Below are 57,671 nucleotides of genomic sequence, written 5' to 3'. Positions count from 1 at the left end.
AGTGGTGACATTACAGAAGCAGATAGAACAACGATAGGTAACCCTAACCCTGATTTCACATGGGGTTTCACTAACAATTTTACATACAGAAACTTAGATTTAAGCATTTTCTTCCAAGGTTCTCAAGGTGGTGACATCTTTAACTTGACCAATGTTCAGTTAACAAATGGTGATGCAAATACTAAAAGAGCATATTACAATAGCGCTTGGACACCAACCAATACAGATACAAACACTCCGCGTGTTGGTAATAACAGTAACAGAGAAATTTCTTCTCGTTTTGTGGAAGACGGTAGTTATGTAAGACTTAAGAATATTTCTTTAGGTTATACAGTTCCTTCTGAAGTTTCAGAAAAGTTAGGTCTTGATAACCTAAGAGTATCTTTAAGTGGACAAAATCTATTGACCTTTACAGATTATTCTGGTTTAGATCCAGAAGTTAGTTACTACGGTTCTGGTGGTAACAATAATACTTCCGCTAACACTGCTCAAGGTTTTGACTTTGGTAACTACCCAACAGTAAAAACTGTTACAATGAGCCTTAATTTAAAGTTTTAATAACGAATTAATTTAAAATAAGAAAAATGAAAATATTTAAATTATTACTATTATTGGTAGGTTTATCAATAATGGGCTGTTCAGATCTAGAAGAAGAGCCTGTAGGTATATTATCAGCAGAAGGTTTCTTTGAAACTCCTGCGAATATACAAACGGCAGTAGATGGTTCGTTAACACATGCTATAAACGAGAAGTTCTGGGGAAGAAAATTGTCTATTGCGTTAATGTTACGTTCAGACATGGTTAGTCTTGCCTCTAATGAAACAAGAAGAGTTGAAATGAATGAATTCACAACTCTTGCAAGTAACGGTATGATCAGTGAATTTTGGCCAAGAACTTACCAAGGTATTGCCGCTGCAAATGCTGCAATTGCAGGTGCTGAAGATGTAGATGTTGATGATTCCATAAAAAACCCGATAACTGCACAAGCTTATTTTGCAAGAGCATTCTACTATTTTCACTTAGTACGCCTTTTTGGAGATGTTCCTTATATTGATGCTCCTGTTACTGATTTTGACGCTGCTACATCAATCAGTAGAACACCAGCTGCGGAAGTATATGAAAATATTATTTCAGATTTAGAGTACGCAAAAACATGGTTACCAGCAACGGTTACATCAAGAGCAACACCTTCAAAAGCGGCAGCTAGTTCGTATTTAGCCTTAGTTTATCTTACATTGGAACAATGGCAGAATGCTTACAATGAAGCTCAAGAGGTTATAGACAATGCAGGTACTTATAATTTAGCATTAGAGCCTAATTTTCAAAATCTGTTTAATGCTGATGCTATAGACGCATCTCTCGAACCAATTTTTGCATTGGATTATAACAATTTTGAAGCAGACGATAATGCTTATGATCAAACAGCCCCTATGACCGGTATTAGAGGCGACGATAGAAACCTAGGAGGAGGATGGTCTGTAGCCGTACCAACTTTAGAAGTATATACTACATGGGATGCTGCAGATTACAGAAGAGCGGTTAGTATGGATGACGAAGTATCTATTGGAGGTACTGTTGTTGACTACACTCAATTTGACATTAGTGGTCATGAATTCGCAAAAAACAACCCTTACATTGCAAAATACACTCGTTTCCCTGGACCATTTGCCCGTGCGAACGCTAGAGCAACTAGCCATAACTATTCTATGATTCGTTATGCCGAAGTATTATTAATTGCAGCAGAAGCGGCAGTAGAATTAGGAGACAATGCAACGGCGTTGAATTATATCAACCAAGTGAGAGCAAGAGCAAGAATGGGCGGAGAAACCCAAACTGGTGCAGGTGTTACCGTAGTGGTAGAGCCTAGTGATGAACCTGCAGATCTTACAGGTACCGTTACAGTTGATGACGTTTTAGAAGAAAGAAGACTTGAATTTGCTTTTGAAGGCATTAGATGGTACGATATCGCTAGAAGAAGAATCGGAAATGAAGTATTTGGAGCATCTGGATTAGAAGGTGAAAAGCCCTTTTTCTCTGAAGATGATTATTTACTTCCATTACCTGAAGATGAATTGGAAAGAAACCCTAACCTAACACAAAACCCAGGGTATTAAAATATAGATCATATTAAAGAAGTTGTTTGAGTTGGTTTTTTAAAAGATGGCTGGCTTTTTGAGATAGCCAGCCCATCTTTTCCCTTACAACAAAAGAAGTTCTGAACATTAGACCGGCGAAAAATTTGTTTATACAGTTATTTTTTTAAATTTGACAAACCAATCTGGTTAACCAATTTTTTCCGTAACTTAAAAAATGTGAACTATGAAGTTGGAAATCTTAACAAGAAATGAACATAAGGAACTTCACAATACCATTATTGCTAAAATAAGGGATCTCATATTGAACAAGAACCTTGAGCCAGGTGACAAATTGCCTTCTGAGCGCATGCTATCAGAGAAATTTGAAGTAAGTAGAAATAATATTAGAGAAGCTATTCAAAAACTTGAGTTCTATGGCATATTAAAATCTAAACCACAAAGTGGAACCTTTGTTGCAGATATAGGACCAGTTGCCATGAAAGGGATGATGAAAGATATCCTTGCTCTAGAGGATCCAGATTTTAAATCATTGGTAGAAACTAGAATATTACTAGAACTTAAAACAGTAAGACTAGCAGCAAAAAGAAGAACCGAAGAAGATTTGGCTAAAATGGAAGCGGCTTTAGAATCTTATAAAGAGAAAGTCTTGAATAATGAAGAGGCCGTGCAAGAAGATTTACTTTTTCATTTAGCTATTGCCCAAGCTTGTGGAAATAGTACTATAAATAGAATGATGTTGATTATTACGCCAGAGATCATCAACAACTTTGAGAAATATCATGTTTGTGATAAAGACCAAGGTCCAAAACGAATTAAAGAGCATCAAAACATTTTTGACGCTATTAAAGAACAAGATACTCAATTAGCGAAACAAATGATGAAAGATCATTTTAATGAGCTATACAAGTATTGTTACAATATTTAAACGGATGATTTAATTTATCCTAATTAACCAGCTGAATGATAATACAAGGATTTTTATATACCAGCATAAAACGTCCACTTATTCTCATCGGTAAGCAATAACCAATAAATAAAGAATTATGAAAGTTAAGGGTTTAAGATGGTGGATAATTGTGCTCATTTTTATTGCAACGGTTATTAACTATATAGATAGAACTGCATTTGCACTACTTTGGCCAGAGATGGGTAAAGACTTAGGTATGGACAAAGCAGATTATGCTTTCATGTTCAATATCTTTCTTGCCGCTTATGCAATTGGAAAATTTGCATCGGGCAAATTATATGATGAAATAGGCACCAGACTTGGCTTTACCGTTTCTATTATTGTTTGGTCTGTAGCGTCAGTACTTCATGCCTTTGCAGGTGGTATAGTTTCGCTTTCAATATTTAGAGGGGCATTAGGCTTGGGAGAAGCCGGTAACTGGCCAGGTGCTGTAAAAAGTAATGGTGAATGGTTTCCAGTAAAAGAAAGAGCAATAGCTCAAGGTATATTTAATGCCGGTGCTTCCATTGGAAATGTCATAGCGCCCTTCATTATAGTATTTCTTTACGCCCAATTTGGCTGGAAAACTACCTATATAATATTAGGTGCAATTGGTCTTTTATGGGTGATTCCTTGGTTATTCTTAAACAAATCCACACCTGAAAAACACCCTTGGGTAACCGATAAGGAAAGGAAATTAATTTTATCGGATAGAATTGAAGAGGAAGACACAGGGTCTAAAAGAAAGAGTTTGAGCGTAAGTGCCATACTAAGCTATAAAGAGTCTTGGGGTATTTTATTATGTAGATTTTTTATAGAGCCAATATGGTGGTTCTTTGCTGCTTGGATGCCAATTTATTTAAATAATAAATTTGGATTAAGTATTGAAGAAATCGCCAATACTATGTGGATATCATACTTAATGGCGGCAATTGGAAGTATTGCTGGTGGTATGGTATGTGGTAATTTAATGAAAAAATATTCAGTGGATATTTCCAGAAAAGCTACCATAGTTCTAGGTGCAATTTTAATCCTTATAGGATTTGTAGGTATCATAATGTTCGTAAAACAAGACAACTTTATGACTTTTATATACCTGGCAGGTCTAGCTCTTTTCGGTTTCCAATTTGCAATAGGAAATATACAAACCTTATCAAGTGATTTATTCAGTGGACCATCTGTTGGTACATTGGCAGGTATGGCAGGCACAGTTGCTGCAGTATCCCCGATGATAATGAATTGGTTTGTTGGTAAAATTACCGCAAATTCTTATACTCCGGCATTTATTGCAATTTGTATAGCAGTTGTTTTGGGAGTCCTATCCGTTCTATTTTTAATAAGAAAAATAGAACCCGTTAAAAAATATGTAAGTAAAAATTTAAAGTAAAATAAAATAGTAATAAATATAAAACAGCATGAGTACAGAAGGAAAAGTAGCAGTAATTACAGGAGCAACTGGAGGAATCGGATTTGCAGTTGCTAAAAGATTAGGACAAGATGGTTACACCGTTATCTTAAATGGAATAGATGACGAAGCTGGTGCCGAAAGAATTAAAGAACTTACTGCAGAAGGTATTACTGCCGAGTACTTAGGATTTGATGTTACCAATGAAGAAGCGGTGGCAAAAAACATTAAAGCAATCGGTGAAAAATATGGTAAAATAGATACATTGGTAAACAACGCTGGTGGTCTAGGTGGTAGATCTCGTTTTGAAGAAATGACTACTGAATTCTATAGAGGTGTTATGGCCTTGAACTTAGATTCAGCTTTCTTTGCTTCTAGAGCTGCAATACCTTACCTTAAAAAAGGTGAGCACCCATCTATTATCAATTATACCTCTAATGCAGGTTGGACAGCTGGTGGACCAGGTGCTGGTATCTATGGTACGTCTAAAGCAGGAGTTCATGCTTTGACCAGAGCTTTGGCAAAAGATTTAGCTGAATATGGCATTAGAGCAAATGCGGTATCACCAGGTACTATTGACACTCCTTTCCATGCTCAAATTAAAGCTACGAAACCAGAAGTTTTTGCTTCTTGGGCAAATAACATTATGTTAGGTAGATTAGGTCAGCCAGAAGATGTAGCTGGTGTTGTTTCTTTCTTAGCTAGCAAAGATGCAGCTTTCATTACTGCCGAAACTGTACAGATCGGTGGTGGTCAAGCTTTAGGAATTTAATAAAACCTCTGTTTATAATAATAAGGCGTCATTGTATTTACATTGACGCCTTTTATTTTGATGATTCCCTAATGATCAGTTCTGAATTCAATATTAATTTATTCAGTTTTTGTTCAACAACCTCCTTTTCAACGTAACCTAAAAAGGTTTCGGCAGCAAGCCTTCCTATTTGCGCACTATGCTGACTAATACTTGTAATGGTAGGAGTCACCAAAGAAGTAAACGGTTCATTTCCAAACCCTACCAACTTAATATCTTGGGGCACCCTAATACCTTTTTCCTTAAGAACCTGTAAAGCACCCAATGCGGCATAATCACTTGCTACGTAAACCGCGTCGGGCCTGTTTTTAAGAGATAATAAATTTTCAATTTGCAACCTGCCGTCCTCTAAGGTCAAACCACTTTCTATAAGTAATTCTTCATCTGGTGGCAGATGATGTTTTTTAATAGCATCAACATACCCACGTATTCTATTGTTAAAAATTCTAGTTCTTCTATATCCTCCAATATGTGCTATGCGCTTACAACCTTGCCCCACTAAATGATCTACGATCATATGGCTACTTTGATAATCGTCTATACCAACGTAATCCACATTTAAGTCATTCTCTCCCCTATCAAACAATATTAAAGGAATTCCATTAGATTTTATTTTCTCATAATAAGAAAGATCTACCGTTTCATTCGCCATTGAAGCAATTATTCCATCAACTTGGGTATATAAAAGTGCATCGATATTCTTACACTCCTTTTCGAATGATTCGTTAGATTGGGTAATAATTATATTGTATCCGGCTTTATTAAGAACACCTTCCATATTTTCAACTACCGATGAAAAGAAGTTACTATTTGTTCTTGGTACAATTACCCCTACCAAATTACTTTTACCTTTTCGTAAGGCACTTGCCAAATGATTTGGTTGGTAATTTAATTCCTTAGCAACTTGCTTTACCGCCTTCTTTGTCTTAACACTAATACGGGTATCGTCATTTAAAGCCTTGGAAACCGCTGCCGTAGAAATATTCAAAACATTGGCAATGTCTTTTAAAGTTGTTCTTTTTTTATTCAATTACTTTATATATATTTGTTTAATCGATTAACCAAAAGTAAGACTTTAATTAAAGTAAACAAAAATTGTCTGTTTTGGTTATTTTTTAGCTCAAGTGGTTAATCGATTAAACAAATGATAATTTAGTACATATTAAACTTAATAGTCAACATGAAAAAAGTAGTAACATTCGGTGAAATCATGCTTCGTTTAGCACCACAAGGATTTTTAAGGTTTTCACAAGCCAATAATTTTGATGTAGTATATGGTGGAGGGGAATCTAACGTAGCTGTTTCATTAGCTAATTATGGTGTTCCTGTAGATTTCGTAACACGTTTACCAAAAAATGACATTGGTGAGTGTGCCATGATGGAAATGCGCAAAAGAGGCGTTGGTGTAGATAAAATAGTATACGGTGGTGATCGTTTAGGTATCTATTTCTTAGAAACCGGTGCGGTATCAAGAGGTAGTAAAGTAGTTTATGATAGAGCTCATTCCGCAATTTCAGAAATAGAATCTGGAATGATCGATTGGGATGCCGTATTCGAAGATGTAGAATGGTTCCACTGGACAGGTATTACACCTGCAATTTCCCAAGGTGCTGCAGATGTTTGCTTAGAAGCTGTTAAAGCTGCAAGTGCAAAAGGAATCACCATTTCTACGGATTTAAATTATAGAGCCAAACTTTGGACATATTGTGACGATGCTCACAGAGAAAAAATAATGGCCGGATTAACCGAATATTGCGATATTATATTAGGGAACGAAGAAGATGCCGAAAAGCACTTTGGTATTCACCCAGAAGGTTTAGATGTACATAAAGATGGTGCTGATGTTAAGGCTGAAGCTTTCTTATCTGTATGTAAGCAAATGATGAAGAAATTCCCTAAAGCTAAAAAAGTGATTACCACTTTAAGAGGTTCTATTTCTGCATCGCATAACACTTGGGCCGGTGTTCTTTGGGATGGAAATAAAATGTACGAAACCCGTCAATATCAAATTACCGACATCGTTGACCGTGTTGGTGGTGGAGATTCTTTCATGGGTGGTTTGATCTACGGATTATTAAAATACCCAGAAGATGACCAAAATGCACTTGATTTTGCAGTTGCGGCATCTTGTTTAAAACATACGATCAAAGGTGATGCCAACCTAGTTACAGTTTCTGAAGTTGAGAAACTAATGGGTGGTGATGCTTCTGGTAGAGTTGCTAGATAATAAAAACATTATCCTTTATCCTCTAAAACCAAAAATATGTCTCAAAAGTCAATTTTAATCCTCTGCGGTGGCGGTCCTGCTCCTGGTATAAATACCGTGATCAGTACTGTGGCAAAGGCATTTTTAAAAGACAATTATCGTGTTTTAGGTTTACATGAAGGTTTTAAAGGAATTTTCGATGAAAATCCGCAAATCAAGGAGTTTGATTTCTTCCATGCGGATCGGATTTTTAGTAGAGGTGGCTCCACTTTGATAATGAGTCGTTTTAAACCTAAAAACGAAAAACTAAACACTAACCTGTTTATTGATAATAATGTGAAACTGTTGGTAAGTATAGGTGGTGACGACACCGCCTCTACTGCCAATAGAATTACAGGTTATCTAGAAAAAGAAGGTATCTCAATAGCCAATATTCACGTACCTAAGACTATTGATAACGATTTACCATTACCTGACAGAAACCCAACATTTGGTTTTCATTCTGCTAAAGATGAAGGTGTACGCATAGGTAATACAACTTATGAAGATGCGCGTACCAGCCAAAACTGGTTTGTTATGTCTACCATGGGAAGATCAGCCGGTCATTTGGCATTTGGTATTGCGGCAAGCTGCCATTTTCCAATGATGATCATACCAGAAATGTTTGATCGTACGGCTATAACCTTTGATAAAGTAGTACGCATGGTCATTTCATCAATGATCAAACGTAAAATTGAGAACATTCATTACGGAGTTGCCTTGATCAGCGAGGGAGTGTTTCATAACATGCCAGATTCAGAATTAAAAAAGTGTGATATAAATTTCACCTATGATGACCACGGGCACCCAGAATTAGGTAATGTTAGTAAGGCGCATATTTTCAACATGCTCGTTCAAAAGAAATTAAAAGAACTAGGTATAGATATTAAAAGTAGACCCGTAGAACTGGGTTACGAATTACGCTGTTGTAGACCTATAGGCTTTGACCTAACCTTATGTACGGTATTAGGTCTGGGCGTAAAAAAATTATTTGATGAAGGTAAAAGTGGCTGTATGGTCACTGCAAATTCCAGAGGAGAAATTACACCGTTATTCCTATCTGACATTCAAGATGAAAATGGCAAAATAGCTCCTCGTTTGGTCAATATCAATTCTGAGTTGGCGGAACTATGCTTCCAAAATTTATTCTATGTAGGTGAAGATGATTATGAAGATGCAAAAAAATATGTGGACCATCCTTCAGACTACGATTTCAACAAAATTTTAACCGAGAAATAAAAAATTCAAATGGCACAATATTCAAGAATAGAAGTAGCAAATGTAATGAAGGAATCTGGTATGGTACCTTTGTTCTACCACCCAGACATTGAGTTAGGTAAAAAGGTTTTACAAGCTTGTTATGATGGTGGTGCACGTTTAATGGAATTTACCGCTCGTGGCGATTTCGCTTTTGAAGTATTTTCCGAATTAAACAAATACGCTATTAAGAACTTACCCGGTATGATTATGGGTGTAGGTTCTATAACCGATGCAGCTGCAGCATCATACTACATGTCTATAGGCGCAAATTTTATTGTAACTCCATCTTTAAGAGAAGATATTGCTATAGTTTGTAACCGTAGAAAAGTGTTATGGTCTCCTGGTTGCGGTTCATTGACCGAAATCAACAAAGCCGAAGAAATGGGCTGTGAGATCGTAAAATTATTCCCTGGTTCTCTATATGGCCCTGGTTTTGTAAAAGGTATTAAAGGACCTCAACCATGGACCAGCATTATGCCTACCGGTGGCGTAAGTACAGATGAAGGCAACCTAAAAGGTTGGTTTGATGCAGGCGTTACCTGTGTTGGTATGGGATCACAATTGATCAGCAAAGATATCTTAAACAATAAAGATTACGCAGGTTTAGAAGCTTTGGTAAAAGAAACCTTGGCTACTATCAAGAAATTAAGATCATAAAGTATAGAGACAGTACCTGAAACATTCTTGTTATCGGGAAAGTCTTTTAAAAGTGCATATTTAAGTTGTTAGTTGGAAAAGGGCATTAAAATCATGGCAATACGCCAGATTTTGTGCCCTTTTTATTTGGACAAAATTCAAGATAGATAAAATTTTCAGCCAATAAATAATTAACAACCCAACATTTAGTTTTAAGTAACTATAACTATTTTAGACAGTTACCATCTTAGAAAAAATTCAATATTATTAATAGCTAATTAGTTTATATTTTAGAGGTATGAACAACAAATTAAGCATAATCATCCCTCAATTTATATTCCTTGCTTTATTTATATTTCTAATACCCAATCACTCCTTAGCACAAGTTTCAAAAGATAGTTCACTACATTACAGAAAAGCAATTCTAAACCCTTCTCAACCTCAAGACCTGCCCTCTGGCGTTCACTATTTTACCAAGAAAAAAGAGCGGGATATAGAGTCAAAAGATACCTTAAATGCAATTTATGACCTTAGGCTGCTTTCTATAGCTGAATTTAAAATTGGTAATAATTTCAGTAGTGAAAATCATATTGTTGAAGCCCTTAATCTTATTGAGTCAATGCAGACCAAAGATACTTTGATCAACTCTAGGGTAGGTCTTTACAACCAATTAGGGCGTATTTATAGAGCATCGAACAACGCAACCGAAGCCATTAGAACTTTTGACAACGCATTACAAATTGCCAATAAACTAAGCGATAGTGTTATCATCTTGAACAATAAGGCCAATATCTACAAAGATCTTTTGGACTATAAAAACGCATTGGACATTTATTCGTTTCTATTTGAAAAACGTTTTGATTTTGCCAATGATTATCAAACCACCTTGGTAACCGATAATTTAGGTCTTGTACAGTCTAAACTTCACATTCCAGAGGGATTGGATAATTTAAAAAATGCTTTAACACTTCGTCAAAAAAATAATGACCTTATTGGTCAGCACGCGAGCAACACTCATTTATCAGAGTATTACTTGGATAGAAAAGACACTACAAAAGCATTATTCTATGCAGAGAAAGCGCTATCCCTTTCAGACAAGATCAACAGTAGTTCTTTTAAACTAGAATCCATATCATTACTTATGAATATGGATAAGAATCCTCTTATTCATGAATATAAAAAACTGACCGACAGCATAGCCAATGCCAAGCAAATAGCAGAGAACAAAAATGCATTTCTAAAATATAATGTAGCCGAAGAACAAAAGAAAACTCAAGCCAGTATACTATTACAAGAAATAGAATCACGTAAGCGGTTGGCTTACCAAGCCCTTGCCTTTATTATTTTTCTAATTCTCGTTGGTTCTTATTTTATCTACAGAAACCGATACAGAAAGGCTAAAATCGAAGAAATCTATAAAACCGAAACCAGAATTGCTAAAAAAGTGCATGATGAAGTTGCCAATGACATGTATAAAGTGATGACATCTCTTGAGAACAATTCAGAAATTGACACTACTATTTTAGATGAAATGGAAAAAATCTACACCAAAACACGAGATATTTCTAGAGAAAATAGTGCAATTGACCTTAGAAAAGATTTTGGCAAACAATTAAACGATTTATTGCTAGGATATAAAAATAGCAAAGTCAATATCATAACCCGTAACCTTTCTAAAATGCCTTGGGACGGTATTTCTGAAATGAAAAAAACAGCTATCTATAGGGTATTGCAAGAGCTCATGACCAATATGCGCAAACATAGCCACGCAACTTTTGTAACCCTAGTTTTTGAAAAAGAAGGAAAAAAAATTCATATTAATTATCGTGATAATGGCGTTGGATGTGATCTTTTTAAGAAAAATGGCCTTCAACATACGGAATCCCGTATCACTTCTATAAATGGAACTATTAATTTTGAATCCAAGCAAGGTGATGGCTTTAAGGCATCAATAATAATTTAATGCATGTTCAAAAAAGTTTTAATTGCGGAGGATATGGAAGACATCAACAAAGGTGTATTTTCATTACTGACCGAATTGGGTGTTTCACAAATAGATCAAGTTCAATATTGCGATGATGCCTATTTAAAAGTAAAAAGGGCGGATTTGGATTCGGTCCCGTTTGATCTTGTAATATCGGACCTATCATTTAAGGTGGACCACAGGTCACAGACTTACCCATCAGGGCAGGCTTTAGTGGCTAAACTAAAGTCAGATTTCCCTTCTCTAAAAGTCATTGTATATTCTGTTGAAGATCGCTTGCAAGCTGTGCGCACTCTCTTTAACCAGCATGATATAGATGCATATGTTTGCAAAAGCAGAACCGGACTTAAAAATTTGACCCAAGCTATTTGTGAAGTTGCTAAAGATGGAAAGTTCTTATCCCCAGAAGTTTCAAATGTATTTAGTGCCGAGAACGAACTGGAAATTGATGACTACGATATTTCACTTTTAGACAACCTTAGTAAAGGCTTATCTCAAGATGAGATCAGCGCACTCTATAAAAAAGAGAATATTTCACCTGCTAGCCTAAGTTCAATTGAAAAAAGATTGAACAAATTGCGAATACAATTCAACGCCAATAATGCCATTCACCTTGTGGCCATCGTAAAAGATTTAGGGCTAATCTAAAAATAAACCGTTGCCTTACGGAAAACCGTAATACTGTTAGTTATAATGGTGTTAGGTTTGTTCTTGCTTAGCAATAGGCACACTAACCAGAATTAAAATACATATTGCTATGGCCATCCTGCTGAAGAGGTATTTCGGGGGAACTGACCGATTTGGTAGGTATGGCCTATTTATAAATCAACCACTCAACAAAACATTATGCGTAAACTAATTACCCTATTATTTATTCTTTCAATTCTAATTCCTACCAAAAACTATGCTCAAGACAATGGTGCCGTTGTCGCAGGAGCAGTGGGTGCTCTTGCTGCAATAGGAGCAGGTGTAGCAGCAGTGGAACAAATGAAAGAACGTGCTGAACTAACTGCCACGGAATGGTTATTGGCAAACAACCCCAACATAACCAGTTTTTCATTAAAGACTATAGATTTTGATGGTAAAAAGTTAAAAGACATGTCATCTGCTTCTGTCATCACCTTTAAAATTCAAGAATTTGAACCTGCGGACAAGCCGGTTTTAGATGGCAAAAAGCAAGTACTGTTAGGTTTTACTAGTCACGGGTGGATTAATGAATATGGTATTGATTTCAATAAAATAAAATGGTTTTTAATCGATGAAGCAGAATGGGTTAATATGATGGTTTCTTACGTTAAGGTAGCATCTGGAGAATCAAGTGACTATAATGTGGCTTCTACTTTACAAGAAGGACGTATTGTTAATAAAGGTGTCAAAATTAAAAACAAAATGACCATACCATTTTATCAACTTTCCGGTGATATGTACGTTGTTACAGACTATTCTAATGATATGAAATTCATTTATAATGAAAGATCTTTAGGTATTTTCTTAAAAGATACGAGAGACCTCGTTCAAATTAAAAGAAGTAGTTTAATTGAATTACATGAATTCTTTTTTGAAGAATAAACAACTTAAACCACAGCAGCAATATCAACCGCTACTTTTAATTTACTCTGTCCACTACCATAAACAACCCCTTTTAAAGGTGGCACGTCATAATAGTCCCTACCCCAGCCTACCACAATGTGTTGGTCTTTGGGTATATGGTTGTTCGTTGGATCAAAATCTACCCAACCGAAACCTGGAATATAAATAGCAAACCATGCATGGGAAGCATCGGCTCCTATTAATTTTTCTTTACCGGGAGCAGGCAAGGTTTCTATATAACCACTTATATAGCGTGCCGGTAACCCTACAGACCGTATACAAGCAATGGCTATTTGGGCAAAATCCTGACACACTCCTTTTTTCTCTTTCATCACTTCCTCTATTGGCGTGGAAATAGTGGAGAATTCCGAATCAAAATCAAAGTCGGTATAAATGCGTTGCATCAATTCATATGCAGCTTCAAAAACTGATCTATCGCCCTTAAAGGACAATTCTGCATAGTTCCTAATCGCCTTATCCGTCCTTCTAATAAAAATAGATTCCAGCACATATTGCTTAGCTTCCAAAGTTTCCGCATCCATCCCCTGTAATGCAGCTAGGGCATGGTTCATGGTAATATTTTTACATTCCCCGCTATTGAATGATTCATGGTATTGGGCGTATTCTCTTTTAATCTTACTCTTTGTGGTTACTTTTAATGTTCTATGCTCGGTTTGAATGGAAAAACGGGTTATATAATTTCCAAAAAAGTCTTTACGCTCGGTAATTTCAGCTGGTTCAGGCGATATTTCAATGGCATAATCCAACAGTTCCTGGCCTTTTGATTCTCTAGGGCGTAATGTCGCAATATTATGACAATAGCTTACAGGAGCGTTATAGTCATACTTGGTAATATGTGTAATATTGAATATCATTATTAAATGGGAAATGACTGTGTAAACAATTGTGTTTGCTTGTCCGTATGATTAAAATAGGTGTTGGATATAGATTGTGAGGTTTTATACAATAAATCAGAAAGTTCTTTTAAAAGGGTATCTAACTGCTCTCTTGTAACATCTGTTTCAGATTTTGTCTGAACCAGCTTAGAAGACTCTGCCAATCTTAACTTTGAAAATGCCTCAAATACAAATTTTTGATAGTTACTTAATTGATGGTCATGTTTGGAGTGTGGCAATCTTGCAATATCTTTTTGCAATCTATTGATCATAAAGGTCAATGAACGTGCATAATCCAGATCTAACACCACTAGATCCAACACATGTGCCAACTCTATATGAGAGCGGTAACTGTACCTGTATATATTAAGGCTTTCATGACTGGTTAACAGGTACTCCAACAAATCATACTCTACCTGTTCATCATATTTTATGGTCAATAAGGCCCTACATTTAGTAATATTCAAACTACTTTGCTCCAATTGCAATCCTATAAAGTATAATAGCAAACCTTGTTGCACCATGATACTTTCTTCAATAAGCCCCATAAATGCAATTAAACGTGTAATCAATTGATTTAGGACTTTAAGAATTTTATTTATGGAGTGATCATCACCATCTACCAAGGAGTTCCAAATTTTTTGAATATTCTCAAATACGCGCCACATATCCGAGGACCATAAATTACGGATGGAATAATAGGAGTTTCCGAACATACTTATGGTATGCGCCAGACTGCCCACCCTATTCTTATCTAAAATTACGGACAACATTTCCTCATACGGATTATCCATGGCCAATTTGCCATCTTTTGACCTTTCTACGAAGCCAGGATAGGTACCCGTTAATTGTGTAACCGCTTTAAAAAGCACTTTAAGTTTTTCAGAATCGGGTTTTTCGTTTCTGTTCTGCACTATGGCCATTTGTCGCATTACCGTACGTAAAAAACGTGCATTTACTAATGTACGCCCTACATAGCGCCCCGCCCAATATAAATTCTCTGCCGTTAAGCTGGGCAAATCATTTAGACCCGAAATGGCAATAGATGATTTTTGCTGCCAATGCCTATTTTTTTCTTCCACAATGGGTTCATCGTCCAATATCCAAAAATCTTTACTGGTGCCACCTCTTTGATTAGACACTCTTACCGTCTCGCCATCTGGTGCCACCCTAACCAAACCACCTGGCATTACGGAATATTCTTTTTTAGACGCAATGCAAAATGCTCTTGCCACAACATTTCTTGGCGCTAATTTATCATTGGTAAAATTGGGAGCCGTTGAGAAATTAATGCGTTCCTGTGCAACAAAACGATAGGGACGCTCCAAAATGACTTTTTTAAGTTCATCCAATGCTTCCGCACTCATTAGTTCTCCAAAATAGATACTTTCCCTGTTGGTACGATCTATTCTTTTTATGACCAATTTTGAAATGTTATCCAAAACAAAATTTCTTTCCTTTTCTTGTCCGCACCACCATGATGCGATCTGAGGTAATTTTAATTCCTCATCCATAAAGAATTTTGCTATGGCCGGCATAAACGGAATCAATCCCGGATTTTCAATTACTCCACTTCCTATGGGGTTTATGACCGCTACATTGTTTCTTCGTACAACATCCAATAATCCGGCTACGCCCAAATGTGAATCCTCCCGTAGTTCCAAGGGATCGGTAAAGGCATCGTCTACCCTACGCAATACCACATCGATTTGCTTTAAGCCTTGTAAAGACTTCATCCAAAGAAAGCCATCTCGCACCACCATATCATTACCTTGTACCAATGGATACCCTAAGAAAGACGCCATATAGGCATGTTCAAAATAGGTTTCGTTATGTGAGCCCGGTGTAAGAATCACAATATTCGGATTTTCCTTTTTCCCAGGTGCGGCATCAATAAGCATTTGATTGAATTCCTGAAAAAATCCGGATAAACGCTTCACTTTCATTTCCGCATATAAATCCGGCAAAATTCTACTGGTCGTGGATCTATTCTCTAGAGCATACCCCATACCAGAAGGTGCTTCTGTCCTGTCATTTACCACCCATAAACGCCCATCCGTTCCACGACATAAATCTGCGGCATAGATAGATAAATACTGTTCTAACTGAAGCTCCATACCGGAACACTGCCTAAGAAAACCCCTATGCCCATAAATTACTTCATAGGGTACAATACCATTTTTTATTAATTTTCGGTCGCCGTAGACATCTTTTAACACCAAGTTGAGCAGTTCTGCCCTTTGCTTTAACCCTTCTTCTACCTCTGCCCACTCATTTTGGTGCAGCATAAAAGGAACCACATTAAGGTTCCAAGGTCTATGCATACCCTGTGGATCGTTGTATACATTATAAGTGACCCCATTTTCTGACAATAACCAGTCTATATCTTTTTGACGTGCCGTTAGGCCCGTGACCCCCAAGGTATCAAAACTGGTCAATAGTTTACTCCAATAGGGTTTTATACCATTGTTCAATGAATACATTTCATCATTGCCCTGTTGGGTATCATAATTATTGAACCACGTGGTTTTTGTTGTTGGCATTACCTCTTCAATTACTTCTTACGCAAATCTGTTACATGTGGATACTCTGGGTTGACCGGCATCTCTTTGTATGCAAATGTATTTGAACCTTTCTTAGGTTCTACCATTCTGCCCGTAAAATTTGTTGAGGCCACTAATTCTGTAGGTGTTACCTCATCTTGTGTCATGCCAATATCCCAAAATCTATTAATTCTGCGCGATTCTGCTTCTAAGCTATTTACCGGATAGGTGTCATACGACCTACCACCTGGGTGTGCCACAAAATAGGTACAGCCGCCAATCGACTTTTTGTTCCAATCATCAACTATATCAAATACCAACGGAGTATCTACCCCAATAGTCGGGTGTAAGGCGGACCACGGTTCCCAGGCCTTAAAACGCACTCCCGCTACGTACTCGCCCTTTGTCCCTGTAGAACTCAATTCAATTTTAACTCCATTACACGTTAACGAGTATCGCTTTTCATTAAAATTATTGACTTTTACCTGTACACGTTCTAATGAAGAATCTACATAACGGGATGTTCCGCCACCGGTCATTTCCTCACCAAGTACATTCCACGGTTCTATGGCCATACGCAATTCCATTTGTATGGTATTGACATCTACCATACCGTACAACGGGAAACGGAATTCAAAGAAGGGATCAAACCAATCTAATTTGAACGGATATCCCGCTTCGTTCAACTGCTCTACAATATCCTTGATATCTTCTTTTACATAATGCTCCAGCAAGAATTTGTCATGCAATTCCGTACCCCAACGCACCAATTTGTGTTTGTACGGTTTTTTCCAAAACCATGATACCAACGTACGCACCAACAACATTTGCATTAAGCTCATTTGCGCATGAGGAGGCATATCAAAAGCACGTAGCTCCAAGATACCCAAGCGCCCGGACGAAGAATCCGGAGAGTATAATTTATCTATACAAAACTCCGCTCTATGGGTATTCCCTGTTATGTCCGTCAACAGATGTCTGAACAGACGGTCAGTGATCCAAAACGGGACCTCTTTATCATCTGGTATTTGCGAAAAGGCAATTTCAAGTTCATACAAGTTCTCTAACCTTGCCTCATCTACTCGTGGAGCCTGACTAGTAGGCCCTATAAATGCACCTGAGAACAAATAGGATAGCCCAGGGTGATGCTGCCAAAAAGTCAAAAGACTTCGTAATAACTGCGGGTTACGTAATAACGGACTATCAGCCGGAGTTACACCGCCCAAGGTAACGTGATTACCACCACCCGTTCCGGTGTGCTTACCATCTAGCATAAATTTTTCGGTTCCTAAACGGGCCTGCTTTGCTTCGGCATATAACGTTAACGTATTATCGGTAAGTTCTTGCCAGTTTTTCGCAGGATGTACGTTTACCTCAATAACACCAGGATCAGGGGTCACCTTTAAAACTTCTAACCTATTATCACGTGGTGGTTCATAGCCTTCTAGAATCACCGGAACTTTCAATTCTTTTGCCGTAGCTTCTATACTTGCCACCAAGTCCAAAAAGTCTTCGGCACTATCTAACGGAGGCAAATAAAGAAATAATTTATTCTCCCTGACCTCTGCACAAATTGCCGTACGCACATATGGGTGCTTTCTTGGGTGACCTATAGATTTTAATTTCAACCGTTTTTCCAATGCATCGCCAGGTTTTGGCAAATCCGGCGAGGGTTCAAACAACTCTACCTCTGCCGTTGGTTCTGAAGGGATTGGCGGGTCTTGGGGCAATGCCCCCAAAGGCAAACGAAGTCCTATAGCGGAATTACCGGGTGTAAGAAACAAATGTTTATTTCTAAACTTCCATTTGTTCGTAAGCCATTTATTGTTCTTTTTGGTCAAAGGATATACGTGACCTACTACTTCACCAATTCCATTTTCCAATATTTCACCCAATTTTCTACGTAGGTGACCATCATCTTTATTGTATTTTTTAGGATTGACATCTACCGGTAATTTTCCTTCTTCCCATAAAAAGTAAAAGGCATCTTCATAGGCTGGCATTACACTGTTGGTCTTACAACCCAAATAGCCACCTAAAGCCTTTAAAAATCGTTTGGTAATATTTCTGGGCATTTTATATTCCTCAGAAAAAGATGCCAATAAACTTGGATCGTTCCAAATGGGTTTTCCGTCTTTGCGCCAGTGGATACCAATGAGCCAACGCGGCAAGACCTCTCCAGGATACCATTTACCCTGTGCGTGGTGCAAGAGCCCCCCTTTACCAAATACCTCTAGTAGCCTGATGGAAAGTTTGCTAGCCAGTTCCCTTTTGTGTTGACCATCTGCAGCGGTATTCCACTCCTCAGATTCCATATCATCTATAGAGACAAATGTAGGTTCGCCACCCATAGTTAAACGAACATCATTGGCCTGCAATTCTTCCTCTACCTTAAAACCAAGATCATAGATTGCTTGCCATTGTTCATCTGTGTAGGGCTTGGTTACACGTGGCGATTCAAAAATTCTAGTAACCGAATTTTCAAATTCAAAGGTAGTTTCAGCAAAATCACTGAATCCGCTTACCGGTGCGGCACTTTCATAAGATGGTGTACATGCCAATGGAATATGACCTTCTCCCGTAAACAAACCAGATGTGGCGTCTAGACCGATCCATCCGGCACCGGGCAAATATACTTCTGCCCATGCATGAAGATCGGTAAAATCCTCTTCTGGACCAGAAGGACCATCCAGTGATTTTTCATCGGATTTTAATTGTACCAAATACCCGGAAACAAAGCGAGCCGCCAAACCTAAATGACGAAGTGTTTGCACTAGTAACCATGCAAAATCCCTACAAGAGCCCAACTTAGCCTCTAAGGTTTCTTCACAGGTTTGTACCCCGGGCTCCATTCTCAACGTATAATCCAAGTAATTATACAATTTGCTATTTAGCCCAATTAAAAAATCTATACTTCTTTGCGGAGTCAAATCTATCTTTGACAACCACTCTTTCAATAACGGACCACTCTCTACTTTTTCCAAATAGGGTAAAAGTTCTTTCTTAGCCTCATCGGAATATTTAAATGGAAATTCCTCTACAGCTTCCTCAACAAAAAAATCGAACGGATTGATCGTTTTTAAATCGGCTATAATTTCTACATCAATAGACAGCTCAGTGGTTTTATCGGGAAAAACAATTCGTGCCAAATAATTTCCAAAAGGATCTTGTTGCCAATTAAAAAAATGATTTTCAGGTTTAATTTTAATTGAATAAGCCTCTATTGGAGTTCTACTATGTGGTGCCGGACGCAATCTAAAAATATGTGGCGATAGATTTATACTTCTATCGTAGATATACTTGGTCTTGTGTTTAATTGCAACTTTTAATGCCATACGGTTGTGGGATTTCGGTACTACCTAATATAAGCACTATAATCAGCAAATGAATATAAGTAGGCGTGAATCACAAAATTTTTATTCAAATTGGAGTTGGAACGCTATTTATTGATAGATTGCTAATGTTAGGGGGTGTTTGTTGATCTTTTTTGGATGGGTTAACATTGAAAAAAAGATGGTGCTGAATAACGCAACCCAAGGGGTTACTATTTTTTTGTAAATTGAAACATACATAAAACGCTCTACTTATGGAAAAGGCACTGCAAACCATGATCGACAACATGCCTGAAAAGACAGGAAAATCATTGAACGAATGGAAGACCATTCTTAAAGAAAAGTCATTTACCAAACATTCTGAAGGTGTCAATTATTTAAAGAAAGAACACGGTGTTACCCACGGTTTTGCAAATACCATTGTTACCCTTTCAAAAGAAGAAAACCATGCTCCAACGGATTTGGTGGATCAGCAATACAAAGGGAAAGAAAGCCTACTCCCTATTTATGAAAAGCTGCTACTTGTAATAAAGCCTTTTGGAGATGATATTACCATAACCCCAAAGAAAACCTCTGTAAGTATCATTCGTAAAAAGCAATTTGCATTGATAAAACCTGCTACCAAAACTAGAATAGATTTAGGATTAAAAATAAAAGACAAGCCAACTACAGACCGACTTGAATCTTCTGGACCTTTTGGCAGTATGTGTACGCACCGTGTACAACTTACAGATACTAATCAGGTTGATGAGGAACTAACCGATTGGTTGAAGGAGGCATATGAGAAAGCTATTTAACACAACCCATTCATTAATTATATCGCATTAAGCTATCATACATTTTCTTGGCACTGTACCTTTGCCCTATGAGTATTGAACAGACTGCCATTAAAACAACATACTTTAGCATTGTAGGTAACATTCTCTTGGCCCTTATTAAAGGTTTAGCGGGATTCTTTGGTAATTCTTACGCTCTTATTGCAGATGCCATTGAATCTACCACTGACATCTTCTCCTCTATTTTGGTGTTATTAGGATTTAAGTATGCAGAAAGACCAGCAGATGAAAATCACCCTTACGGTCATGGTAAAATAGAACCCATTATTACTTTTTTAATTGTTGCTTTTCTTGTGATATCTGCAACCGTTATTGCCTATGAAAGCATTGATAACATACAAACTCCACACAAAACTCCAAAATCATGGACATTAATAGTTCTTGGCGTTATCATTCTTTGGAAAGAAATCTCATACCGAATCGTCATTAAAAAAAGTAAGGAAACCAATAGTACTTCGTTAAAAGCGGACGCTTGGCACCATAGAAGTGATGCCATAACATCAATCATGGCTTTTATAGGTATTTCAATTGCCCTAATTTTTGGAAAGGGTTACGAAACGGCCGATGATTGGGCCGCCCTAATTGCTTCGGGTTTTATTCTTTACAATAGCTACCTAATCTTACGACCTGCGTTAGGCGAAATAATGGACGAGCAACGGTATGACGAACTATTGGAAGAAATACGTAAAAAATCACTGGAAGTACCCGGGGTTACCGGTACAGAAAAATGTTTTATACGAAAAGCCGGAATGAAATTTCATATTGACCTCCATGCCATGGTAGATGGCACTATATCGGTTACAAAAGGGCATGATATTGCACATTTACTAAAAGACCATCTACATCATGAAATTCCGAACCTTGGTCACATATTAATACATATTGAACCTGATGATTTGTAACTAAACCCCCAAATGCAACAAGGCCAAAGCATCTTCTGTTTTTCCTTCTGCCAACCACTGTTGTGCCAGTTTGTGCAATGCTACAGCATCTTCATCGCCGTTTAGTATAGATTTCACCTCAGCATGTGCAGCAATAGCAGCAATAACTTCTTTAGTAGGCAACTGTTCTAAGTTACCTAGTCTCCCTAAATTATTCCCCGTCAGTACCGTACTGTTACGCACAGCTTCTGGCAACATATCTACTCCAATACCTTTGGTTCGTATAGGTTTTGGTATTTCAAACAAGGCATCGCCATTAGCCCTGCAATACCAATTACCACCCATACGGGCAACCAAATCCAACTTGGGCGTATCCAGATTTCCTTCGGCATCTAGAAATGCTTTCTTTACGTGTATCTGAACTACTTTTGCCAACACTAGATTACCTGCCCCTGGACCATCACCCAATGCTATTACCTGATCCACCACACACTCAAAAGCTACGGGAGCTTCCCCTACTCTTGGTGGCTTTACCTTATCACTTGGTACTTGCGTTAATCCTGATTTTACAAATTCATTTACCCCGTCACCGTATTCCGTACTTGACAAGGACATTTGCTCTACCATGTCATAATTCACGATATTAATTACCGTTTCCTTTACTTCCAATACATTTTCCAAGGTGTGCTTGGTGGTATTGTCACGACCTCTTCTTGAAGGGGAAAAAACCATGACCGGAGGGTTTACACTAAATAGGTTAAAATAACTGAACGGACTCAAATTTACATTGCCGTCCTTATCAATTGTGCTGGCGAAACAAATAGGTCTTGGCGCTACAGCAGATAATAAATACCCATGCAACTCTTGTTGAGATATACTTGCCGGGTCTATTGTATTTATTTCTTCGTGTTGTGACATTGTGCTCATATTCTAAATTACTTACTGGGTAAAATAGTACCCGTTACTTCACCAAAACCAACTCTTACGCCTTCTTTCTCCGCAAATCCTTTCAAGGTTATGGTGTCATTATCTTCAATAAAAGTGCGTTTGCTTCCGTCTTTTAATTCGAAAGGTTTTTTACCTCCCCACGAAATCTCTAGCAATGATCCATAGGAGCTTTCATCTTTGCCCGATATGGTACCCGATGCCATGACATCTCCCACGTTTACATTACATCCATTTACGGTATGGTGTGCCAATTGCTGCATCATATTCCAATACATGTACTTAAAGTTTGAGCGACTGATTATTGTTTCTTCCGAAGATTTGGAAGACATCCCTACTTCTAATTGTATGTCATAATTTTTGGCTCCTTCATATTGTAAATACGAAAGTACAGCTGGATCTTGCTTAGGACCTTGAACCTTAAATGGCTCCAATGCTTCTAATGTAACAATCCACGGCGACATGGATGATGCAAAGCTTTTGCCCAAAAACGGACCTAATGGTACATATTCCCATTTTTGAATATCCCTAGCGGACCAGTCATTGAATAACACCAATCCAAAAATATGTTCCGAAGCATTTTCTACTACAATTCGTTCTCCTAATTGTGTAGATTTACCTACTATGAAACCCACTTCCAATTCAAAGTCTAAACGCCCCGATGCTTGAAAAACCGGTGTTTCCATTTCATTGGTTTTCACTTGACCCATAGGTCTATGAATATCGGTACCGCTTACCACAATGGAAGAAGCGCGACCGTGGTAGCCTACCGGAATATGCCTCCAATTGGGCAATAGCGCATTTTCTGGATCACGAAACATTTTACCTACATTGGTAGCGTGCTCAATACTCGAATAAAAATCGGTATAATCGCCTACTTGCACCGGTAAATGCATGGTAGCGTCTTTCTGTTGCACAAATGCTTCCGGATGATTTTTTAATGGCGAATTTTCTATCACTAGCAACTGCTGTATATCTAAACGGACTTTATTGGTAATCTTCTTACCTAGAGCGATAAACTCATTTAAAGTTGATTGATTAAAATAGTTGGCATTGACCTCTATCAACCCTAACTCTGATACCACAACCAAATCAACAATTTGCGTTCCAATAGCAATACCTGCTCTTGGCTGATCATCGTTCACCGAAAAAATGCCAAAAGGAAGATTGTAAATAGAAAAATCTGAATTATGAGGTACGTTGACCCATGTTTTTAGTGTTGTCAAGTGTTCTCTTATTTCTGTTATAACCAAGATTTGTAATAATCGCCATCATCTAATTTCATGGCATTCTCAGTAACCATCAACGGCTTAAAGGTGTCTATCATAACCGCTAATTCTTCAGACCCTTTTTGACCTATGCTACGTTCTGCCGCACCTGGATGCGGACCGTGTGGTATGCCTGCGGGATGCAAAGAAATATTACCCGGTTGTACACCGTTTCTGCTCATGAAATCACCATCAACATAATACAGCATTTCATCTGAATCTATATTGGAATGGTTATATGGTGCCGGAATGGACTGCGGATGATAATCGTACAGTCTTGGCACAAATGAACAGATTACAAAGGCATTTGTTTCAAAAGTTTGATGCACTGGTGGCGGCTGATGAATTCTGCCAGTAATAGGTTCAAAATTATGTATGGAGAATCCGTACGGGAAATTATATCCATCCCAACCTACAACATCAAAAGGATGCCCTACATACACCATTTCATGCATGACCCCTTGCTTTTTCACCTTTATCAAATGTTCTTTGGTATCGGTAAATGTTTCAAGATTTTGTGGCAATTTATAATCGCGCTCACAGAACGGAGAGTGTTCCAATAACTGCCCAAACCAATTCCGATATCTTTTTGGCGTATAGATCGGTGAATATGATTCGGCATATAATATGCGATTGTCTTCACTATCAAAATCTATTTGATAAATGGTTCCTCTGGGAATAATCAGATAATCACCATATTCAAAAGGAATTTGTCCAAAAATAGTTCGTAAGGTACCAGTGCCTTTATGTATGAACAACATTTCATCGGCATCGGTATTCTTATAAAAATATTCGCGTAACGACTTTCGTGGTGCCGCTACCCCAATGATGATATCACTATTGACCAAAAGTGGCTCACGAGCTTCTAAAAAATCGTCTTTTGCGGGTGCATTAAAACTAACCAACTTTAACGAACGTATATTCTTCTCCAAGGCAATTTTAGGAGACACGTCAGTACTTTTTACGATCTCCTTGACCATGGTAGGTCTATTATGATGATATAATAAAGAGGACATACCGTCAAAACCAATGGTACCGAACAATTGTTCCGAGTACAATTCCCCATTGGGTTTTCTAAACTGCGTGTGCCTTTTTGGCGGCAACGCACCTTGCTTATGATAGATTGGCATATACGTTCGTTTTATTAGTTACTACTATTTTATTAAAATTAAACTATTCTTGGCTTGTCAAGAAATCTGTTGAACTTATAAGGTTCCTCTTAATTCTTGCTCACGCTCAATAGCTTCAAATAAAGCCTTGAAATTTCCTTTTCCAAAAGAAGTTGCTCCTTTACGCTGAATAATTTCAAAGAACATGGTTGGTCTTGCCTGTACCGTTTTGGTAAAAATTTGCAACAGATACCCTTCATCATCACGATCCACCAAAATACCTAGTTTTCTCAATGATTCTATATCCTCATCGATTTCACCAACTCGCTCTGTCAATACATCATAATACGTTGTAGGTATGGTCAAGAACTCCACACCTCTACTTTTTAAATCAGAAACCGTTTTTACGATATCATCGGTTGCTACGGCAATATGTTGTACACCTTCACCTTCATAAAACTCCAAATATTCATCTACCTGAGATTTTTTCATTCCTGGAGCAGGCTCGTTGATCGGGAATTTAATACGACCGTTACCATTACTCATTACCTTACTCATGAGGGCTGTATAATCGGTAGAAATATCCTTATCATCAAAAGACATTATTTGCTTAAAGCCCATTACATTGGCGTAGAAATCTACCCAATAATTCATTTTACCTTCGTTCACATTACCTACCATATGATCTACAAATTTTAATCCAGTAGAAGATGGCTGATAATCGCTTTCCCATTTTTGGTAGCCCGGTAAAAATGTACCGTTATAATTTTTACGCTCTACAAAAATGTGCACTACTTCACCATAAGAATAAATACCAGAACTTACCACCTTACCGTGCTCGTCTTCTTCGGTTTTTGGCTCCATGTAACTTTTAGCTCCTCTTTTCATAGTCTCGTTGTAAGCATAGGTAGCATCATCTACCCACAGTGCCGTTACCTTAACTCCGTCACCATGCTTGTCTATGTGCCTACCCACATCTGTACCACTCTTTAAAGGTGACGTCAAAACCAATCTAATTTTATCTTGCTCTACCACATAGGATTCAAAATCCCTACTACCGGTTTCAAGACCTTTATAAGCTAAGGATTTAAAACCGAAAGCGGTTTTATAATAATGTGCCGCTTGTTTAGAGTTACTTACATAAAGCTCTAAATAATCGGTACCGTTAATAGGCATAAAATCTTGTGCCTCTTTGTGTTTGTTTTCTGCTACTGTTGAAGTTGACATAGTATATGATTTAGTTTTATATTGTTTTTTTTGTTGCTCATGCAACATATGTGATAAAAAATTTTATGCTGTGGTCGTTTGGCTCTTCATTAAAACCTCAATTGCGGCCAAAAGTGCTTTGTTAGCCTCTCTTACCCCAAAAGATATACGCACTTTTCCCGGCGCACCAAAATTACCTACAGGGCGTACCATTATACCTTTTTTTTCTAAAAAAGAGGTAAACTCCATATCATTCACCGGTGGGTCTATTAGCACAAAATTACCCTGTGTTGGCCAATATTTGATATTCATTGTATCAAGACCGTTCAAAACAAACTTTCTTTCCTCCTTAACCAATGCTACAGTTTTGTTTACAAACGCTACATCTTCCAAAGCAGCAATTGCCCCCTCTAAAGCCAATGATGACAATAGAAAAGGTTTACAAATCTTACGCATGTAATTGCTTAGTTCTAAAGGAGCATAACAATAGCCAACCCTTAGACCTGCCAAGCCATAGGTCTTTGAAAAACTATTGATTGCAATTACATTTTTACCTTCTACTACAAAAGGAATTCCCGAAGTGTAATCTTCGGCTTCGGCAAAATGTCTGTATACCTCATCTAACACCAATACTACATGGTCAGGTAATTTATCTATGAAATTTCTTAAATCTGTCAGTGGAATATAATTTCCTGAAGGATTGTTGGGCGATGCTAGAAATATCAACTTTGTTCTATCATTAATAGCCTCCAAAATACCGTCCAAATTGTAATCATAATCCTCCGTCATGGGTACGTTGATTGCCTTGGCTCCCATCCAACGGGTAAAGGCCGTATAAGGTAAAAAGCAAGGCTGACTCACAATTACCTCGTCATCTTCGTTCAAAAATGCCTTAGAAATCATATCTATAATTTCTGAACCACTATTTGCAGTAATAAAGTTATCTACGGTAAGTACACCATCAAAATCTTTCACCAACGCCTCACGTAACCTTATATCCGTATTATCCGGATATAGGCTCAAATCATCTAAGGTATTTGCCAAGGCTTCCTTAACTTTTGGGGAATACCCTAACGGATTTTCGTTAGAGGACAATTTGTGAACGGTAACACCATTGGGCATTACAATCTTCTTACCTCCGCCTTTGTAAGTGCTATCTTCTAATATATATTTCTTAAAACCTGGTTGCATATTTCTAGTACTTTTTGCCAATTTGAACTAAGTAAAAATACAACTTTTTTTTAATTTTGTTGCATTAACAACAATTTTAACGATAAACTCCTGTATTTTTGGAAGAATAACTTTGAGATTATGGACAGGACGGAGGGCTTCGGCGTTTACATTGATCGTACTTTAAAAAAAGTACAGAGCACTTTTTTACAGGTATTTGCAGAAAACAACATTGATCTTACTATTGAACAATGGGTGATCTTGCAACGTGTACATTTAGAAGGAAAAGACGCTTCGCAAGCTGACATTGCCAAATCTAACTTTAGAAATAGGGCCACAACCTCTAGGGTAATCAGTGGATTATGCAAAAAAGGGTTGCTACGTAAATCAAGATTCAGAGATGATCAAAAGAGATATAAATTGGTCATCACAGAAGAAGGTTCGGCTCTAATAAAACAAGTAATGCCTTTTATTCTTGATTTAAGAAAAGTTAGTACCCTGGGTATCACTGAAGAAGAATTCGAAATCTTCTACAAAGTACTTGACCAATTATGGGAAAATTTTGATCAATACGAAGGTCGTTCATAGTCATATTCCAGTCGATAAAAGAAATAATTAAATTTTTATTGATTTTGGTTTTACCAGTCTATAAAAATCACTAAGTTTGCACCCACATTTGAAAAAATGGTGTCGGTCGCATAGCTCAGCTGGATAGAGCATCTGCCTTCTAAGCAGACGGTCGGAGGTTCGAATCCTCCTGCGATCACTCTGAAGCCCCTTTTTAGGGGCTTTTTTGTTTAAATAACTTATTCAAGTCGTTCTATTTTTTTCACAAACCCAATAATCTTAAGGTTTTTATTATTTTTGAGATACTAAGACCATCACCAAACTACCATGTATACACTTACCTACGAATCTACTGCCGTTAATATTATGACCAGTTCAGAAATGGAGTCTTTGCTTGAGGAAGCACGTACACATAACAAGAGTAAAGATATTACCGGTTGCCTTATCTATTATAAAGGAAAATTTGTTCAACTTTTGGAAGGGGACAAAAAGGAGGTGCAAGAACTCTATGATAGAATAAAAAAAGACCTACGCCATAAAGAGGTTACCTTATTTTCAGAGGATAAAATTATTAAAAGAACTTTCCCTAATTGGGGCATGGCTTACTACCCTATGGATGAGGAGCACACCAACCAATATGAACTTGAACAGTTTAAAAGAAACTTAATCTTACTTTCCGATCTTGTTGAACCTACTAATTTGACAGCAAAGCAATTTTGGAAAAAGATAAAGACAATGATTGCAGAATCGCCCACGTAATTTCACTCAATTCTATATCATTTTATTATCTAACAGTAATTAATCATCATCTTCATTCTTTATAAGTGGATGATCCGTTCTGCCTAAACCAATTATCTTTATAATATTGATTATCGTATTATACAACATTAATACCACTACAATCAAGGCAGAACTTAATATTGCGCTTACACCAATAGTAATGTAATATATGGCATCAAAATAATTATCCGGAATATTCTCACTTTCCGTGACAGGCAGATTAAACACCAAAAAGAATAACAAAGAGGCTATAAAAATTGCCGTATCCAGCTTTGCAATTTGCATAATGTGCAAGTAATGATCATTCTTTAGTTTAGAATTTGTCCCTGAGCTCACCCCTAAAAGGGTTAGCATTAACGCCAATATAGTTGCCGATGCTAGCACTATGGTATTACATAAAGTATTTAATCCCGTAAGGCTAGACTTTATTAAAACTTTAGCTTCATAACCGCTTAAATTTCCAAGCATAAAAGTTCCTAATCCAATAAACCCTAATGAAATCAAGCCGCCTATAATTGCGCGCTTTGTATAAAGTGAAATATCCATACTCATATTACATAAACAAATTAATACTGATTAGATTTTTTATAAGTATCCCATTAAAACCTTGCAAATACCCATGAAACTGTAATACCGAAAATCATATGTGCAAGGATCAATTGCAAAAAGAAGTATGTCCAATTAATTTTTGGCGGGTTACTGTGATTACTAATTATCATTGACCACCCGGCAACACCTATGACCCCAAGTGCTAATCCAAAAATTAATCCTGTCCAAATGACAATATCTTTATTGAAGTGGAAGTAATAGACGTACATAATGGCCGCCATACTACTGCCTATTAAAAAATGAATTAACCAGCCTAAGTAATAATTATTATTCACTTTTCCTTTAAAGGTCTTAGAAAGATCAATAAGCTGATTTAATAAATGTGCCTCATTAAATTTATAACCGCTTAAAAATTCAACCAAGTGGCTAAAACCTGTCATAATCGTAGTTCCTAAAATGCCAGCGCAAAATATAAGTAACAATTCCATTGCTGTTTTTATTTCATTAAACTAATCCAAGCATTAAATTAAATAATAATTAGTGCTTACCACTATCTATATTTTTTTGAACCAACATTTACTTGTAATGAATTACTTTTTGGAGCTTAACGCCAGTACCTTCAATGTTGTTAAATGCATATCATAGCAGTTATGCATTCTAAATAATCAACTACTATTAAATAACATGGAAGAAATCATTGGAATTTTTGCCGGCATCTTTACCACCATTGCGGCAGTTCCACAAATTTACAGAGCTTGGAAAACAAAAAAGGTAGATGATGTTTCTCCTAAAATGTTTTTTATCTTAATTCTAGGGGTCCTGCTCTGGACAGTATATGGTGTTATGAAACAAGATGCTCCAATTATTATTACCAACGGTATTTCAACACTATTGAACATCACCATGTTCATTCTCATTTTCAAATATAGAAAACAAGAAAAATGAAGGAATTATTTAACACCTCTTGGGAAACGGTAATGTTAATTTCAATCAGTGCATGTGGCATATATTTAGCAATTATTGTTTTTACACGCATTACCGGAAAACGAAGTTTTTCAAAAATGTCAAGTTTTGATTTTGCAATGACCGTTGCCGTTGGATCAATTATTGCTACAACAATCCTATCTTCTTCTGTAAAAATGATCGAGGGTATAGTTGGCTTGGCAATGGTATATCTATTGCAAATAAGCATTGCATTTGCCAGAAGAAATAAAACAATACAGAATTTGGTGGATAATTCACCTTTATTACTCATGGACGGTGAGAAAATTATAGAATCCAATTTAAGAAAAGCCAGAGTTACAGAGAGTGATTTACGTTCAAAATTGAGAGAAGCCAATGTAACTGAACTCAGTCAAATTAAAGCGGTTATTTTTGAAACTACGGGAGACATTTCAGTTCTACATAAAAAAGATGATGCTCCTTTAGATTTATGGATTATGAAAGATGTAAAAAGAGAATAGCACCTTCCTTCTCATAACTTACACCATTACAATTTAGTCCTAATTTGTGTCGTATTGCTATCATTATTTATCCATATGCTATACCGCACAATTTCCAATCAAAAGAGCAAATCAATTAAGTGCTCAAATTTTAATTTCAAGTAAGAAATTAAAATATATTAAAATTTAACAAGATGAAATTAGCATATAAAAGTTGCATAGAAGCCTGTAAAAAATGCTTTATCGATTGCCAAAACTGCATAGTTAACATGGCTGGTAAAGAAAGTATGAACGAGTGTCCAAATTGCTGTATGCAGTGTGTAGATACTTGCCTGAGCACCATTAAAATGTTAATGGCAGATAGTCCTTTTTCTTCAAAACAAGCAGCGCTTTGCGCTGAAATTTGCGAATGGTGCGCAAAACAATGCCAACAACATGACCATGAGCATTGTCAATTGTGTGCAGAATCTTGCTTGGCATGTGCCAAAGAATGTAGAAAACTTGCAGCCTAATACCTTTTTAAAACTAAGAACATGGAAAATATAACGATAGATAAAAATCAAGAACAGGCAAAACAACCCGGTAATGAATTCAAAATGAACCCGGAGCCACTTACCATACGTGAAAGCTACAAAGGCAGTGATAAATTAAAAAACAAAGTTGCACTACTTACTGGTGGCGATAGTGGTATCGGCAAGAGCGTAGCGGTACATTTTGCAAGGGAAGGCGCAAAAATTGCCATCATTTACCTAAGCGAGGAAAAAGATGCATTACAAACCAAAATGGAAATTGAAAATGAAGGCGGACAGTGTCTTTTGATCAAAGGAGATGTTAAAAATGAACAGTTTTGCAAAGATGCTATTGATAAGACCATTTCTAATTTTGGAACCTTAAACTGTGTTATCAATAATGCGGCCATGCAATTCCCTACCGAGTATATTGAGGATATCAAAATAGAAAATTTGCATACCACTTTTGAAACCAACATCTACCCTTATTTTTATATTGTCATGGCTGCCATGAAACATTTAAAACCTGGCGATACCATTATTAACACCACATCTGTTACTGCATATAGAGGGTCTGAGCATTTAATAGATTATGCCAGTACAAAAGGAGCAATTGTATCTTTTACCAGAAGCTTGTCAAAATCTCTTGCAGAGAAAGGTATTCGTGTAAATGCTGTGGCACCCGGGCCTATTTGGACTCCTTTGATACCAGCTACTTTTGATGGTGAAAAACTAGAGAAATTTGGTAAAGATGTGCCGTTGGGTAGACCTGGCCAACCTGCTGAAGTAGCTCCAGCCTATGTGTATTTAGCCAGTGAAGACAGTAGCTACATGACAGGACAAGTATTACATATAAATGGTGGTGAAGTAATTGGTGGATAATTAATTGTATACATAATGATCAAAGATGAAGTGTTCCATATTTATATGGCAGAAGATGATATGGAAGATCAACAAATATTTAGTGATGCTATAGCTAGTTTGCAAGAAAATATAAATATTACCATGTTCTCAAATGGGTTAGATTTACTAAATGAATTGCAAACTAAAACTCTAAAGCCAAATGTTATTTTTCTGGATCTTTTTATGCCTCGATTGAATGGAGAGGAAAGTTTGACCGAAATTAGAAAGAGTACTGCCCTTGATGATATTCCGGTAGTTATATTTTCTAATCTGTACGATATTGACCGTATTTCAAATTTGTTCCAAAATGGTGCAAATAGATATCTCCATAAGCCTAATTCATTTAAAACGCTAACATTTGCTTTAAAGAGAACTATAGAATCTATTAAAAACAACACTTTAGGGGGTACGGCGATAATAAATTATGTAGAATAATAGTTACATAGTAGGATGATTCATTTTTTTTAACTCAAAAAGATTAAGAACCTTTTAGGTATTGAGTTATTTTTAAAATCAATCGCATTATTGCACAACAAAGCCAAAAGCTAACTTGCAATTGAATTATCAGCACATATAGTGCATATTCAACCAAATAATTTTAGAGTACAAATTATTTACCGAACATGAGCAAACCAATTTTAAATGTTTTCCTGGCAGATGATGACAGTGATGACAGAACATTCTTTTCAGACGCTTTGCGTGAAATACCGATACCAACCAAGATTTCGGAATTTAACAATGGTGTTGATTTAATGGCAGAACTACTATCTGATACAGCAGCACAGCCAGATGTAATATTTTTAGATTTAAAAATGCCCATGATGGATGGTTTTGAATGCTTGGCCGATATTAGAGATTTAGAAAAATTTACTGATATACCGGTAATCATTTACTCTACCTCTTACCATCCTAAAGAAATTGACAGATTAGAAGAAATGGGGGCTTCATTGTACCTACAGAAACCCTCATCTTACAATCAATTAAAAACACTTTTACACAAATGCCTTCGATATGTAAAAAATACTGAGGGCAATATTATCGACAAGGAATTTGTAATCTCTATCTAATTCCCCTATTCATATTACCCTCCTCCTTTAAATTATATCTGAACACTTTTATATTTAATTATCAGTTTTTTTATTAATTGTTACATTAAATCAGTAATACCTAAATAGCACTTATCTGGCAAATAATTATTTTATAAAGCCAGATTTCGATTTTTGACACCACGTAATACTTCAGATTTTTCCAAAATAAAAAAGCCAGCTCTATGAGCTGGCTTTATCATTTTCATATCCTTTATCTTATGCAGAAAGAGATACGTTTCTAATGTTCATTAAGTAAGCTTTTGGCGTACAGTTGAATTTGTTTCTAAATATTTTAGAAAAATAACTTCTACTGGTAAATCCTATTGAATATACTATTTCGGAAATGTTCATATCAGAAGTCTGTATTAGCTCCTCCGCTAAAATTAAACGCTCATTTCTGATAAAATTGGTTACCGTGGTACCTTCCATCACTTTAAACCCTTCTTGAAGTTTTGTTGGTGATAGACCGTATTCTTTACTTAAATCCGTTACAGTATAAGGGTACTCTGGCTTTCTCTTAATTGCATTAACCGCCTCTTCAATTCTTAACAATTCTTTTTTGGTCAACATGGTAGAAACTTGCCCATCATTCTCCATATCTTGCTTACAATGTAAAATCTCTAACGCAAGGGTAAAATTCACTATTCCTTCAATAAGTAGCTTTCTTACCAGGCCTACCTGCGTAATAGCTCTAATCTGTAATAATTGTTCTTTAATCTTTAAATTAAAAGTACCTATATGTGGTTCTCCATCTTCATTTAGAAAAGTTGCGAATAATTGATCATAAAGTTCTTGATGGTTATTATTATCTATTGCACTACCATCTTGAGTAACCTTAATAATGGATAAATTGGATTTTGAAGCCCCTCTCAACTTAATATTTATTGTATCGTTAGATCCACCTACTACAACGGTTTGCAAAGCCTCAACTTTTTGAGAATCGCTACCTTTTGTAAATCTAAAATTACCTTCTAAACAGTAAACGAAATATAAACTACGGTTTTCATCAAGCTTTAAATCAAAATTAAAATCTTGATTTAAATCCATGTCATATTCAGTATAAGATATACCTGATCCTAATGAGACTGTTTGTATTCTACCTGTTCCCTTATCATTATCGTATTGAAGAATACGATCGCCTTGAAAGCTAGATATACTTCCACCTAACACATTGTTGAAATAACTTAATTGATTATGAACTATTTGCATGATAAATTGTTTTGAAGGTTATTATTTAACGCAGCCTCTTGTGCCTCAAAAGCATTTGATGAATCAGGAGTGCTACCTTTTACATTTGACGTTTGGTCATAAGAACTTTTTCGTCTTACGTTACCTACTCTAGCATATTGAAGATTATTCATAGGGACTTGCATTTCTTGTTGTTACAAAGATGCAGCCAAAGAAGGGTAAATGTGTTACATGATTTTTAGAAGCTGTTACACAATTTTAAGAAAGGCGAATTACGAACTATATTAAGGTAGGTAGGTAAACAATGAATTGCGTCCCTTTATTGATTTCCCCTTCGGCATGTATTACACCATTATGGGATTGAACAATTTTTTTACAAATAGACAACCCTAAACCTGTACCGGTAAATTCGGTTTTTCCGTGAAGTCTCTGAAAAATCTCGAATATTTTTTCTTGATACTTTTTCTCAAAGCCTATACCATTATCAATGAACTGTAATTTTACATAATTGATATTTGGTAGCAAAGTTTCTAAACTATCATTTTTGCCAGTAATAACACTACTTACAATCTTAATTTGAGGTTGAACCCCTTCCCTAATATATTTTAAAGAATTACCAATAAGATTAGCAAATAACTGTTCTAATTGAAACTGAATGCCGTTGACCACCGGTAAGTTTTGAGTAACAATTTCCGCGTTTAATTCATTTATACGCTCACCAAGGTCTTCAAGTACGTTATTAAGAACATCGTTAAGATCTACCCTTTTTGGTTGCTCATTAACCTCATCAATTTTTGAATATGAGAGAAGATTACTTATCAAATTTCGCATTCGATCAGATGAATATTTTATTTTATCCAAATATCCCTGAGAACGACTATTTAAACGCCCTTCTTCTTCATCGTGTAATCGACTGGCGAACATTTGTATTTTACGCAAAGGTTCCTGTAAATCATGACTGGCCACTCTATTAAAAGCTTCTAGATCAGCATTTGTCCTCTTTAGCTCAGCATTTTTAATCTGTAAAACGGATTCTTCCTCTATTTGATTGGTAACATCTCTTATAACGCCTACCATATACCAATTACCTTCTTTTTGGTAACACTCGCCAATGGTGTTCATATACTTAAGTTTATTAGACTTCGTATACACCCGAAACACTTGATCTGTCTTCGATTTTTTTCTTTTAGCCTCTTTAAAACTTGTCTTAACCTTTTCTATATCATTAGGGTGCAGAAAGGTCAATAAACGATCATACTGATTGTCAAACTCGTTAGGTTCATAGCCAAATAACCGGTACACATTATCTGAATACTTAATCTGTTCTTTCTCTAAATTCCAACGAAAACTACCAATATTGGCCACATGTTCAGCCTCTGACAATAATCTATTTTGTATGAAAAGTTCATTCTCATATTTCTTTTCTTTGGTAACATCTTTGGAAAATAAAATGAGACCATCGTTCATTTTAACAGCTCTAGTACTTAACCAAAATGATTCTTCCTTAAATATGAACTCCCTGGTATATTCTTTATTCTCTCCCGTAGCATAGCAGGTTTTCAATATTTCTATTACCCCGTTTTCAGAATTCTTTGGATAATATTCTAAAATACTTAGCCCTACTATTTTGTCGGCTTCTTCATTGGTAATTTCATCCATTCGATTATTTAAATAATCGATTCTAAAGTCTTTAACCTCACCGTCATTATTGAAAATAGGTTTTAAATAGCATATAATACTATCATTACTATCTAAGACGCGAACACCAAATAGATTGGAAATTTCCAATTCATGCGTTCTAGATTGTTTAGTACCCAGGGGTAGTTTGGACTCGGCATCGGTAATATAACTAGGTTCCAACTCAGCAAGGGTAATCAAAAGTCCATTGTTAAGGCACTTTGCATCTACACGGTAATTAAAAACCCCATCATTTTTATTTATAGATATATGTGTAGTATTTGGTTCTTTGGTAGTAAATACCTTATTGGCAACAGTTAATATTCCATCAACATTAGAAAGTTCAGTTAAATTTTGGTCAGTAATTACTTCGGTTGTTTTGCCAAAAAAATCAAGGGCTTTTTGATTGGCATACTTTATAATATACGCTGAACTTTTTGAAGTTACATCGGTTTCTGGTTCAATATATAGCAGTGCAGTGTTGAACCCGTCAACAATATCCTCAAAAAAACTGCCTACCATATTATTTACCATTATCTCTAACTATTTTTTTATTTTAGGTTAATACACTGCGAAGTAACCTCTTATAATATGATTTGACTAGTGCTAAAACAAAAAAAGTTGCTCCTAATGAAACAACTTTTACTTATAAGACCTATTGAAAATTTAAATTTTCAATAAAAAGTTCTCCTTCTTAAAATCGTTCAGGTGGTATGCCCAATTCATTTTAACTACTTGTTTCAATGACTTTTTAAGCTCGCTGAAACTAGAAGGTTTTTTTATGTAAATGTTTGCCCCTTTTTCAAAGGTCTCCTCAATATCTCTTTCTGCAGAAGAGGTAGAATAAATAGCCACCAACAAATCTTTAAGATGCGGTGTATTTCTAATGGCTTCTAAACACTCAAACCCATTCATTATAGGCATGTTCAAATCTAAAAACACCAAATCTGGAGTATTCTTCGTATCACTAAGCAAAAACTCCATACAGCTTTTTCCATTTTCCAATTGGTGCAAATCTGTATTAAGCTCTATTCCTTCTAACGCATCAGCAAAAAACTGTCTGTCGTCTTCGTCGTCATCTACAAGGAGTATCTTTAATTTATCCATTTCACTTTTCATGTATTGAAAGAAGAACCATTCTTCTTACTTTTTTCTAAACTTCAAGTATTGGGTAATTGTCAACCCCGTTACTTTTTTGAACTGATTCGATAAATGAGGTACACTACTAAAATTCAAGTCATGGGCAATTTCGCCCAAACTTGCATTTTCTAAAAGCACTAACTCCTTCACTTTTTCAATGCGCACTAAGATATAAAAATTCTCAATTGAGGTGAATGTTTTACTAGAAAACAAGTTTGAAAGATATGGATAACTAAAACCCAACTGATTAGAAAGTAATTCTGATATTTTTACGTTTCTAATATCCCCATCATACACCATTTTCTTAATGTATATCTTGATTTCCTCAACGATATCCCTATTCTCCTTTGTTTGGATTTTTATTCCAAAACCTTTAAGCTCTTTAGAAATTGACTCAAGCTTTTCATTGCTTAAATCTTCAGGTAGCTTAATAGTACCGTCTTCCAAAATTTCAAAATCAATCCCCGCTGCAACCATTGTTTTACGAAATACTTCACTAACCATTTTTTCAGGGTCGACTATGAAACTATATTCCATTTAAAAACAGTAATTAATTCGCAACAATTTAAGTTGTAAAAATATTATTTATATGAAACTTAATATAACAAAATACAATAAATATTGACCACTTTTGAGCCTATGGTGTAAATTAATTTTATTTGTAAGGTTATAACTAGAATTATTTATTGAACCAGTAGTTAAATACAGACCTACCGCTACTCCATGGTATAGATTAATGCTCCATACGCAGGTATATTCATTTTTCCAGTGAAATGTTTGGCGTCTGTGACTTTATCTACAAATTCTACGTCGGCAACTTCCATATTAGAAAATGCATTATCATAGATTTCACTACCTGCATTAATTTTTAAAATAAATGGCTGATTCTCATTAAGCCCTATACCGTAGTCTTTATATTCTTGATTGCTAAAATTCAAAATAATCAATACCGGTTCCGTAGGATCATTGGCATCAAAACGTTTGTAAGCTAAAATTTTGGTTTCGTTATTGACATGAAGAAACTCAATATGCTGACTTCTTAGCCCTTTGCCTCCGGGCATTTTTCCTGTTCTTAATTGAATAATATCACTGATCAAAGTTTCTATTCCTTCATGTTTTTCCAGTTTTCCCCAGTCTAAAGCTTCGGTGTCTTTAAAATATTCATCCTCGATAAACTCCTGTCCTTGAAAAAGCATGGGTATACCAGGTGCGGTCAACGTTAATACCATTCCCAATATGGCTCTTTTCTTGGCAAAATCGCTCTCTGCATCGCCTGGCTGAATTTCTTCTGGCACCCTTGCTTTACCATTGGCTACCTCATCATGAGATTCTGTATAAACTACGCGGCTAAAGGCATCGTTACTGTACTTAAAACTTAGGGCTCCTACGATTTTTTCCAAATCCCTACCTTCATCATGGGTATCTTCAATAACTTCCCTTACCGGATGCACAAAATTCATATCCCATTGTGAGCCATACATTAACCCACCATATTCTACGGCATCCGTCACCCTACTATCACCTTTCAAATCTTCTGCTATGGTCAAAACGTGTGGGTATTTCTCCCTAATCTCCATATTAATGTCGCGCATTAATATATTTCCTTCTTCTATTTCTGTATCATACCCCAATCCGCCACCTTCATAGCGTATGTAAGAAGTAGCGTCCATTCGCAGCCCATCACAATGGTATTTCTCTATCCACATCAATGCGTTATCTCGCAAATATTGGCGTACTTCCTCTCTACCATAATCTGGTCTGGTGTCTCCCCATGGTGTATCGCTTCTGTGATCATTATAAAAGTATATACCGCCTTTGTCATTTTCGCTCCAACCATCAAACTGCCACAGATCCACATCTGAAGGACCAAAGTGATTGTACACCACATCCATAATTACCGCAATTCCTTTTTTATGCGCCTTATTCACAAGTTTGGCAAAACCATCTGGTCCACCATAATCTTGTTCAATAGCAAATGGATGAGCCGGATTGTATCCCCAAGAAATTCCACCTGCAAATTCAGCCACAGGCAATAGTTCTATACAATTAACCCCCAAACCTTTTAAATAATCCAACTTTTCTATGACATTTTCAAAAGTACCTACGGCATCTGGTGACGACCTGTTAAAAGTACCAACATGCAGTTCGTAAATCACCAATTTATTCCAACTTGGCATTTTGAAATCGGTATCATCCCATTCAAAATCCAAAGATCTTACAACAGAATTTCCATTACTGTTCGTTACCTCAAACGCGTAAGGGTCATTCCTGGGCAATAGCTTACCATCATATTCAATAAAGTATTTGTATTCATCTCCTGAAGAAGCTTTATCCGTTACCACAGACCAGTATCCGTTTTCCTCTATCTCAAGGGGAATTTCTCTTTCAGACCAATTATTAAAGCTACCTGCCACAAAAACCTTGTCTGCATTAGGCGCCCATACTCTAAAGGTTACAGTACCATCATCTATGATAGCACCCATACCTGCCGATTTTGTTATAGTAGTATTCATATACCAAAAATAGACTGCATTTTTGGCTAACAATACTCTTAACGCACCATGCTTTAACTCAAAAAAATAAATTTTGAATAACCGCTAAATGAGATATTATGAAGTTAATTAATATTCTAAGATATATGTTTATTGCTGCTTAGGAACAACTACAGTAAAAATGGAACCATTGTTTAATTCGCTAGTTGCACCAATGTAACCAAAATGGTTCTGTACGATCTTTTTAACGATTGCCAAACCAATACCGGTACCAACATATTCTTGCTTGGTATGCAAGCGCTGAAAGACTTCGAATATTTTCTTAGAGAAATGCTCTTCAAAACCAATACCATTATCGGTAATGGTAATTTTAACATACTCCTTACCTTCCAATAAATTATCATCAATAATCTGTGCATTGCTTATAGTTTCCGTATCAATGGTAATAATAGGTGCAGTGTCATGCTTTACATATTTCAATGAATTAGACAATAAATTATAGACCAACTGTCTAAATTGAAATGGCACTACCTCCAATTCTGAAGAATTCAGTAAAGTAATTTTTCCGTTCTTTTTCTGAAGCTCTTCCCCTAGATCACTTTTTACGTCTTCTACCAGATTCTCCAGTTCAATTTTTTCAAATACCCGTTGCTCAGTATCTGCCCGTGAATAGGATAATAGATCATTAATAAGAGATTGCATTCTAAAGGCTGCGGACTGTATTTTTTTGAATTTTGTCTTACCGGAATCAGACAGTTTATCAAACTCTTTATCAAGTAAAATTTCCGTAAACATTTGAATCTTACGCAATGGCTCTTGCAAATCATGACTAGAAATATAGGCAAAGGACTGCAGTTCTTTGTTCATGGCTTCTAACTTAATATTGCTATCCGCCAATTCCTTGGTACGGTTCTCCACTTCCATTTTCAACTCGTCTGCAAATGATTTTTGCTTATCAATACTCATGGCCGTACCTACAAAGCCCACCATCTCTTCCTTCTCATATTTTGGAACTCCTAGCACTTTGAACCATTCATATTTACCGCTTGAATGTCTTTTGACCCTATACTCCAAGGCAAAATCGGTTTTGTTCTCTACAGCATGCCCAAACCCGGCATAGATCAGATCCAAATCATCTGGGTGAACCACATCTACCCAAACCTGCCCCGTAAAATCTTCTTCCTTTTCTATACCAACATAGTCCAATAACGCACGGTTGGCATATTGTATATTTATTTCCTTATCGGTTACCCAAATCCACACTGGCGAAAGGTTTGCCAGTTCCCTGAACCTTCTTTCACTCTCCTTTAATCTTCTTTCTGCAAGCACTGCTTCTGTTGTATCTGTCACAATGACCAAAACCCCAGACACATCGCCCTCCTCATCTTTTACCGGGCTATAACTAAATGTCCAATAAACATCTTCTATTCTACCGTTTCTAAAAATAGGTACCAATAAATTTTCTCTCCATATAGACTCACCCTTTTCCGTAACAACTTTTAACATTGGTTCAACTTCTTCCCAAGCTTCATCCCAGGCCTCTTTTCCATTTAGTCCTAAAATTTTTGGATGTTTACCATCGTCACCTAAAATTGGCCTATAAGCATCATTGTAAAAACTTTTTAAAGTCTTTCCCCAAAACAATAACATAGGAAAGGGTGAATTCAGTAGAATGTTTATGGTTGTTCTTAAACTCTGCGGCCAGCCATCAGGAGGTCCTAAAGGTGTTAGTGACCAATCTTTTTCTCGCATCAACCTACCCATTTCACCACCATCATCAAGAAAATGAAATTTTTTGTTCATAAGGCTTGCAAATAGAAGTTTCTAAAATTATGGTTATTGTACTCTTTACGTAAAAGCATTATAAGATTAGCTAAATTAAACTAGCTATTACAAATTAAATAATTTATTGAAGAAAGTCTTAACTCAATAAAATAGAATTGCTCTTTATTAAGACCTTGAGGAGTGATTGCAACAATGTGACTTTTCCATTCCATTTTATAAAAAACCTTAAAATTGAAAATGTTAGAAAATCAGCAATTTTGACTCAAAAACAAGCAAAAAACCCTTTAAAATAGTCAAAAAAATCATAAAACAAGTCAATTTCTTGCATTTTAACTGAATTTTACTATGTTACTGTTTAACTAAAGTTATTCTATGCGACAATTAAAGATCACAAAACAAATTACGAACCGAGATGCCAAATCATTAGAAAAATATTTTCAAGAAATCAGTAAGATAGATTTAATTACTGCTGACGAGGAAGTAGAGCTGGCGCGAAAAATTCGTGAGGGTGATCAAAAAGCATTGGATAAGCTAGTGAGCGCCAATTTAAGGTTTGTAGTATCTGCCGCCAAGCAATATCAAAATAGAGGCCTACGCCTTACAGACCTTATTAATGAAGGCAATTTAGGCTTGGTAAAGGCTGCAAAACGTTTTGACGAGACTAGAGGATTTAAGTTTATCTCATATGCGGTTTGGTGGATCCGCCAGTCTATTTTACAAGCACTTTCCAAGAATTCACGCATGATACGTTTACCTCAAAACAAAATAGCGGTTAGTTCTAAAATTTATCAGGTGTATTCAACATTGGAGCAAGAAAATGAAAGACCTCCAAGTGCTACGGAAATTGCAAAAGAATTGGATATGAGCGTTTCTAAAGTTAAGAGCTCTATGAAAAACTCCGGAAAATCCATTTCACTTGATGCTCCTTTTAAAGAAGGTGAATCCTCATCCCTATACAACGTATTAGAGTCTACATCTCTGGAAAGACCGGACAAAGATGTTATGGCAGAGTCGTTAGAAACAGACATCAATCAAGTTTTGCAAAAAATTCCAGAAAGACAGGGCGATGTTTTACGGCTGTTCTTTGGCCTAGGGAACCAACCTGCTATGAGTTTGGTTGAAATAGGCGAAGTATTTGATGTTACCAGGGAACGCGTTCGCCAAATCAAAGACAAGGGTATAAAATCTTTACGCCGTGCTTCTAACACAGAAGTATTAAGAGCCTACCTGTAAACCAAAGCTAAATAATTAGCTAATCACCTTATACACAAACTATTATTAACACCCCTTAAAAATAGTATAACATAAGCTTAACACCTCTAATTTGTAGTTGGTGATGCTTATGTTATGTTACTGTTTTAAAAAAGAATACATGAAATTAATCTACATCAAAAGAGAAAGTAATATCAAAGAATTATACAGAACACGCACCGGACTTATGAAATCGAAAGTGACATCGATCACCAAATATTTTATGGGAGTACCTATAAAAACCATTCACTCATACAAACAAATTTATCAAGGGCGTAAAAATAATGCCATTGAAAAAATGCTATTTATATAATCACTTTATCACACAAATATTATCCAATAAATTAAACAGAATTCATGAAGATATTAGTAATAGGAGCAGGTAACATGGGCTTAACGTATGCTGAGGGCATGTCCAAATCAAAATTACTTAAGAAAAGGAATATAATGGTGCTTGACACTTCTGAAGAAAAATTGGAGGAATTAAGAGAAAATCCTCAATTTGATGCCTTTGATGACCTTAAAAATTGTGCCCCACAGGCAGATATCATTTTTATTGCCGTTAAACCATACCATGCTGAAAGCGTTTTTTTAAAGCTAAACCCGTTAGTAAAACCTGGCCAGATCATGATATCGATCATGGCGGGCGTTACCATAGATACCATAAAACAATTAACGGGACTCACAAAAATAGTTCGTGCCATGCCTAATTTACCGGCCCAGATCGGTAAAGGCCTCACCTCTTTTGTAGCCTCTGAAGATGTTACCAGAATTGAGCTGTTGACCATTGAAAGTCTTTTGGACACCACAGGTAAATCTATATTGGTTAGTGATGAAAACTTTATTGACGCCTCTACGGGTATTTCAGGTAGTGGACCAGCTTACGTTTTCTATTTTATGCAAAGTATGATGGAGGCCGCTTTAAAAATGGGCTTTACCCCAAGTGTTTCTAAAGTACTGGTAGCACAGACCTTTACAGGAGCCATTGAACTTTTTAACCAAAATGAACTATCGCCAAATTCTTGGATGGACAAGGTAGCAAGTAAGGGTGGTACTACCCGTGCAGCCTTAGACTCTATGGAAAACAATAATGTTGGTGAATTAATTAAAGAAGCAGCGTTCGCAGCATTTGAACGTGCAGTAGAACTTGGAAAAGAAAAAGTAAATGTATAAACAGAAAATAGTAATTAAGGTAGGCACTAACGTCATGACCAATAAGGACAATCGTATAGTGAGACCGGTATTACGAAATTTGGTACAACAGATTGCAGAACTATATGAACGTGATATTTTAACCGTATTGGTATCCTCAGGATCTGTAATTGCAGGTCGCGAGGTGCTTGGTACATCGTCTATAGAGAACGACACGCAACGCAGACAGGTATATTCGGCTATTGGCCAACCTAGAATGATGCGATTATACTATAACATTTTTCATGATTATGGTATGAAATGTGCCCAGGTACTTCCTACAAAACGCGATTTTACACCTGGTGTACACAGACAGAACATGATCAATTGCGTAGAAGGTCTATTGTCCGAAGGGGTAATACCGATCGCCAACGAAGATGATGCCGTATCTGTCACCATGAGTATGTTTTCTGATAATGACGAACTGGCAAGTTTAATAGCCCAACTGATAGATGCTGACAAGCTGATTATTCTAACGGATATTGACGGACTCTATACCGGTAACCCTAACGAAGAAAGCAGCGACCTTATAGCGCATGTTAATCCTGAAGAAAATTTAGAAGAATTTATTCAAGATAACACCAAAAAAGCAGGTGAAGGTCGTGGTGGCATGGGTTCTAAATTAGATTACGCTCAGCAAGCCGCCGCAAAAAACATACCTACGTTTATTGCCAACGGTAAAAAAGATCGGACGATCATTGATATTATAGAAGGAAAAAATGTGGGTACAAAAGTTACCCTTGAAGAAAAAGCAGAAGCATAATGAAGATAATTTCAACAGAAATAAAAAATAAGGTTTTAAATAGTATGATGTTACTTTTGGATACCAACCGAAGTAGCATTCTCAACGCCAACAAGAAAGATCTTGATCTGTTTACCAAAGAAGATCAAGCTATGTATGATAGACTTATTGTAACCAACGGCAAAATTGATGGTATGATCGGATCTATTAAAGAGGTGATGTCTCAAGAAGATCCTGTGGGTAAAATCATTTCGACCAAAAATTTGGATAACGGATTAGATATTACCAACAAAACAGCTCCTTTTGGTACAATCATGATCATCTATGAATCTAGACCGGACGTTACCATTGAGGCAGCGGTTCTTGCTTTTAAGGCCAATAACAAAATATTGCTAAAAGGTGGTAAAGAAGCGCTTTACAGTAATACAATTCTTGTTGAACTATGGCACAAGGCATTAGAGGAGAACGGACTGTCTAAAGACTACATTCAACAATTGACCATGAACAGGGAAGAAACACAAGAGTTCTTAAGAAACCCTACTGAAAAACTTGACCTCATCGTACCTAGAGGTGGTGAACGCCTCATTAACTTTGTAAAGGAACATGCAAAATGTGCCGTGTTGGTTAGCGGAAGAGGAAATAACTTTTTATTTGTAGATAAAGAAGCGGATTGGGAAAAAAGCGTTAAGGTCATCATGAACGCCAAAACCGAAAAAATATCGGCATGTAATGCTTTGGATAAAATATTGATCAATTCCAATATTGAAAATTACGAGCAGAAATTAGCGGATATTTACCAACTTTTAAATACAAATGGTGTGGAAACATTGGTTGATGCCGATGTAAACAATATTCTAAAAGATGCTCAACAAATACATGATGAAGCAATTTGGAAAGAAGAATTTCTAGCCATGAAATGTTGTTTAGGTGCTGTTGAATCTCTAGATGAAGCGGTAGAAAAAATAAACGATAATTCTGGCGGACACTCTGCCACTATTATGACCACCAATAAGAATACGGCACTACAGTTTATGGAAGAAGTAGATTGTGCCGCAGTATACCAAAACGCATCTACTAGGTTTACAGATGGCGGTCAAATGGGTGTTGGTGCAGAACTTGCGATTAGCACAGATAAATTGCACCACCGTGGTCCATTGGGTCTTAAACAATTGGTAACCAATAAATATTATGTATTTGGCGACGGACAAATTCGTGAGTAAGAATCAGGTTCCCCCTAAGAAAAGTGAAATAATGTTCGAAACTATAGAAAACATAGACGGCGCCTTGGTCTATCATGGCAACATGCACAAACGAATCTTTTTTTCTGAAGCAGAAAATGTCAACCTAGACCATTTACTTCTCAAAATGAAAGATTTGGCCAAAAAGAAAAACTACGAAAAAATACTTGGCAAAGCATCTGAAAAAGGTGTCAAGGTTTTAAAATCAAAGGGGTTTGTAGTGGAGGCTAAAATACCAGGTTTGTATCGTGGTACAATTGATGGCTATTTTCTTGCAGAATACACCAAGCAAGAACGTCTTGCCCATGATGATAAGACCAAAAAGACCATTAGCACGGTAAAGACTATTGCAGAAGCCGCTAATAAACCTCAAACAGATCCACATCTTCAAATGCCTAGTGACCTTAAAATAAGGTCACTCACAGTCTCGGATTTCTTAAATTTAGAAGATTTACATAAGAAAGCGTATAAATATCACCCGCATCAAATTAAAAATGCGGAATACTTCTCTAAATTAAAGAGTTTGAACCATGAGTTCTATGGGCTCTTTCAAGATAATCAATTACTGGTTTCTGCCATACTTGCTATTGATGAAAAAGAATCGAATATGGAGATTGTAGATTTTGTAACCCATCCAGATTTTAGAGGTCAAAATCTTTCTTATTACCTTGTACAGGATATTAAGGGTCAAATGAATATTTATGGATGCAAAACCCTTTATACCATGGTAAGGGCTACCTCATACGGTTTAAACATCACCTTTAGCAAACATGGGTTTGTTCTTGCCGGCACTCTTACCAATAATTGTATGGTAAGAGATGCTATGGAGAGTATGAACGTTTGGTATTACAAAGAAAAGTAATATAATTTTAAATATAATGAATGCCGGTTTTGAGCCTATGACTACTCAAAATCGGCATTATTTATTTATTGTCTCACTTTATGACAATAATTCTTTGATAGTGTTCAATTTTGTGCTTTATTTGAAAAAACTATTCAAATTTTATCAAATTCACTCATGAAAGGTGCAAATAATACGAATTACATTCCTAACCTTTCTTATGATTGTGTCATATTCGGTTTTAATGGTAAGTCGTTGAAAATACTCATTCTTGAATATCATAACACTGGTTTTTTTGCACTACCGGGTGGCTTTATCAGAAAAAATCAAAGTTTAAAAGAAGCCGTTCAACAAGGGGTAAAAGAACGTACAGGATTAACCAATGTTTACCTAGATCAGTTTCAGGTATTTGGTGAAGTTGACAGGGCAGATTCTTATGCCATGAGCCGTATTTTAGATGGTAGCAACAAAAACACGCCGGAAAACCAATGGATGATGGATCGTTTTTTAACCGTTGGCCATTACGCATTGATCAATTATGAAGAGGTAGACCCAAAACCAGACCATTTATCTGACAGTATTGGCTGGTACGCAATAGATGATGTTCCAAAATTAATGATGGACCACAATGAAATAGTGGAGAAAGCATTAGAGGTTCTTCGTAATAATATTAGTGAAAAATTGATAGGGCTCAACCTATTGCCCCAAAAATTTACCATGAAACAATTACAACAGGTTTTTGAGGCAATCCTAGACCAAAAATTAAGACGTACAAGTTTTCAACGTAAAATGCTGTCATTGGATATTTTAGAACGTCATGAGAAGCTTTTTGAAGGCAAGGCACACAAAGCACCTTATCTATATAGCTTTAAGCAATAAAAATAATATTCACACTTTATACAACAACAATGAAAAATTCAACTAACAACTTATTTAAATGCATGGCAATTGCCATTTTTATGCTGGGCACAATAACTACTTTTGCCCAAAAAAAATTTGGAGGTCTTGCGCTTTACACGGTCAGAGATGATATGGGTAAAGATGCCAAAGCTACTTTACAAGCAGTAGCAGATGCCGGCTACAAAAACATTGAAGCCGCCGGTTATGAAGATGGAAAATATTATGGTATGACTCCAGCTGACTTTAAAGGTTTATTAAAATCTTTAAAACTGAAACCGATCAGTACGCACCAAAGCGCGGTTACCCTTGACAATGCCGATCAAATGATGGCAGATGCCAAAGCCGCAGGTTTTAAGTATTTCGTTGTTCCTATTCCACCAATGGGCATGTTTACCTTTAACCAAGAGAACATGACTATGGGCATGACCGGTACCGTAGAAGAACTGGCAGAAATTTTAACCACCTTAGGAGAAAAAGCAAATAAGGCAGGGTTAAAATTATTATACCATAATCATGATTTTGAATTTAAAAAGAATGAAAATGGTATTGTACCCATAGACTACCTATTGGAAAATGTAGACCCAAAATTATTGAACTTTCAAATGGATCTTTATTGGGTAACCAAGGCTGAGGCCAACCCAATTGCTTACTTCAACAAATATCCGGGAAGATTTAAAATTTGGCATGTAAAAGACATGGATGAGCAAGGAAGATTTGCCCCTGTTGGCACAGGATCTATCGGTTTTGAAAATATCTTGGACAACAAAGAACTTTCTGGCATGAAATATTACATGGTAGAACAGGACATGACATTTGACGGACTAAAACCTTTAGAAGCTATAAAAATAAGCCATGAAGGCATTAAAGAAATAGGTTTCAAATAAATTTAAATACCAAACAACGGAGACTGCCCCAAAGAATTTATTTTCTTTGGGGTTTTCTTTTTTTTGCACTGTCCAGATTAAACCTTTCATAATTTTTTAGGTCTAAAACTCTTATTAACTATAATCTTACATTTGCACGCGCAAAACCGACTTTAAAATTTATAAAATGAAAATGACCACCAGTTTACGAATGAGAATTATTCACCGCTACCTAGGCTTCTTTCTAGCAGGTATTATGGCTATGTATTCCATAAGCGGAATAATCATGATTTTTAGACAGACCGATTTTCTTAAGAGTGAAAAAATAATTGAGCAGCAATTACAGCCAAACTTAAAAGCTGGTGAACTTAGCGGGGCACTACGCGTTAAAGGTGGCATAAAACCGGAAAAAATGGAAGGTGATATAGTCTATTTTAAGCAAGGGCAATACAATAAAGCTACAGGTATGGCTACCATAAAAAAGATGGAACTTCCATTTATTTTAGATAAGATGGAGCACCTCCATAAAGCCACGACCAATAGCCCTGTTTATTTCTTGAATATTTTCTTTGGGCTATCACTACTATTTTTCGTGATTTCATCATTTTGGATGTTTTTGCCCAAAACTTCAGTTTTCAAAAAAGGACTTTATTTTTCTTTGGCAGGTATGGTTTTGACCATTATACTGCTATTCGTTTAGTACAAACTCGACTAATTCAAACGTGAACCGTTGCAAGGAACTTTCTTTGCAGCGGTTTTTTTTGTTTTAGTAGCTATCAGTATAATGACAATACCAAAAACCTCCCCTCTCGGGAGGGGATTGAGGGGGTGGGTAAACGGGTGCTGTAGATTTCATGGAACATGCTAACCCGGTAGGACCCACCCCTAGCCCCTCCGAGGAGGGGAATAGTTTGTGACTTTTATTAGACATTTTAGATAAAACACACTTGGTAACCTTTTTGAAAACGTAGCTCTCCAACAACCAAAAAACCCAAAACAAAGACGAGAACCTCCCCTCTCGGGAGGGGACCAAAGGGGTGGGTAAACGGATGCAGAAGATTTCATTGAACATGCTAACCTGTAAGAACCCACCCCTAGCCCTCCTAGGAGGGGAATAGTTTGTGACTGTTTAAACTCCATCCATTAACCTTTAATTAATCAAACTTCTGTATCTTTCCATAAGCAAAGCACTCTCCCCTAACACTTTATAATATTATCTTTATAGTAAATCCATAACCATTGGATTTTTTTAAAAAACCGAAAAATAAATATCTGACCAAATGAAAAAAGTTTTAACCCTTCTTATCCTTTTAGCAACTACATCATCCGTTTTAGCACAATCAAAACTCATAAAAGCAGCTTCTTTTTTAGATGTTAGAACCGGTAAATTAATTTCACCTGCCAACCTGCTCATTGAAAACGGAAGTATCAAATCCATTAATCCAAAGGCATTGCCTGAAGGTTTGGAAACGATTGACTTAACGGGTAAAATATTGTTACCCGGGCTTATGGACATGCACGTGCATTTAGATGGGGAATTTAAAGGTAATTGGGACTATGTATATAAGGAAAGTTCCAGTCAAGGTACTATTAGGGCTGTTGCAAATGCTGAAAAAACATTGATGGCAGGCTTTACCACTATAAGAAGTATAGGGCAATTACATATTACCCCAGAGTTAATTGATGTTGCCGTTTCAGAGGCTTCTGACCAAGGTACCATAGCTGCACCACGAATTATTCCATCGGGACATATGATTACCATTAGCGGCGGACACGGGGATATTTCTTTAGGACTGGCGGAAGGATTGGTTACCGTAGGTCCCAATGACGGAGTGATCAATGGTAAGTATGATGCCATAGAAGCGGTAAGATATCAAATTAAGCATGGTGCCAAATTCATAAAAATGCACGCCACGGCAGGTGTACTCTCTATGGAAGATGCCATTGGCGCCCAACAACTAAGCAATGAGGAAATGAAAACCATTGTTGACGAAGCTGCTAGACACCATATTAAAGTTGCCGCCCACGCACATGGTACAGAAGGTATTAAAGAGGCGATAAAAGCCGGTGTGTACTCTATTGAACATGGGTCTATTATAGATGATGAAGGTATTCAACTTATGAAAGAAAATGGTGTTTATCTAGTACCTACCAGGGGGCTGGCCACTATAATAGAACCCATGATAGATAAAATGGATCCCGTTATGGCCGGTAAGGCAGAATATGTAATGCCCATTGCCAAACAAAACCTTACCAAAGCTATAAAAGCAGATGTCAAAATTGCCTTTGGGACGGACACGCCTATTATTCCCCATGGAAAAAACGCCATTGAATTTGCGGCATTAATAGATTGTGGTATGAGTACTAAAGAGGCTATCAAAACCGCTACTACCAATAGTGCAGAAATGCTAGGGCTCACGGATCGTGGTGAATTAAAAGAAGGTATGCTCGCAGATATTATTGCTGTAGACACAAATCCAATAGAAGATATCTCCACTTTGGAACACGTAAAATTCGTGATGAAAAACGGTACAGTTTACAAGAATGAAAAATAAATAACCTGGAGTAATTCAATCAATCAAATAAACAAATTATGAAATCATTACATCGCAGTATTGGCAGTACGTTACTTACTTGTCTATCTGTTGTACTCTTTTTAGGCAACGCAGCAATCGGGCAATCAAAATCAGAAGAAATAGATGCACTCCTAAATCAGTATCTCTCATATGGCAAATTCAATGGCTCTGCCCTAGTTGCCAAAGATGGTGAGGTTATTCTTAAAAAGGGTTATGGTATGGCGAATATGGAGTGGGATATTTCTAACAGTCCCAACACCAAACATCGTTTAGGATCGATCACCAAGCAATTTACCGCCATGCTTATTCTTCAATTGGCAGCGAATGGAAAGCTAGATCTACAAGCTCCCATAACTACATACTTACCAGAATATCCAAAAACTACCGGAGACCAGATTACCACCCATCATTTATTGACCCATACTGCCGGCATACCCAACTACACTTCATTTCCTAAGTTTTTTGAAGAAGATAGTCGCGACCCATATTCGCCAGAAGAGTTCACTAAAAAATTTCAGGATATGGAATTGGAGTTTACCCCTGGGGAAAGATTCAATTATAGTAATTCGGGGTACTTTCTCTTGGGTTTGCTTGTTGAAAAACTATCCGGCAAAACGTATGAAGAAATGCTAACGGAACGTATATTTTCTCCACTAGGAATGAAAGATTCCGGATTTGATCATCACTCCAACATCCTTAAAAATAGAGCTACAGGCTATGAAAAAAATGGGAGCGAATTCATCAATGCTCCTTACCTAGATATGTCCATTCCGTATGCCGCAGGATCTCTCTATTCTACCGTAGAAGATTTATATCTGTGGGATCAAGCACTATATACCAACAAATTGTTACCTCAAAAATATATGGATATGTATTTTAAACCATACATACCTGCATTTGGCAGTTTTCACTATGCCTACGGATGGATGACCGGTAATGAAGCTCTTGGGAATACAACGGATAGTATTGCCGTAATTAGCCATGGTGGCGGAATTAACGGATTCAACACACAAATTTCCAGAGCGCCATCGGACCGATCATTGATTGTGCTTTTAAATAATACAGGCGGAGCTCCCTTAGGTCAAATTACGCAAGCTATTCTCGGTATTATAAACGATAAAAGCTATGATCTCCCAAAAGCTTCCTTGGCATCTAAAGTTTTAGAAGTTATAGAGACAGCAGGTATTGATGCAGGAGTAGCCTTTTATGAGAAAAATAAAGACAATCAAGATTTTGATGTCAATGAAAATGAGATGAACCAAGCGGGATATAAATTATTAAGGTCTAACAAAACCAAAGAAGCTATTCAAGTCTTTAAGTTGAATGTAGACGCGTATCCAAATTCCGCCAACGTATATGATAGTTATGCCGAAGCGTTAATGAAATCAGGTGATAACAAAGGTGCCATTGAAAACTATACCAAAACGGTAGAAATGAATCCTGGAAATATAAATGCGATAGATATGCTTAAAAAATTAGGTGTTGATACCAGTAACTTCACTAAAGAGTTTGAAGTACCAGAAGCACTACTGGAAAGTTACCTAGGCGTCTACGAATTAATGCCCACTTTTAAAATTACAATTACCAAAGATGGTAAACAATTAAAAGCACAGGCAACGGGACAACCATCGTTCAATATTTTCGCCAAATCGAAAGATACTTTTTACTTAAAAGAAGTTGCCGCACAAATTCAGTTCATAAAAGACGAAAACGGAAATACAGAAAGTTTGACCCTATTTCAAAACGGACAGGAAATGAACGGTATGAAGGTGGAGTAGTGTGAGATTGATTAGTTTTAGAACGTAGACACCTTAACATCAAAACAAGAAGCCCCGAAAATCTTGCCCCAACCCTAAAGGGTGGATTTTCTACAATACAGAAGTGAAAAAAGATAAAACAAACGTATCTGGAATGCACCATGGAGCAACACCTTCGGTATTTAGAAATGCTGCAAAACTGAGAGCTTCTATGACTGAAACAGAATGTATTTTATGGAATTATCTCAAAACCAAACCACAAGGTTATAAGTTTAGAAGGCAACACCCTATTGCAGGTTATGTTCTAGATTTTTATTGTCATAAACTAAAGTTATCCATTGAAATTGATGGTGGTTATCATCTAAAACCAGAGCAAATAGAAAAAGACATAGAAAGAACCACGTATCTAAAAGATATTGGTATTTCCGAACTAAGATTCACAAATGATCAAGTACTAAATGATTTTAAAGGGCTAATTAATTACATTAACTCAATATTGCGCGCGAGCACCCTTTAGGGTCTAGGCGAGCGTCGACATCATTAAAACGTAACTCCCCAAAAACCAACAAACCCAAAAACAAAGACGCTAATCTCCCCTCTTGGGAGGGGACCAAAGGGGTGGGTTCTTAGGTGTTCTAATCTCAATTATAAACCTCCCCGCCCCATAACAGGCAGCCCATTTATTTTTCTGACAGTTTTACGGAAACCCGTAAGAAAATATGCCGAAAACTTCTTTATATTGCATTAGCAAGCAAAGTATACTCCCCTACCACTTTAGCTGAAAATATTTTATAATAGCAATTGCACATATACCTTACTATTTACGAATATGTGTAATTGTGCACATACACAATAGTTAGCTGCAATTTGAAAAAATGGATGATTATATAAAAAAAGAAGTACTTCAAGCTATTGAAAAGATAGAATCAATTGAAAAAAAATTCAAGGATAAGCAGGAATTGACTTTGGAAGAATTAGAAAGTTTGTTTCTTTTTTATCAAATTGAGAATAAGCAAACAGCTTTATCTGATAGTAGATTTGATTATGTCAAATTTCGACATTTGTATTTAATTTATAGTTTGGACTTGGAATTCAAATCAACTTTCTATAAGCCTAATCCAAATAAAAGAGCAAGTCAATATGTTGATTTAAAAAAACTTAAAGAAATTAACGAAAAGGAATATAATCCAGAAACCCATAAAGCATTAGAAGATTTTAAAATCAGTAATGAATTAATAATTCCTGTAAGTGAATCAGAAGTGCAAAAAGACAAGGCATTTTTGGAAAAATGTGCTGAAAATTGGGCGGTTGTTTGTCTAGATGAAAGACATTCCGATGAGAAATTAAAAACCATAGCAAAAGAGACCAGAGATACACTAAAAAAGAAAAATATTGAGGATTATCTGAATGGAACTTTAGTGGAAAGTGAGAGCAAAGATGTATTTAAAGGTCTCTTAAAGTCTTATTACGTTTATCACGAATCAATTAAGATTATTGATTCAATAGATTCAAGAAATGAAAATAGATTTTTTACTTTAAATAGTGTAAGTTTTGAAATCAATCATTATTCATTTACTCACATAATTAACAGACATTATGCGGAAATACTTTCATCACAAAGTATTGTAACAACGAAAAGCTTTCATAACACTAAAATTAATCCCTACACAATTCACCTATTCATTCAAGACTTAATTTCATTAATTAGAGCCAATGGAATTGAAAATAAAATTGTAGTAGAAAAAGGACAATCTATCTTAATTAAATTTCACGGACATAATTACGCCCTATTTTTTAATGAATATAAGCACGACAAGTCAAAAATGGTTTTGGAAACATTTTTTATTATTGAATCTGATAATCCGAATGCTACAAGGCTGATTGACAAAATAAATAATTCACAAATCGTTGAATTAAATAAAGATTTATCAATTTATATTAATTAGAATCTGCAGCTAATGCTCTTATGAATGAAATTCCCGACGAATTAATAGAATTCTATAACTCAATTGAAAATCTCAATTCATTGAGTACTTGGAATATTCAAAGAGAAATTAAACAAACTTCAAGAATCGATGGAGACTGGGAGGACAAACTAATCATCGAAAGAAAATCATTAAACTATAATTTAAATAAAGGGGAACTAAAAACAAATGTTCAAGTCACAGACACGAAAGGTGAAATTGTGGAAATTGGACTTAAAAAGAAAGACCTAGAGTATTTAAAGAATAGGTTAGATGAAACTAAAAATACTTGGCTCAAATCTAGATATTCACATCTATTATGGCAAGAAACAAAACATAACAAATATGCAGAAATAGCAATTGACAACTATATTCACACTATAAATAGAATAAAGTCAGATGAAGCTAATGAATTACCAATTATTCTTTCAGCAATTCTTTTTATATCAAAAAAATCAAAGAAGAGAATAGAAAAAGCTAAAGAATCCGCAATTATTTTAATTAACGACTTACCAAATTGGTTTAAGTCAAATATTCTAAATTCAATTTTAGATAATAATATACTCTCAAGAGAAGAATTAAATGCCATAGCAGAAAAATTACCGAATTGGATAGAAGACGATAAATCTGTTTCATATTTTTCTAATAAAAGCACTTTGGATTCTGGAATAAAACTATATAATTCTCTTGAACTTCCATTGAATAAATTATATGAGTTATTAGCTAAAAACGAGGATATAATTATTCAACAACATCCTGAAGATACCGACTTTGTAAAATATACAACTATTGGCACTAAAGCTAAATATTTAAGGTTGGCAGGAAAACTAGAAGAGGCTGAAGAAGTATTAAAAGAATATAATAGATTAAAACAAACAGTAAAGCTAGGAAAAGTAAGTTGGCAACTTGGTGAAAAAGAAACAGAAATGTTTAACGAATATCTTAATATGAAATCTAAAGTCATATTAGATATGCCAACAGAAGGCATACTCGCTTTCTTTTCAATTAACGAGGACATACTTGTCGACCCAATCGAAAATGAAGAAAACGCAAAAAAATCAATAAAGAAATCAATTAGTCATCTCTTTAGTACAAGTGTTTTTGACATGAACAGCAACTTCAAGAATCTCAAAGATTCAGAGAAAATTGAAAAAGAAATAATTCAAAGCTATACAATTTCTCACGGAGTTAAATGTTCCAGTCTTTTTCTTAAAGTATTCGTAGATGGTATCCTAACAGGTAAACTAAATTATTATAAAATATTCGAATTTTTGGAAACTCATACTTGGTATGGTCTTAAATTCAAGCGAGGAATGACTGATAATGAAATTGACCAAAACTCATCTTGGTTGACAATGCTTGCACCTGGAATTCATAATTTATTCGCTCAATTTGAACTATCTGTTTTGATGAATACTAACAAAATCAACAATTTCATTTTAGCGATGGACTCTCTGACTGTTAAATTTGAAGGAGCTTTAAGAGATTTTATTCGTTTGTCAGGTGGAAATACGTCTACATCAAAAAGAGGAGAAATCAAGGAACAACTTCTTGAAGAATTACTGGACAATCCAACAACAAAAAAACATTTCACAATAAAGGATATTGAGCTATTCAAATACACATTCACGTTAAAGGGAAAAAATTTACGGAATAACATCGCTCATTCATTTTTACAATACTCTGATTATAATTTACAAGCTGTAATATTAGTTTTCTTCTGTATTTTAAGACTTGGGAAATATACATTTGAAGAAAAAACAGCAGCTAACAAAGAACTGAGATAAAAAACAAACAAATTCTTCTTTAATCCGAGACAATATTATTTCAGGCTCATAGATTCAATAACTTGATTCTTTGAGCTTTTTTTATTCGATCTAGCTTCTATTTATCTAGGCAATATTGAAACGTAAGTTTCATCATATGGCCTGCCAGATTTTGCAATGGCAAAAGACTGCTTTAAAAGTTTGTTGGCAACGGCTATCAGTGCCAGTTTCTTGCTCTTTCCCCTGTTCACGATCCGCTCATAAACCTCTCTGCATGCCCTATTGTGCTTACAAGCGTTAAAAGAACATAGAAATAATAGGTTGCGAAGTTTTCTATTGCCGACCTTACTTATTCGCGCACGACCTCTCACACTGCTCCCCGATTCCCGTATCGTTGGGGTTATACCTACATAGCTACAAAGCTGTGCCGCATTTTCGAACTTATTGAACCCATCGGTGACCACTATTAGGAACAATGCAGTCTTTTGACCTATACCGGGTATTGACATCAATAAAGTCAATTGCTCCTGTTGGTCCTCTTTTACCAATGACAGAATCTTTGATTCGATAGCGGCTACCTCTTTATTGAGCAGTTTCTTATTACGTATCAAGGAACGATAAACAAACTTTGAAGGTATGCCCAGAACAGCTTCTCCGTGTATCTTGTTCTTGGTCGCGGTACGTTGTTTTAAATAGATATCCAATAACCGGAACAACTGTAAGCATTCGCTCTGGATATCCGTCAAGGCATTGTAAATAGGTACCTCGTTGACCAGTGCATATTCACATATAGCCTTGGCATCGCTCTTATCCGTTTTTACTTTAGCCAGTTTCATTTGAATGAAACGTTTTACGGATAATGGGTTTACTACTGAAACTATTACCCCATTTTTGTAAAGAAACTGGGCAAGTCTATAATGATAATAACCGGTAGCTTCCATAACGACCAATGAACATTTGGGCAGTTCCTTAAGGAATTTCTTAAATCCAGTTTCATCGTTCTTATACTGGTCGTGACCTTTGTTACTACCATGTACATCAAAGACATCTTTACTGATGTCGACTCCAAAAGTTTCTTTATATTTATTCATAAGATATGTTTTACGAAAGAACCGGCTACTTCTGCTCACAACAACTTGAAAACGAGATCTAAGGTCTCACAGAACTGAACGTGATCTAAGTAGTAAAAGAGAGAGGATTATCAATGTTGTCGAAGTCTAAAGCTTCACCGTATATAGTAACCTTAATTCTCTCTTTTGTTCTTTCTAGTTATATCAACAATTTACTGAGAATCAAACTTAAG

At 36.2% G+C, this 57,671-nt stretch carries 54 protein-coding genes and 1 tRNA gene (1 of these 55 running past the window's edge); 36 read left to right on the top strand and 19 right to left on the bottom strand.

Features of this window, described 5'->3' with window-relative positions; genetic code table 11:
• From I600_RS14035 to I600_RS14015, 5 genes are all read left to right on the top strand, one after another.
• Window positions 1-558, top strand: partial view of a SusC/RagA family TonB-linked outer membrane protein gene (locus I600_RS14035; protein WP_058105193.1) — the final stretch only. Its footprint begins 2,478 nt before the window's first position; 558 of the gene's 3,036 nt are visible here — the last part of the coding sequence; its start codon lies beyond the left edge, outside the window; the stop codon is at window positions 556-558.
• A 26-nt stretch (window positions 559-584) separates the two neighbouring features.
• Window positions 585-2,114, top strand: coding sequence for a RagB/SusD family nutrient uptake outer membrane protein (locus I600_RS14030; RefSeq protein WP_058105192.1), 1,530 nt, complete (start codon window positions 585-587; stop codon window positions 2,112-2,114).
• Between the two features lie 205 nt (window positions 2,115-2,319).
• On the top strand, window positions 2,320-3,021 hold the full coding sequence (locus I600_RS14025) for a FadR/GntR family transcriptional regulator (protein ID WP_058105191.1): 702 nt from the start codon (window positions 2,320-2,322) through the stop codon (window positions 3,019-3,021).
• A 118-nt stretch (window positions 3,022-3,139) separates the two neighbouring features.
• The gene (locus tag I600_RS14020) at window positions 3,140-4,429 is read left to right on the top strand and encodes an MFS transporter (RefSeq protein ID WP_058105190.1); all 1,290 of its coding nucleotides are present in this window, start codon (window positions 3,140-3,142) and stop codon (window positions 4,427-4,429) included.
• A gap of 28 nt (window positions 4,430-4,457) precedes the next feature.
• Window positions 4,458-5,219 (top strand): SDR family NAD(P)-dependent oxidoreductase, encoded by a 762-nt coding sequence (locus I600_RS14015; RefSeq protein ID WP_058105189.1) that lies wholly within the window; start codon window positions 4,458-4,460, stop codon window positions 5,217-5,219.
• Window positions 5,220-5,271: 52 nt separating this feature from the next.
• Here the strand turns inward: I600_RS14015 and I600_RS14010 are convergent, their stop codons facing one another.
• Entirely contained in the window at window positions 5,272-6,288 is a 1,017-nt protein-coding gene (locus I600_RS14010; protein WP_058105188.1) for a LacI family DNA-binding transcriptional regulator, read from the bottom strand.
• A 150-nt stretch (window positions 6,289-6,438) separates the two neighbouring features.
• Between I600_RS14010 and I600_RS14005 the strand changes: the two genes are divergently transcribed.
• From I600_RS14005 to I600_RS13980, 6 genes are all read left to right on the top strand, one after another.
• Window positions 6,439-7,485, top strand: a complete 1,047-nt coding sequence (locus tag I600_RS14005) for a sugar kinase (protein ID WP_058105187.1) — start codon at window positions 6,439-6,441, stop codon at window positions 7,483-7,485.
• Between the two features lie 36 nt (window positions 7,486-7,521).
• On the top strand, window positions 7,522-8,742 hold the full coding sequence (locus I600_RS14000; RefSeq protein ID WP_058105186.1) for a 6-phosphofructokinase: 1,221 nt from the start codon (window positions 7,522-7,524) through the stop codon (window positions 8,740-8,742).
• Window positions 8,743-8,751: 9 nt separating this feature from the next.
• Window positions 8,752-9,420 (top strand): bifunctional 4-hydroxy-2-oxoglutarate aldolase/2-dehydro-3-deoxy-phosphogluconate aldolase, encoded by a 669-nt coding sequence (locus I600_RS13995; RefSeq protein ID WP_058105185.1) that lies wholly within the window; start codon window positions 8,752-8,754, stop codon window positions 9,418-9,420.
• 277 nt (window positions 9,421-9,697) lie between these two features.
• On the top strand, window positions 9,698-11,362 hold the full coding sequence (locus I600_RS13990) for a tetratricopeptide repeat-containing sensor histidine kinase (RefSeq protein WP_058105184.1): 1,665 nt from the start codon (window positions 9,698-9,700) through the stop codon (window positions 11,360-11,362).
• 3 nt (window positions 11,363-11,365) lie between these two features.
• On the top strand, window positions 11,366-12,031 hold the full coding sequence (locus tag I600_RS13985) for a response regulator (RefSeq protein ID WP_058105183.1): 666 nt from the start codon (window positions 11,366-11,368) through the stop codon (window positions 12,029-12,031).
• Between the two features lie 198 nt (window positions 12,032-12,229).
• Window positions 12,230-12,952 carry a hypothetical protein gene (locus tag I600_RS13980; protein WP_058105182.1) on the top strand — a complete coding sequence of 241 codons (723 nt, stop codon included), beginning with the start codon at window positions 12,230-12,232 and terminating at the stop codon, window positions 12,950-12,952.
• A gap of 5 nt (window positions 12,953-12,957) precedes the next feature.
• On the opposite strand, the gene I600_RS13975 is transcribed toward I600_RS13980, so the two are convergent.
• From I600_RS13975 to I600_RS13965, 3 genes are read right to left on the bottom strand one after another with little or no spacing between them, the layout of a single operon-like run.
• On the bottom strand, window positions 12,958-13,848 hold the full coding sequence (locus tag I600_RS13975; protein ID WP_058105181.1) for a transglutaminase family protein: 891 nt from the start codon (window positions 13,846-13,848) through the stop codon (window positions 12,958-12,960).
• A 2-nt stretch (window positions 13,849-13,850) separates the two neighbouring features.
• Complete coding sequence (locus I600_RS13970) at window positions 13,851-16,412, bottom strand: circularly permuted type 2 ATP-grasp protein (protein WP_058105180.1); 2,562 nt, start codon at window positions 16,410-16,412, stop codon at window positions 13,851-13,853.
• Between the two features lie 11 nt (window positions 16,413-16,423).
• On the bottom strand, window positions 16,424-19,747 hold the full coding sequence (locus I600_RS13965; protein ID WP_058105179.1) for a transglutaminase family protein: 3,324 nt from the start codon (window positions 19,745-19,747) through the stop codon (window positions 16,424-16,426).
• A 251-nt stretch (window positions 19,748-19,998) separates the two neighbouring features.
• Between I600_RS13965 and I600_RS13960 the strand changes: the two genes are divergently transcribed.
• Window positions 19,999-20,541, top strand: a complete 543-nt coding sequence (locus I600_RS13960) for a DUF4287 domain-containing protein (protein WP_058105178.1) — start codon at window positions 19,999-20,001, stop codon at window positions 20,539-20,541.
• A 68-nt stretch (window positions 20,542-20,609) separates the two neighbouring features.
• On the top strand, window positions 20,610-21,482 hold the full coding sequence (locus I600_RS13955; protein ID WP_058105177.1) for a cation diffusion facilitator family transporter: 873 nt from the start codon (window positions 20,610-20,612) through the stop codon (window positions 21,480-21,482).
• Here the strand turns inward: I600_RS13955 and I600_RS13950 are convergent, their stop codons facing one another.
• From I600_RS13950 to I600_RS13930, 5 genes are all read right to left on the bottom strand, one after another.
• The gene (locus I600_RS13950) at window positions 21,483-22,379 is read right to left on the bottom strand and encodes a flavin reductase family protein (protein WP_058105176.1); all 897 of its coding nucleotides are present in this window, start codon (window positions 22,377-22,379) and stop codon (window positions 21,483-21,485) included.
• Between the two features lie 17 nt (window positions 22,380-22,396).
• Window positions 22,397-23,632, bottom strand: a complete 1,236-nt coding sequence (fahA, locus tag I600_RS13945; RefSeq protein ID WP_058105354.1) for a fumarylacetoacetase — start codon at window positions 23,630-23,632, stop codon at window positions 22,397-22,399.
• 17 nt (window positions 23,633-23,649) lie between these two features.
• Window positions 23,650-24,804: a homogentisate 1,2-dioxygenase gene (locus tag I600_RS13940; RefSeq protein ID WP_058105175.1), complete on the bottom strand. Its 1,155-nt coding sequence runs from the start codon at window positions 24,802-24,804 to the stop codon at window positions 23,650-23,652.
• A gap of 75 nt (window positions 24,805-24,879) precedes the next feature.
• Window positions 24,880-26,010: a 4-hydroxyphenylpyruvate dioxygenase gene (gene hppD, locus I600_RS13935; RefSeq protein WP_058105353.1), complete on the bottom strand. Its 1,131-nt coding sequence runs from the start codon at window positions 26,008-26,010 to the stop codon at window positions 24,880-24,882.
• Between the two features lie 63 nt (window positions 26,011-26,073).
• Complete coding sequence (locus I600_RS13930) at window positions 26,074-27,201, bottom strand: pyridoxal phosphate-dependent aminotransferase (RefSeq protein ID WP_245188893.1); 1,128 nt, start codon at window positions 27,199-27,201, stop codon at window positions 26,074-26,076.
• Window positions 27,202-27,300: 99 nt separating this feature from the next.
• Here I600_RS13930 and I600_RS13925 point away from each other — a divergent pair, with 99 nt between their 5' ends.
• The 3 genes from I600_RS13925 (at window position 27,301) to I600_RS13915 (ending at window position 28,485) form a co-directional block, all read left to right on the top strand.
• A complete protein-coding gene (locus I600_RS13925; protein WP_058105173.1) occupies window positions 27,301-27,747 on the top strand; it encodes a MarR family winged helix-turn-helix transcriptional regulator in 447 nt (148 codons plus the stop codon).
• Window positions 27,748-27,851: 104 nt separating this feature from the next.
• Window positions 27,852-27,925, top strand: a tRNA-Arg gene (locus tag I600_RS13920).
• A 128-nt stretch (window positions 27,926-28,053) separates the two neighbouring features.
• Window positions 28,054-28,485, top strand: a complete 432-nt coding sequence (locus I600_RS13915) for a BLUF domain-containing protein (protein ID WP_058105172.1) — start codon at window positions 28,054-28,056, stop codon at window positions 28,483-28,485.
• A 39-nt stretch (window positions 28,486-28,524) separates the two neighbouring features.
• Here the strand turns inward: I600_RS13915 and I600_RS13910 are convergent, their stop codons facing one another.
• Both I600_RS13910 and I600_RS13905 read right to left on the bottom strand, forming a co-directional pair.
• Entirely contained in the window at window positions 28,525-29,052 is a 528-nt protein-coding gene (locus tag I600_RS13910) for a hypothetical protein (protein ID WP_082642979.1), read from the bottom strand.
• A 53-nt stretch (window positions 29,053-29,105) separates the two neighbouring features.
• Window positions 29,106-29,543 carry a DUF6789 family protein gene (locus tag I600_RS13905; RefSeq protein ID WP_157490905.1) on the bottom strand — a complete coding sequence of 146 codons (438 nt, stop codon included), beginning with the start codon at window positions 29,541-29,543 and terminating at the stop codon, window positions 29,106-29,108.
• A gap of 196 nt (window positions 29,544-29,739) precedes the next feature.
• On the opposite strand from I600_RS13905, the gene I600_RS13900 reads away from it, so the two are divergent.
• The 6 genes from I600_RS13900 to I600_RS13880 all read left to right on the top strand — a co-directional run bounded on the left by I600_RS13900 (window position 29,740) and on the right by I600_RS13880 (window position 32,976).
• Window positions 29,740-30,000 (top strand): SemiSWEET family sugar transporter, encoded by a 261-nt coding sequence (locus I600_RS13900; protein WP_058105169.1) that lies wholly within the window; start codon window positions 29,740-29,742, stop codon window positions 29,998-30,000.
• Complete coding sequence (locus I600_RS13895) at window positions 29,997-30,518, top strand: DUF421 domain-containing protein (protein WP_058105168.1); 522 nt, start codon at window positions 29,997-29,999, stop codon at window positions 30,516-30,518. The genes I600_RS13900 and I600_RS13895 overlap by 4 nt, the downstream gene beginning before the upstream one ends.
• Window positions 30,519-30,766: 248 nt before the next feature.
• On the top strand, window positions 30,767-31,009 hold the full coding sequence (locus I600_RS19000) for a four-helix bundle copper-binding protein (protein ID WP_245188892.1): 243 nt from the start codon (window positions 30,767-30,769) through the stop codon (window positions 31,007-31,009).
• 21 nt (window positions 31,010-31,030) lie between these two features.
• Window positions 31,031-31,888 (top strand): SDR family oxidoreductase, encoded by an 858-nt coding sequence (locus I600_RS13890; protein ID WP_058105167.1) that lies wholly within the window; start codon window positions 31,031-31,033, stop codon window positions 31,886-31,888.
• Window positions 31,889-31,903: 15 nt separating this feature from the next.
• Window positions 31,904-32,344: a response regulator gene (locus I600_RS13885; RefSeq protein WP_058105166.1), complete on the top strand. Its 441-nt coding sequence runs from the start codon at window positions 31,904-31,906 to the stop codon at window positions 32,342-32,344.
• Window positions 32,345-32,532: 188 nt separating this feature from the next.
• Entirely contained in the window at window positions 32,533-32,976 is a 444-nt protein-coding gene (locus I600_RS13880) for a response regulator (protein ID WP_058105165.1), read from the top strand.
• A gap of 237 nt (window positions 32,977-33,213) precedes the next feature.
• On the opposite strand, the gene I600_RS13875 is transcribed toward I600_RS13880, so the two are convergent.
• The 7 genes from I600_RS13875 to I600_RS13850 all read right to left on the bottom strand — a co-directional run bounded on the left by I600_RS13875 (window position 33,214) and on the right by I600_RS13850 (window position 41,297).
• The gene (locus tag I600_RS13875; protein ID WP_058105164.1) at window positions 33,214-34,206 is read right to left on the bottom strand and encodes a helix-turn-helix transcriptional regulator; all 993 of its coding nucleotides are present in this window, start codon (window positions 34,204-34,206) and stop codon (window positions 33,214-33,216) included.
• Complete coding sequence (locus tag I600_RS19225) at window positions 34,197-34,358, bottom strand: hypothetical protein (RefSeq protein WP_156894535.1); 162 nt, start codon at window positions 34,356-34,358, stop codon at window positions 34,197-34,199. The genes I600_RS13875 and I600_RS19225 overlap by 10 nt, the downstream gene beginning before the upstream one ends.
• 106 nt (window positions 34,359-34,464) lie before the next feature.
• Window positions 34,465-36,396, bottom strand: coding sequence for a sensor histidine kinase (locus I600_RS13870; protein WP_058105163.1), 1,932 nt, complete (start codon window positions 36,394-36,396; stop codon window positions 34,465-34,467).
• A 132-nt stretch (window positions 36,397-36,528) separates the two neighbouring features.
• Entirely contained in the window at window positions 36,529-36,981 is a 453-nt protein-coding gene (locus tag I600_RS13865) for a response regulator (protein ID WP_245188891.1), read from the bottom strand.
• Window positions 36,982-37,005: 24 nt separating this feature from the next.
• Window positions 37,006-37,506, bottom strand: coding sequence for a helix-turn-helix domain-containing protein (locus I600_RS13860; RefSeq protein WP_071342510.1), 501 nt, complete (start codon window positions 37,504-37,506; stop codon window positions 37,006-37,008).
• Between the two features lie 212 nt (window positions 37,507-37,718).
• Complete coding sequence (locus tag I600_RS13855; RefSeq protein ID WP_058105351.1) at window positions 37,719-39,515, bottom strand: alpha-amylase family glycosyl hydrolase; 1,797 nt, start codon at window positions 39,513-39,515, stop codon at window positions 37,719-37,721.
• 129 nt (window positions 39,516-39,644) lie between these two features.
• Window positions 39,645-41,297 carry a sensor histidine kinase gene (locus tag I600_RS13850; protein WP_058105161.1) on the bottom strand — a complete coding sequence of 551 codons (1,653 nt, stop codon included), beginning with the start codon at window positions 41,295-41,297 and terminating at the stop codon, window positions 39,645-39,647.
• A 354-nt stretch (window positions 41,298-41,651) separates the two neighbouring features.
• Here I600_RS13850 and I600_RS13845 point away from each other — a divergent pair, with 354 nt between their 5' ends.
• The 14 genes from I600_RS13845 to I600_RS13780 all read left to right on the top strand — a co-directional run bounded on the left by I600_RS13845 (window position 41,652) and on the right by I600_RS13780 (window position 56,389).
• Window positions 41,652-42,512, top strand: coding sequence for a sigma-70 family RNA polymerase sigma factor (locus I600_RS13845; protein ID WP_058105160.1), 861 nt, complete (start codon window positions 41,652-41,654; stop codon window positions 42,510-42,512).
• A gap of 139 nt (window positions 42,513-42,651) precedes the next feature.
• The gene (locus I600_RS13840) at window positions 42,652-42,843 is read left to right on the top strand and encodes a hypothetical protein (RefSeq protein WP_071340352.1); all 192 of its coding nucleotides are present in this window, start codon (window positions 42,652-42,654) and stop codon (window positions 42,841-42,843) included.
• 44 nt (window positions 42,844-42,887) lie between these two features.
• A complete protein-coding gene (gene proC / locus I600_RS13835; protein WP_058105158.1) occupies window positions 42,888-43,703 on the top strand; it encodes a pyrroline-5-carboxylate reductase in 816 nt (271 codons plus the stop codon).
• Window positions 43,696-44,484, top strand: a complete 789-nt coding sequence (gene proB, locus I600_RS13830) for a glutamate 5-kinase (protein ID WP_058105157.1) — start codon at window positions 43,696-43,698, stop codon at window positions 44,482-44,484. The genes proC and proB overlap by 8 nt, the downstream gene beginning before the upstream one ends.
• Window positions 44,484-45,683 (top strand): glutamate-5-semialdehyde dehydrogenase, encoded by a 1,200-nt coding sequence (locus I600_RS13825; protein WP_058105156.1) that lies wholly within the window; start codon window positions 44,484-44,486, stop codon window positions 45,681-45,683. The genes proB and I600_RS13825 overlap by 1 nt, the downstream gene beginning before the upstream one ends.
• A 31-nt stretch (window positions 45,684-45,714) precedes the next feature.
• Window positions 45,715-46,563, top strand: a complete 849-nt coding sequence (locus I600_RS13820; RefSeq protein WP_167342568.1) for a GNAT family N-acetyltransferase — start codon at window positions 45,715-45,717, stop codon at window positions 46,561-46,563.
• A gap of 156 nt (window positions 46,564-46,719) precedes the next feature.
• The gene (locus I600_RS13815; protein ID WP_058105154.1) at window positions 46,720-47,421 is read left to right on the top strand and encodes an NUDIX hydrolase; all 702 of its coding nucleotides are present in this window, start codon (window positions 46,720-46,722) and stop codon (window positions 47,419-47,421) included.
• A gap of 29 nt (window positions 47,422-47,450) precedes the next feature.
• Window positions 47,451-48,326, top strand: a complete 876-nt coding sequence (locus I600_RS13810; RefSeq protein ID WP_058105153.1) for a sugar phosphate isomerase/epimerase family protein — start codon at window positions 47,451-47,453, stop codon at window positions 48,324-48,326.
• A 166-nt stretch (window positions 48,327-48,492) separates the two neighbouring features.
• Window positions 48,493-49,005, top strand: a complete 513-nt coding sequence (locus tag I600_RS13805; protein WP_058105152.1) for a hypothetical protein — start codon at window positions 48,493-48,495, stop codon at window positions 49,003-49,005.
• 580 nt (window positions 49,006-49,585) lie between these two features.
• A complete protein-coding gene (locus tag I600_RS13800) occupies window positions 49,586-50,860 on the top strand; it encodes a metal-dependent hydrolase family protein (protein ID WP_058105151.1) in 1,275 nt (424 codons plus the stop codon).
• 38 nt (window positions 50,861-50,898) lie between these two features.
• Window positions 50,899-52,659: a serine hydrolase gene (locus I600_RS13795; protein WP_058105150.1), complete on the top strand. Its 1,761-nt coding sequence runs from the start codon at window positions 50,899-50,901 to the stop codon at window positions 52,657-52,659.
• Window positions 52,660-52,762: 103 nt separating this feature from the next.
• Complete coding sequence (locus I600_RS13790) at window positions 52,763-53,155, top strand: endonuclease domain-containing protein (RefSeq protein ID WP_082642977.1); 393 nt, start codon at window positions 52,763-52,765, stop codon at window positions 53,153-53,155.
• A 358-nt stretch (window positions 53,156-53,513) separates the two neighbouring features.
• Complete coding sequence (locus tag I600_RS13785) at window positions 53,514-54,584, top strand: hypothetical protein (RefSeq protein ID WP_058105149.1); 1,071 nt, start codon at window positions 53,514-53,516, stop codon at window positions 54,582-54,584.
• Window positions 54,585-54,604: 20 nt separating this feature from the next.
• Entirely contained in the window at window positions 54,605-56,389 is a 1,785-nt protein-coding gene (locus tag I600_RS13780) for a DUF4209 domain-containing protein (protein WP_058105148.1), read from the top strand.
• 101 nt (window positions 56,390-56,490) lie between these two features.
• On the opposite strand, the gene I600_RS13775 is transcribed toward I600_RS13780, so the two are convergent.
• Window positions 56,491-57,459 carry an IS110 family transposase gene (locus tag I600_RS13775; protein WP_058105098.1) on the bottom strand — a complete coding sequence of 323 codons (969 nt, stop codon included), beginning with the start codon at window positions 57,457-57,459 and terminating at the stop codon, window positions 56,491-56,493.
• Window positions 57,460-57,671 lie beyond the last annotated feature (212 nt).

The organism is Maribacter dokdonensis DSW-8 (genome assembly GCF_001447995.1).
Classification (GTDB): Bacteria; Bacteroidota; Bacteroidia; order Flavobacteriales; family Flavobacteriaceae; genus Maribacter; species Maribacter dokdonensis.
This window is presented reverse-complemented; position numbering and strand designations above follow the sequence as displayed.

Excerpts from the sequence above, each read along its gene's own strand:
- I600_RS14030 (WP_058105192.1), top strand. The coding sequence starts at position 585 with ATGAAAATATTTAAATTATTACTATTATTGGTAGGTTTATCAATAATG.
- I600_RS14025 (WP_058105191.1), top strand. The coding sequence starts at position 2,320 with ATGAAGTTGGAAATCTTAACAAGAAATGAACATAAGGAACTTCACAAT.
- I600_RS14020 (WP_058105190.1), top strand. The coding sequence starts at position 3,140 with ATGAAAGTTAAGGGTTTAAGATGGTGGATAATTGTGCTCATTTTTATT.
- I600_RS14015 (WP_058105189.1), top strand. The coding sequence starts at position 4,458 with ATGAGTACAGAAGGAAAAGTAGCAGTAATTACAGGAGCAACTGGAGGA.
- I600_RS14005 (WP_058105187.1), top strand. The coding sequence starts at position 6,439 with ATGAAAAAAGTAGTAACATTCGGTGAAATCATGCTTCGTTTAGCACCA.
- I600_RS14000 (WP_058105186.1), top strand. The coding sequence starts at position 7,522 with ATGTCTCAAAAGTCAATTTTAATCCTCTGCGGTGGCGGTCCTGCTCCT.
- I600_RS13995 (WP_058105185.1), top strand. The coding sequence starts at position 8,752 with ATGGCACAATATTCAAGAATAGAAGTAGCAAATGTAATGAAGGAATCT.
- I600_RS13990 (WP_058105184.1), top strand. The coding sequence starts at position 9,698 with ATGAACAACAAATTAAGCATAATCATCCCTCAATTTATATTCCTTGCT.
- I600_RS13985 (WP_058105183.1), top strand. The coding sequence starts at position 11,366 with ATGTTCAAAAAAGTTTTAATTGCGGAGGATATGGAAGACATCAACAAA.
- I600_RS13980 (WP_058105182.1), top strand. The coding sequence starts at position 12,230 with ATGCGTAAACTAATTACCCTATTATTTATTCTTTCAATTCTAATTCCT.
- I600_RS13975 (WP_058105181.1), bottom strand. The coding sequence starts at position 13,848 with ATGATATTCAATATTACACATATTACCAAGTATGACTATAACGCTCCT.
- I600_RS13970 (WP_058105180.1), bottom strand. The coding sequence starts at position 16,412 with ATGCCAACAACAAAAACCACGTGGTTCAATAATTATGATACCCAACAG.
- I600_RS13965 (WP_058105179.1), bottom strand. The coding sequence starts at position 19,747 with ATGGCATTAAAAGTTGCAATTAAACACAAGACCAAGTATATCTACGAT.
- I600_RS13960 (WP_058105178.1), top strand. The coding sequence starts at position 19,999 with ATGGAAAAGGCACTGCAAACCATGATCGACAACATGCCTGAAAAGACA.
- I600_RS13955 (WP_058105177.1), top strand. The coding sequence starts at position 20,610 with ATGAGTATTGAACAGACTGCCATTAAAACAACATACTTTAGCATTGTA.
- I600_RS13950 (WP_058105176.1), bottom strand. The coding sequence starts at position 22,379 with ATGTCACAACACGAAGAAATAAATACAATAGACCCGGCAAGTATATCT.
- I600_RS13940 (WP_058105175.1), bottom strand. The coding sequence starts at position 24,804 with ATGCCAATCTATCATAAGCAAGGTGCGTTGCCGCCAAAAAGGCACACG.
- hppD (WP_058105353.1), bottom strand. The coding sequence starts at position 26,010 with ATGTCAACTTCAACAGTAGCAGAAAACAAACACAAAGAGGCACAAGAT.
- I600_RS13925 (WP_058105173.1), top strand. The coding sequence starts at position 27,301 with ATGGACAGGACGGAGGGCTTCGGCGTTTACATTGATCGTACTTTAAAA.
- I600_RS13915 (WP_058105172.1), top strand. The coding sequence starts at position 28,054 with ATGTATACACTTACCTACGAATCTACTGCCGTTAATATTATGACCAGT.
- I600_RS13910 (WP_082642979.1), bottom strand. The coding sequence starts at position 29,052 with ATGGATATTTCACTTTATACAAAGCGCGCAATTATAGGCGGCTTGATT.
- I600_RS13905 (WP_157490905.1), bottom strand. The coding sequence starts at position 29,543 with ATGGAATTGTTACTTATATTTTGCGCTGGCATTTTAGGAACTACGATT.
- I600_RS13900 (WP_058105169.1), top strand. The coding sequence starts at position 29,740 with ATGGAAGAAATCATTGGAATTTTTGCCGGCATCTTTACCACCATTGCG.
- I600_RS13895 (WP_058105168.1), top strand. The coding sequence starts at position 29,997 with ATGAAGGAATTATTTAACACCTCTTGGGAAACGGTAATGTTAATTTCA.
- I600_RS19000 (WP_245188892.1), top strand. The coding sequence starts at position 30,767 with ATGGCTGGTAAAGAAAGTATGAACGAGTGTCCAAATTGCTGTATGCAG.
- I600_RS13890 (WP_058105167.1), top strand. The coding sequence starts at position 31,031 with ATGGAAAATATAACGATAGATAAAAATCAAGAACAGGCAAAACAACCC.
- I600_RS13885 (WP_058105166.1), top strand. The coding sequence starts at position 31,904 with ATGATCAAAGATGAAGTGTTCCATATTTATATGGCAGAAGATGATATG.
- I600_RS13880 (WP_058105165.1), top strand. The coding sequence starts at position 32,533 with ATGAGCAAACCAATTTTAAATGTTTTCCTGGCAGATGATGACAGTGAT.
- I600_RS13875 (WP_058105164.1), bottom strand. The coding sequence starts at position 34,206 with ATGCAAATAGTTCATAATCAATTAAGTTATTTCAACAATGTGTTAGGT.
- I600_RS19225 (WP_156894535.1), bottom strand. The coding sequence starts at position 34,358 with ATGAATAATCTTCAATATGCTAGAGTAGGTAACGTAAGACGAAAAAGT.
- I600_RS13870 (WP_058105163.1), bottom strand. The coding sequence starts at position 36,396 with ATGGTAAATAATATGGTAGGCAGTTTTTTTGAGGATATTGTTGACGGG.
- I600_RS13865 (WP_245188891.1), bottom strand. The coding sequence starts at position 36,981 with ATGAAAAGTGAAATGGATAAATTAAAGATACTCCTTGTAGATGACGAC.
- I600_RS13860 (WP_071342510.1), bottom strand. The coding sequence starts at position 37,506 with ATGGTTAGTGAAGTATTTCGTAAAACAATGGTTGCAGCGGGGATTGAT.
- I600_RS13855 (WP_058105351.1), bottom strand. The coding sequence starts at position 39,515 with ATGAATACTACTATAACAAAATCGGCAGGTATGGGTGCTATCATAGAT.
- I600_RS13850 (WP_058105161.1), bottom strand. The coding sequence starts at position 41,297 with ATGAACAAAAAATTTCATTTTCTTGATGATGGTGGTGAAATGGGTAGG.
- I600_RS13845 (WP_058105160.1), top strand. The coding sequence starts at position 41,652 with ATGCGACAATTAAAGATCACAAAACAAATTACGAACCGAGATGCCAAA.
- I600_RS13840 (WP_071340352.1), top strand. The coding sequence starts at position 42,652 with ATGAAATTAATCTACATCAAAAGAGAAAGTAATATCAAAGAATTATAC.
- proC (WP_058105158.1), top strand. The coding sequence starts at position 42,888 with ATGAAGATATTAGTAATAGGAGCAGGTAACATGGGCTTAACGTATGCT.
- proB (WP_058105157.1), top strand. The coding sequence starts at position 43,696 with ATGTATAAACAGAAAATAGTAATTAAGGTAGGCACTAACGTCATGACC.
- I600_RS13825 (WP_058105156.1), top strand. The coding sequence starts at position 44,484 with ATGAAGATAATTTCAACAGAAATAAAAAATAAGGTTTTAAATAGTATG.
- I600_RS13820 (WP_167342568.1), top strand. The coding sequence starts at position 45,715 with ATGTTCGAAACTATAGAAAACATAGACGGCGCCTTGGTCTATCATGGC.
- I600_RS13815 (WP_058105154.1), top strand. The coding sequence starts at position 46,720 with ATGAAAGGTGCAAATAATACGAATTACATTCCTAACCTTTCTTATGAT.
- I600_RS13810 (WP_058105153.1), top strand. The coding sequence starts at position 47,451 with ATGAAAAATTCAACTAACAACTTATTTAAATGCATGGCAATTGCCATT.
- I600_RS13805 (WP_058105152.1), top strand. The coding sequence starts at position 48,493 with ATGAAAATGACCACCAGTTTACGAATGAGAATTATTCACCGCTACCTA.
- I600_RS13800 (WP_058105151.1), top strand. The coding sequence starts at position 49,586 with ATGAAAAAAGTTTTAACCCTTCTTATCCTTTTAGCAACTACATCATCC.
- I600_RS13795 (WP_058105150.1), top strand. The coding sequence starts at position 50,899 with ATGAAATCATTACATCGCAGTATTGGCAGTACGTTACTTACTTGTCTA.
- I600_RS13785 (WP_058105149.1), top strand. The coding sequence starts at position 53,514 with ATGGATGATTATATAAAAAAAGAAGTACTTCAAGCTATTGAAAAGATA.
- I600_RS13780 (WP_058105148.1), top strand. The coding sequence starts at position 54,605 with ATGAATGAAATTCCCGACGAATTAATAGAATTCTATAACTCAATTGAA.
- I600_RS13775 (WP_058105098.1), bottom strand. The coding sequence starts at position 57,459 with ATGAATAAATATAAAGAAACTTTTGGAGTCGACATCAGTAAAGATGTC.